The organism is Lysinibacillus fusiformis, assembly GCF_002845985.1.
Classification (GTDB): domain Bacteria; phylum Bacillota; class Bacilli; order Bacillales_A; family Planococcaceae; genus Lysinibacillus; species Lysinibacillus fusiformis_D.
The window spans coordinates 171,468-229,138 of sequence record NZ_PDFK01000003.1 but is presented as its reverse complement, the minus strand read 5'-3'; the positions used below and the strand labels follow the sequence as shown (position 1 = coordinate 229,138).

Sequence of the window (57,671 nt, the reverse complement as noted above, 5' to 3'; positions counted from 1 at the left end):
CCGCTCATCAAATTGCCTTAAATTTCACCTCCCTGCTCTATATGGTGCCGCTTAGTATTTCCATGGGCGTTACCATATTAGTAGGCTTTGAAATTGGTGCTGGTCGCATGCAGGATGCTCGTATTTATAGTTATCTATGTGTCGGCACAGCCATTTTATTTAGTTTTATTTCTGCTTGTATCTTATTTATTTTACGTGAGCCTGTAGCTCATATGTATTCAACAGATCCTATAGTACTTGAGTATGCTGTACAATTTTTAGTTTATGCAGCCATTTTTCAGCTCTCGGATGCGATTCAAGCACCCGTACAAGGGGCATTACGTGGCTATAAGGATGTTATGATCACATTTATGATGGCAATTATCTCGTATTGGATCATTGGCTTGCCCGTGGGCTATATCCTTGCTACGCATACTGATTTTGGTCCATTTGGATATTGGATTGGACTTGTTGCTGGTTTAACAATGGGCGCAATCACCCTGCTTATCCGTCTGCTAATTGTTCAAAAAAGAGTTACCGTCTAACGACAAAAAATCGCTTTTCTCCCTCTTGAGAAAGGCGATTTTTTAGCGTAATACACCTGTACGAATGATTTTCACTTGAACAGACGGCACGAGCTGTAAGGATGTATATTCCGCATGCCAGTCGTCCTTAAACATCTTCGGGTGATAGGCACGAATATAGCGACCAATTCCTAATGTATCAGACTTTTGATTTTGAAGTATACGTAAGACCTCCTCAAACTCCGCCTGCAAATGCTTTTGAATCAATTGTTGAACATCCTTAAAAATGGTTTCTTTATACAAATGATCTTGGGCGAATTCTTCAATTCCGACCTCGAGTTGGTAATCCATCGTTATTCGCCTCAGTTCCTCATCCACTATCCATTTACGCTTCACATGGATAACATCTGCCGTAATCGGCATTTCTTTCCCGTCATGCTTCCACATATAACTCATACGTGCTTGCTTATTAGTTTGATTCATTAAAATGAGCATGATGAGGGATTGTTTTGGCGTTAATACTGTGCCCGTAAAGGTTTGACCTGAAAATAAAGCTAAACCAGCCGCAACAACGTGCTTTTTATCCTCACCTAGCCGAATATACGGTAGCGTGATATCGATTGTTTGTTCAAATAACATCGAGCCAATCGTTTGTAAATCTAATTTCGGAAAAAAGGTATTTTCCTCTGTACTTTCGATAAAGCGTTCATAATAAACGCCTGCGCTTCCAGCTAAATCCTTCGTTAAGTCGACGTATGGTTTGACATCCCCTTCTGTTATCGCCACTTTGATGGATATCGGATTTTGAGGATCGCGAAAATAAATATCCAAGATATCATAAATGGGCTCTCTCACTGTTTGATCCGCTATTAGGAGCGTTGATAGCTCCGATAGATCAAGCGTTTGCTCGACTTTCAAATTGGCGTTATTGCGTACATCTTTCGGTGAAATCCCTTCCGCTTCAATCACTTCATTTTGCTGTGCTGTTGTATTCGGATAAGCATAATAGCCTTTGTACTCCCCAACATAGCCTTCCACACCAACGAGTGTTACGACAGACGCATTTTTATAAAGACGTTCATCCCAACATCCCGCTAAAAGCACTATAGATAAGATGATTATACTCCCTTTACGATACACGTTTTCCCCTCCATTTATTCCAACAGATAATGATGAGCGGTAGTAGAAAAGTAAAAAAGAATAATACATAGTGCAAAGAATTTTTAATAAACTCAATGCGCTGAAATTGCATCATAAAGAGCGGTAGTATTGCCAGTAAAAGATGGTAGATAATAATACTCCATTTCGGATGCTTCCTTTTTTTTGAAAGATACAGCACTCGAAAGGACAGACCAAAAATCATGACCGTGACAATAGACCATGATAGCCAAATATAGACGAAGAAAATATCAAGTCGTTTAACAAATGTCACTTCCTGTGATTTTAAAATATACATAATCGGCTCTGGGATCAACTTGATTTCATCTAAGGCAAAGAACATTTGCGTAAAAAGCACGGAAATCAAATAAAATACAAAAATGACCAGTTGGTAGATGAATAAAGGCCGCCCTTTCACCTGTGTATCTTGTTTTAGAAATGGTCGATAAAGAAGGTACATTTCAATGCCAAAAAAAGCATAGGTACTATGAATCAAGCCCCCCATGATTTGTCTCATATGATTCCATTCAATAGGAAATAGATTACTCCATGTTAAATCGGGAATCGCCAGCATTAAAAAAAGCACAAAAAGGAAAATGATTGGTATGAGCATGACACCGATGTTAATGACCGTTTCTGGTCTTACTAGGTTGGCATACAAGGATAGTGCGACAATCAGTACAACAACGAGCCATTCAGGGGTTTGTGGTAATACCCATGTGGCCAAAACATATCCCATATAGGCAATCAGTACAGCCGCTAATAAAATCCAATAAAGCTGATAGACCCAGCAAAAAAATCGATTTAAATAAAAGTAGGCATAATAGCGTTCAAACAGGAGCAACAGACCATAATGAATGACACTTGCTAAAATAAAAACGAGCCAAGCATTATGTTGACTGTAAATGATTAAAGGGGTTTGGAAGGCAATATAGACGACACCTGTTTGAATAATAAATAGTACTAAAAAAAATTGAGCCTTAGATAGCGAAAACTTCATGGCGTATCCTCATTTTTTAGCTGTTCATCCTCTGGTGGGTCAAAGGAAGTAACTTGCACAGTCGGTTTAATGAATGGCCAGCGTAAAAAAATTTTATACACCGCTTTTGGCTGAAAAGGTACGATGGGTGAAAAATACGGCTGTTTAATAGAAGTTAAACTGATTAGATGAATGAGTAAAATAACAACCCCTATGACAATCCCTAAAAACCCAAACAATGAGGCTAGGACCATAAACTGAAAGCGTAACATACGTATGGTACTATTCAATTCAACGGATGGAACGACATAGCTTGAAATAGCCGTTAAGGCAACGACAATGACCATTAAATTAGACACTAACCCTGCATTAACGATGGCATCTCCTATTACTAGCCCCCCAACGATTCCAATTGTTTGCCCTACAGATTGCGGCAAACGTATACTCGATTCTCGAATGAGCTCCATAATAATTTCAAGAATGAGCGCTTCGATTAGTGGTCGATAAGGGATTTCATTCACATCGTTTTTCACTTGATTACTTAGTTCTAGTGGCAGTACCTCAAAATGAAAGCTAACTACTGCAATATAAAAAGCTGGTAAAAAAACCGCGGTTATAAACGACAGTAAGCGGACGATTTTATAAAAGGAGCCAACAACAACCCGACCATTATAATCATCGGGTGTTTGATAGAAAGAGAAAAAGGTCACGGGACCAATTAAAGCAGATGGTGAAATATTTGTCATGACCACGACCTTGCCCTCCACTAAATTGGCTACTACACGATCTGGATGCTCTGTATTTAACAATTGTGGAAAGGGCGATAACACCGAATCCTCTAACGCATCGCTTAATTGACCAATACTATAAAAATAGTCGATCTGAATCGCTGCAATCCGCTTTTCAACCTCCTGTAAGGTCTCAGGCTGTATGACCCCATCCATATACAGATAATAGGCCTTTGTTTTCGTTTGATGGCCAATCGAAAAAGATTTTACGACAAGTGCGGGATTATTCACTCGCTTTCGTATCAAAGCTAAATTGGTGTCTGCACGCTCAATCAAGCCCTCATGCGAGCCTCGAAGAATATGTTCGTTGATCGGCTCTTCGAGATTTCGACGCACCTCATTTATGATGCTAAGTGTCAGCATCTCTCCCCTTTCAGGCAATATCACGATCGTTTCCCCTTGACAGACTCTTTCAATCGCTTGGGGTAAGGAAAAATCTTGCAATGTCGTAATTAACGTTTCACTCCAAAAAGGTTTATCTGTATCTAAACGGGCATAAATGGTATCCAGTACTTTTTGTACTTCCTTCGCATCAACTAGAGAAGCGTAAAAGCATAAAATAGCCGTATCCCCTTCATGCCAATCTACTTGTCTGACTGTCAAATCCGAGGAATGGTAGAATGCTTTTTGTAGGCTTTTCATCATATACTCCACTTTATCCATAAAACGCCCCCCTCTATTGGAGAGTATAAACATTTTTCTCCATTTTCAAACGCTTGCATAGGGGGATTCATAGCCATAAAAAAGATGCCCGTTAAAACAGAGGGGCATCTTTAAATGGATTATTTTTTAAAATAAGCTTCAATATCTTCATAGATAAAGGGCGTCCCCTCTATTTTTTCATGCTGATTATGCAAAGCTGTCATACGATTGATGATAGGCGCTAATTTCCCCTCATTTTCCTGCGTTAGATTGAAGGCTACTCCGTATGAATAAATTTGATACTTTTCCTCTAATGTCCATCTAAATGTACCTTCTATAGTAAATGACTGGTTCATCAACACAAAGTTAAATTGAAACTTCATCGTTTGATTGATTGGTAGCTTCAGTGTAGAGCGAATCTTCATTCCCCCTAAGCTAATATTTTCAATGACGATTGGCGTATGACCGATAGCAAGCTTTTGCTGGTTCATTTCGATAATAGTCATAGAGCCCTTCACATAGGCTGGGAAATGAAAGCGAAAATACTTGCGACGCTCCACAGCTGGCTTGTGATGGACAATTGCTTTCGGCGGTTCCAAGAAGCCTTTAGCTAGCATTTTTTCAAAAGCCTTCGCAGGAACTGCTTTTGAATAGATGCTTCCTTGTAGATAATGACATTCATGCTGCTTTAAAAAAATATATTGATCATAGCTTTCGACCCCTTTTGCCACTACTTGAATACCTAGCATTTTTGCTAAATAGATCGTTGTTGAGATAAGCCCATTTTCAATAGGATGATCATGGCGAATTTGCCGAATAAACGCCTCATAGATATGAAGCGTTGTTGGCTGAAACGTGCGCAATGATTCTAACGATGAATAGCCTGTTCCAAAATCACCAATAGCAATTTTGACACCAAGTTCTTGCAATTCCTTTAATACCGTCATAACACTTGCGCTATTTTTTAAAATGGTCCTTTCTGTAATTTCTAATTGTAAATAGTGAGCAGGGATTTCATTGAGCTGCAATTGCTCCTGAAGAAATGGGACAAAGCCCCTTTTCATCAAACGAATAGGTGAAATTTTGATGTTAATCGTACGCAGTACATGCCCATCTTGCTTCCATTTCCGCAAGAAAGCACATGCTTTTTTAATGACCCAATCTGTAATAATATGGATCATATGATTTTCTTCCGCTAAAGGGATAAATTCACCAGGTGACACAAGCCCCCATTCTTTATGATGCCAACGAATTAACGCCTCTGCTCCATAAATATTGCCTTTTTGTGGCTCTACCAATGGCTGAAAATATAGCTCAAATTCTTCATTTAACATCGCTTGACGCATATCACGATCTAGCACATATTGCTTATAGGAAGTAATATCTTCTGTAAAGGCATAAATATGAAAACGATTGCGCCCTTGTTGCTTCGCATAGCACAAAGCAGAGTAAGCATTTTCTAATAAGATATTTCTCTTTCTACCTTCCTCAGGATAAAAAACAATGCCAATGCTAGCAGAGAGATGCAATTGATAGTCTTTAATCGTCAGAGCGGTATCAAAGATTTTCAGTAAACGATTAGCCAATGCGTAAATATGCTGTTTACTCACATATTTTTTCATTACCAAAATAAAATGCTGATGGTCTAGGCGTGCCAAGTAACTAGTATCATCGAGAAGCTTGGCAAAATGCTGGGTCACCACTCGAAGAAGCTCATCACCGATTTGTGAACCTAATGCATTATTTAGCACATGAAAACGATTAATGGAAATATAGAGAAGGGCAAATGGCTCGCCTGCCGAACAGAGCGTGTCCACTTTATCATGCAAGCTCAATTGATTTGGTAAGCCTGTCAATTCATCATAGTACACTAAATAATTGAGCTTCTTTTCTCGTTCAACCTCCTTTGTAATATCCGTTACTAAGCCAAAAATTTGATTTACTTCTCCCTTCTCATCGAGTCTCGGTACAATTTGCTCAAGCAACCATTTTGTTTGGTTTTCACCTGTAAAAATACGATAAATCACTTGGTAGCTCTTGCCGATAGCAAGATAATCGGTGTACGCTAGTACCTCCTCGCGATGTGCAGGGTGAATCATGTTAATCCATACTTCGGCGTCTTCGTAAAGCTTCGCTAGTGGAATGCCTAAAATTCCCTCTAGCCCTTTTGAGGCAAAAAGCATTGTTCCCCGAATGGAATCTCGCATCCAAATCCCCGCATCTAAATGATTAAAAATATAATGATAGTTGGCGAGTGTATCATTTAATGCCTGCTCAAGCAGTTTAAAAGCTGTCTGATCCTTTACAACCCCAACCATCTTAAAGGGCTTATTATCCTTCCAAGTTACTTCTGCCGCTGCTTGTACATAACGCAAATCATGAGTTTCACCATGATATATTCGAAATTCACTATTCAAGTTGATGCCTTTTCGGGCATTGTTAAATGCATCGTAGGTCTTTTCATGGTCATCTGGATGGATGAATTGGAAAGCTCGATCAATACCGTCGTTTTCTGAACGGCTAAAGCCAAAAATTTGATAAAAATTATCGGAGCAATACAGCTTGTCATGCTGAATAAAGTATTCCCAGCTCCCTACTGCGGCAATATGCTGAGCATAATTTAAATGCTTTTCATGAAGCAATAATTGATGCTTCATCGCAGAATAGGTAGACATATCTTCAATAATTAAATAAAGCCCCTCTGCCTGATCCTCACCATTTTTAATCGGTATAAATGTTAGTACAAGGCTTAGCTGTTGACCTTGATGCTGTAGCCTTTCTATATCAATTTTGACCGATTTCCCCCGCAATGTTTGGTTGAATGCTCTTTTTAGCCGCTTATAATCAGGGACCGTCAAAATTCGCTTAAAATCCTCTGCATGGCTTGGTCGATAGTGTAATAGTTGATAGAGTGCCTCTTGATTTACATAAATAATTTCTCCATCCGCTGCAAAGACAATCATCATATCAGGGTGATACTTCGCAAAGGACATGGCATATGAGAATAAACGATGATCTTGAACTGTAGCCAGCGCTATTGCCTGTGTACTTTCTTCTCTTGCAAAAAATTGCTTTAATAAATTCGGCTTTTTCATCAACCTCACCCTTCCCTACTTTTTACCTACTACTAATTTAGTAATTCCCCAAAAACATAGTTTAAAAACTATCATTTTGATGGTTAGACGATAAAATTTAAAAGTTGGACGATAAAGGTTGATGTATGAGTGATGAAGCCTGTGATTTGCTCAATAATTAAACAGTCCATTAGCATTTAACTTTTGCAAATAAAAAAAGATACCCGATAAGCCATTAGAGACTTATCAGGTATCTTTTGTGTAAGCAGTGATTATTTTTGAATAAATTGTTGTGTCCAGTAGTTACCTGATTTCACGTAACCTACACCGATGTGCGTAAATTTACCATTTAAAATGTTCGCACGGTGACCTGGTGAGTCCATCCACGCTTGTACTACTTCTTGTGGTGAACGTTGACCTTGAGCAATGTTTTCTCCAGCACCTTTATAAGTGATGCCTAAAGCTTTCATACGATCAAATGGTGAACCGAATGTTGGACTTGTATGTGAGAAATACTTGTTTGTTTGCATATCTTGTGATTTTTCACGAGCTGCAGCCATTAATTTCGCATCTGTTTGAAGTGGTGATAAACCAGCTTTTGTACGCTCAGCGTTTGTTAATTTTACTACTTCCTGTTCAAATGCGTTCACATCTGAAGTTGTTGTTGATGGTGTTGAAGTAGCTGGTGGTGTTGCTGGTTTTTCGTTTTGTGATGATTGATTATTATTTGGCGTTGGTTGTGTATTATTATTTGTTGTTGGCACCTCTTTAGATGGTGTAGATGCCTGTGGTAATTTGATATTCCACTTATGATTGTTTGACCATTTATAATAATAAACTTTACAGTTCGTTGATTGCTGTACAGAATCCCCTTCTGTTGTATTAGCAGCAGCTGAAGCTATTTGAATTGGAGCTGCTAAAAGAATTGTTGCACAAATTGCAGTGAGTGTTTTTTTCATGTTTGCAATTCCTCCTTCTCTGCAACTAATCGTAAAGGATGATTTTCATAAAAATCTTACCAACATTTGCTAACGTCTCCAACGAAGAAAGAAATGCGCGAAAAATCGCGTTTTTTTTGCACTATTTTTTACTAGTTTTCGCCAATCTATGAAATACTTACGTTTGAAAGAGGGTTGACACCCCTCTTAAACTCGTTACTATTTTCGAAAATACGCATCTAAAATGAATAAAAAATGATGGTTTTATGCACTAGATTCTCAGCCTATTTTCTTACCTTCAATTATGGAATAGACCTAGAGATAGCTAGTGTCGCGTGTTTATTGCTATTCAATATTACAGTTATGTTACAAAGGCATTACAATTCATTTACATAAAAATAAAATAACCTGCGTAAAGCTACATATGACGTACATATGCAACATTTCGTAGATTATCAAATTTATTCATTGTCCCCCAATGATAGGTAAAGAACTGACATTTTCTCCAATAATGACAAGTTTTGCTGGCATTTTGATATACTCAGGGAGCCATTGGACCATTCCATAAGCATATTGAAACAGCATCGGATTTTTAATGCCCTCAATCGGCACATAGCCCTTCATACGATAAATCGTTTCTGGTAATGTACGAATCCAATCTTCAAATTGCTCCTGTGTAAATTCGCTATCTGTGAATTCCACTAAGCGTGAGCCAAGCTGCATGGAGGCTATTGGCGCTTTGACAATGTCAGCTTTATCAACCTGTGCCGTTGCCTTTAAGCCTTCAAGTAAGTGAAGTGGGACTCGCCCATTCGTTGTTTGCAAAATAAAGGCATGTGGATTTAAGCCTTGGAGTTCGTAGACCACTTGTCCTTGCTCTGCCTCTGTTAATAAATCTGTTTTATTTGCTAATAATAAGTGCGCATGTCGAATTTGCTCCATAAATAAAGAGCGTACTTGCGGTGTTAACGTATCACGGTGCAGCCAGAGCTTGGAATCAGCCACTGTGATAATGCCTTTGACATTTAACTGATCTGCAAAAAGTGGTGAATACACAGCATCTAATGCTTCCACAGGATGAGCAGCTCCCGTTGTTTCAATAATTAATACATCAAAATCACTATCTAATAGAAGAGATTGAATTTGTGCCTCCGTTTTTTCAGCACCTGAACAGCAAATACAGCCCTCTAGCATCTCCTTGAGCGGGATATCTTTCTCCACTGCCTGTGAATCAAATGGCAGCTTTCCTAGCTCATTCATAATAACTGCAGGCTTTAGATTCTTTTCTTTTAATTGGCGAATGACATCCGTAAGCATGGATGTTTTGCCACTCCCTAAAAAGCCACTAAATAGGTATACATCTTTCATCATTTTTCCTCCTATAAAAAAAGCTGTCGCAAATGCCGTGAAAGACGACCGTTGCGACAGCTACATTGTTAGTTTGTTGTGTCCTCTGTTTTTTCGGCTGTTCCTGAAAGAAGCTCTTTCGCTTTTAATAACTGAGGATCATCGGCTTTCATTTTTGCACGTAAAGCATCCATTAACGCATACGTTGTATTGCCTGTTAAAATACCTGTTTCTTCAAGGTTATTCGCTGCTTGTAGTTTTTCTACAGCACGTGCAGTATTGTCATCGAAAATACCATCTATTTCACCAGGCTCATACCCTAGCACTTGAAGCATCTCCTCCGCTGCTTTTACAGAGTCCGACTGTAAGCCTGTCTTCATTTCTAAAGAGGCATTCAAGTAAGGTAAAGTAGCATACGATGGATAACCAACTTTGACATCAGGTTCAATGCCTTTTTCGTTAATCCAGTTCCCATTCGGTGTTAACCATTTACCTGTTGTAAATTTCAGATTAGAGCCGTCTTTTAATGGTGTTACATTTTGGACAGTCCCTTTACCGAAGGATGTTTCACCTACAACTTTGGCACCTACAGATTCTTTTAATGCACCTGCTAAAATCTCAGAGGCAGAGGCACTACCACTATCGACAAGTACTGTAATTGGTAGGTTATATTTTTTACCTGCAATGGCATTAGTAATCTGAGGCTCTGCATCTTTTTCTTGTACCTGAACAATCGCTTTTCCTTCTGGTACAAAGAAATTAGAAATATCGACAGCAGCCGTTAAATAGCCACCAGGATTTTGACGTAAATCTAAAACAATGCCTTTCATTCCTTTGCCTTCATACTCAGCAAGGATTTTTTCAAGCTCTTTCGTTGTTTGTTCACTAAATGATGTAATTTGAATATGGGCAATATTGCCATCGAGCATTTCCCCATAAACTGTTTCTACTGGGATTTCATCACGAACAATGGTCATGTGAATAGCCTCTGTGTTTTCGCCGCGTTTCACCGTTAATTTCACTGGTGTTCCTTTCTCACCGCGAATTAAAGCAACCGCTTCTGTTGCACTCAAGCCTTGAATGCTTTTCCCATCAACCGTTAAGATGATATCTTTTGGTAATAAGCCTGCCTTTTCTGCAGGAGAATTTTTGATAGGTGACACAACTGTAATATAACCATTACGCTCTTGGATTTCCGCTCCAATTCCTTGGAAGCTAGAAGATAAACCAGAATTAAATTGATCTGCTTCTTCCTTTACCATGAAGTCAGAATAAGGATCGCCTAATGCATCGAACATACCATTAATAGCACCATCGACTACTTTTTCATCATCAATATCTTGGTAATAGTTATTTTTCAGTAAATCAAATGCTTCATATAATTTTGTAAATTCCTCACGTTCAGTCGGAACTTTCACTTCTACTACTTTCTTATCACCAAACGTTAACGCAAAAATCGTTAACCCTGCCGTAATAAGGATTGTAAAGAACATTAGCATGATAAATTTAAACGGTTTCAGTTGTATAAATTGTCCTGCCGGCTTTACTTCTGCTGGAGTCGGCTCCTGCTGCTGTTCTGTACTTTCATTTTTCTGTTCATCCATCTTGATTGTCACCACTCTCATATACACTAACTTGTTGTCACACTACTACCATCTTAACAGGTTATCCAGAAGACGAAAAGAAAAAGACTGCCAAAACTTCATGACAAACCTTAACCTATCATGCTTCATCCTATCTAGCATCCTAGCACCTATTTACTCATCATACTGTTAAGTTTAGGTATATAATGGTACTGCCTTTTAATTTTACTCATTTCCTAGTTGCAGTCAACCAAAAACTCAAAGAATCATAGAAATGCTATAAGAATATAACGTACAAGTGACGAAAAAAGTTGCAGCTCCTTAGCAACTATTCATTCTTTTTCACCTTTTTTATAGACCATATGAACAGTTAATCGACGGAAGGAAAGCAGTATCTCTTGAAGCTCAATCAACTTAGGCTACAATCCTAACTTTCGTGCAGCCATTTGAATGTTTCCGTCGCAACGTCTACATAGGAAGATTGAAAGTTTGCTAATCGCTCCTGCCCATTCCCTCTAGCAACGCACTATCCATTTCAACAAGCTCTACATTTGCCCATGCTATTTTCCCCCAATAATTTTGCTGAGCTAACATTACCATTTTAGCGAATCATTCAAATGCCTCGTGAATCGCCTTTTCCATTGTTGTCGCATATGATGCAAGTAATGACAATTGTAAGGAGGCAGGAAAATGGGAAGAAATAATAAACAGAACCAGAACAATGATTCAATGGATATTTATATTGCAAAGTTAGCCTATATCGGCACAGCCATTTCAACTTTAGGGGATGGCATTCAGACCATCGCAGCTGGTCTAGCCCTAGAGGCACTACAAAATGCGAAGAACGATTCTTCTCCAACAAATAATGGTGATCAAACAGCCAAAGTCGATAACATGCAGAAACAAATCGATTATTTAATTGCTGAACTAAAGCAAATCAAAAAAATGTTAAAATAACCTTTACATAAAGAGTAGTGTGGAAGCCAAATACCTACCACACTACTGTTTTTTTATCTTCTGATGAGTCCTTTGTAGTTCCATCAATTCAGAAACCGTCACAAACTGGTAGCCCTGCTTTTCAAGCTCTGGCAATATTTGCTCCAATGCTTTGACGGTTTGGGCTCGGTTTCCGCCACCATCATGAAACAGCACGATATTGCCAGCCTTTACGCCTTTTAAAACCGTATTAACGATGCGATTGACCCCAGGATTCTTCCAATCGAGCGTATCCAAATGCCAAGACCACATCACGACTTTATAGCCTTTTTTGGCAATCGCCTCTATCATGGCATCGGTATATTGCCCTTCAACGGGGCGAAATAAGGTTGGCTGATAGCCCGTAATTCCTGCAATTACCTCATCTGTTTGTTGAATTTCCTTCATTAAATTAGGTACATTTGTTTTTAAAGGGTGTGTAAAGGTATGATTGGCCAATTCATGCCCTTCTTCATACATTCTTGCTATCAATTCAGGATTTTTTTCTGCATTTTGACCAACAATAAAAAAAGTAGCTTTCGCATTGTATTTCTCTAATACATCAAGAACATCCGCTGTATAGGTACGATGTGGACCATCATCAAACGTTAAGGCAATGATTTTTTCCTCTGTTTGGATTTCCCAAAGAATTTGTCCTGCTTCTTCATAATACTTTCTCTCTTTATTTTCAGAAGAACTTACTTTGACATAAAAAAACGACACCGTGATCAAACAAAGTGGTAGTAAAAACAGTAAAAATTTTTTCACATTTTCACGTCCCCAAATAATTTTCGTACTTTATTATTTGTGGATTTCATAAAAAAATGCTTATGTTTAGCTTTATTTCATTAAAATTTATCATGACGTATGTTTTCCAGGCTCCTATAATTTTTTTGTTGAAGCTTGTCCACAACATTCAATCACACCATGGTGTATTTGTCGCAGACGCTTCACTTTTGCCGATCGTTACATCCTGTGACATGCTTTCACCATTATTACCACGTGGCGCTCACCCGCCAAAAAGTATTCATTGCCCCTATAGAGAAGGGAGTCTTCAGTTGAATCATGAGGATAAGATGGGTATGTAGTACGTCATCAAGCAAAGTCAAGACAAAAACACTATGCATGAAACTATCATTTATAAAAGGACCTCCTTTTACTGGCCAAAAGCAAAAACAAGGTTTGTTTCACAAACGATTTCTCCATTCACTGTGGCAACCCCACTTCCTTTACCGACTGTCCCTTTCACACGGTTGATTACTACCTCAAGCCGTAGCTGATCACCAGGCTTTACTTGTTTTTTAAAGCGACAATGATCAATGCCCGCAAGCAAGCCTAACCGCCCCTCATTCCCTGCCTTTGTCAGCATAATGACTGCACTGACTTGCGCTAACGCTTCCACAATGAGCACACCTGGCATGACAGGATAATGTGGAAAATGTCCCTGAAAGAACTCCTCATGGATTGTCACATTTTTCAATCCGACTGCACGCTTTCCCTCCTCTAATTCCAAAATACGATCTACTAAAAGAAACGGATAGCGATGTGGTAATATTTCTTGCAATTGTTGACTTGTTAACATATTGATTCCTCCACAGCATTTTTATAACCTTATTCTAACACTAAATATTAGTACTTAGTAATAAAAATGAAGTTAGTCAAAAAATGACTGTCCGACAATGACAAATAGAAAAATGGCCGTACCAAAAGAAAGAATACTAATGGTAGATCGTTTGGCTCTTTGCCACGCTCTCATACCAATGAGTAAAAATGTACAACCTAATAACATGAAAGTAACTGGTAAGAACGAAAAATCTTTTGTAATAAGACCACACATACTCGTCACCACAATTGGGATAAATATGAATAGTTGTAGACAATAGGACCATTTCATGCCGATCATCTCCTCGCTAAATTGTTTTCTGAATTTTTTTTCATTCCTTTTTCAATATTTCTTTATCGACAGCCCTATAGTCGCTGGAATATAATATTCCATGCATTCACCTTAGATTGATTAGTTTATTAGAATAGGAAGGTTTCGCATGTTATCTTTTATCGCAATAGTACTTTTATTATTTTTAATCCCAGGTCCTGCTGTTATTATCACGATTACACAAACATTAAAAAGTGGCAAAAAGAATGGTATTTATACCGCTTTAGGCATCGGTCTTGGAGATTTAGTTCATACGTTAGCGGCTGTTTTAGGTCTTTCTGCTATTTTGATGAAATCAGCCACAGCCTTTGAGGTAGTGAAATATATTGGGGTGGCCTACCTTGTTTATTTAGGTATTCAGATGCTCCTCACAAAACCAAAAAAAATTGAACAACCAACTGTGGAACAAAGCCCTGCTAGTACATCATTCCGCCAAGGCTTTTTGGCAGAAATTTTAAATCCGAAGACAGCTTTATTTTTCCTTGCTTTCTTACCACAATTTGTACAGCACAACGAGCAATCTGTCACAAGCCAATTGCTAACACTAGGCATCACCTTTGTTGTGATGAGTGCTTTGTATACAATACTACTAGCAATTATTACAAGCTTCATTGGTGAAAAAATCTTTACGAAAACAAGTGGTAGCTCACGTTGGCTTGAAAAAACTGTTGGCTTTGTCTATATCGGTCTCGGTGTCCGTTTAGCACTACAGACACAAAGTAGATAATCTGGAGAGGAACACAAAAGAGTGTTCTTCTTTTTTTTTGCAGGAAAATGGAGAATTTTAGCCAATACATACTAAAAAGGAGGGGTGAACTTGAATGAACGTCAAGAAAATTTATTTCAGCAGTTAGCACATTACCGTAGCGAGTTACTCCATTTGCTAGAGCATGTGTCAGAAGAAAAGGCAAATATCATTCCAGCTGGTTTTCATAATAATATTCGCTGGAATATGGGCCATCTTTATCTCGATCAATATTTATGGCTAGAGGCGTTAACAAAAGAAAAGGATACAGCATTAGTAGCTCTCATGAAATGGTTTAGCTTTGGTACGTCGCCTAAGCATTTTGACGAAAAAACGCCCACATTCGAGGAGTTAAAAAAGTGCTTGGCTCAGCAGCCTTCACAGATAAAGGAACGATACGGTCATCGATTGGCTGAGGAATTCCCACCTATCGACACGGGTATGCAGACCATTGAACAAGTACTCCTACGTACCATCTTTCATGAAGGTATGCATTTACAAGCAATTGTCACCATTCATCGATGCCTAAACGAAGTAACAGACCGAGTTTAATACAGGGTCTGTTGCTTATTTGTTTATTGATAATTTTCGAGATACTTTCCTTTTTCAAAAATTTCTTTCGGACTTAAGGCAGTCCACTCCTCTATCGATACATTGGGATGCAAATCGAGATAAGATTTAACCATTTTATAGCCTTCGCTGTAGCCATAACTAAAGGGAAGACCATTTCCACCTCTAATTATTTCTAGGGCACGAATCAAGTTATGCTTTTCCAAATCCGCTGCAACATCAGACCAATAAACTTTGTTGTAATCCAAATCTATTCGCGTAAAATTTAAATCAGGATAAACTAATTTTTCAAACATCACTGCCCTTCCTTCAAATATGAGATGATCTAGCACTGTCCCTTCACTACGCGGGCGTTTTTCAGTTGCAACACTATGATGATATTCATGGGCAATTACAGCCCTAATAAATTCATTTGTATAATATTTATTATAGAGGGCTGTTATTTTACCTGCACCAATCGTTACCATATTCGCGTTTACATCTGTGGCTGGAAAAACACATACCGTCGTTTCATTTTTAGTGGGAAGGAGTTCAGAAGATTTGAACAGACCTTCCTTAATACTCTTTTCTGTTGCTTCCCTATCAATTTTTTCGCTTAATAATTGATTTTCTTTCAATTGTTTGGTCGTGCTATTCAACACCGTCTCAGCCATGTTTATATATTCACCATTCTCAAAACATGCACTATAAACGGGATCAATGACCTCTTCTCGATAGATGTCCAATGGTGAACGATCTGGATTACCTTCTACCTTTTCCGTATAGTTTTGAAAAAGCTCAAAAGCATGAACTATTTTAAATGGTTGCTTCGTTTCTGGATGTTCGAATGAAACCGTGATACTTTCAATATCTGGTTTTTTATGGGAAGGTTTTTCTATTTGTGCACAGGCACTAAACACGAAGCATAGCATCATTAATACGACAAAACTCTTTACATAATGCATCTTTTTCATCCGTCCTTTTCATCAATAAATAATTTACCCATGCTAACATTCATGAACAATATGCCTTGACGCTCGACGGTTTGTCTTTGAATGATTTGGTATCCTTTTCGTTCAAAGAAGGGTCTCGCTGTAAGACTAGCATCTGTGTAGATATGGGTAAGACCAAGCTTTTTTGCGTCCGCTTCTAGTAAATCTACTAAGGCTGCTGCAATCCCCTGTCTTTGAAAATCCTTATGGACATAAAATATGTACAGTTTCGTAAAATAATTGCAGAATTTCTTCTAAATCATCGTCATGATAGTTTGTAAAATCAAGCATCTATCCCACCTCTTTTCTCGCAATCTATTATACCAATTATATGATATTTATGTAAAATTATAGAAAGCTCATAGATCAAAGTAATCTATAAGCTTCTCTTCGTTTTACTGTTTCGGTGTATTGGCTGTCAGTGGATTCGCATTGGCAACTAGTTGTACAGGCGTCGTCGTTTGTTGAAAGCTATCCTTCTGTCCTTGATTTGATTTCCCATAGCCTTTCATGGCAGCAAACAGTGCTGCACCAACAATACCCCAGGTCAATAATTTCATTTAAAAACCTCCCTTCACCGTTAGTATTCGAGAACAATTACGGAATATAGCTGTAAAAAATTAGCGACCAATAGCCAATAACTATGGTAAAATATTGAAGATGCTAAAAACTCGAATATAGGAGGTTGACTACCATGAAAAAAGTCTTCACTGGACTATTGTTAACATCTATGTTTTTTGTGGCTTTTCCGGCTGATGCTGCCACTACACAAATTAAAATAGATGACGTAATAGTAAAATCTGATACAGCACCCGAGCAAAGAAGCAATCGAATCATGGTGCCATTGCGTGTGATCAGTGAAAATCTAGGTGCGCAAGTGCATTGGAAGGATTCACAAATTACCCTTGCCATGAATAAAACATTGATTGTATTAAATCTCAACAACAAGACTGTCATGAAAAATGACAAAACAGAGCAATTGGATGTACAGCCATACATGAAAAATAATCGTACCTATGTACCGATTCGCTTTATTGCGGAAACATTTGGCAGTCAGGTCCAATACAATCAAGGTACAGTCAGTATCACTTCTGAACCACTACTACTTGACAATAAAAAAATAAAAGCCCTCCGCTATGAATATCAAATGACAATGGGTGGTGTTATTCAAGACATTAAAGGCAATGCTTATCATAAAGCGCTTTATCAAGTTTTCCAGCAAAAAGGAAACAAAGTAGAGGCACCTAAAGAATATTCATGGCAAATTAATTTAGACATACCTGGTTCCTATTCTAAACGTGGGCAATATCGTTTTATGAGCGATGATACGAACACAGTCAAACAATTTGATATTTATTCATTAAATACTGCATTCCCTGATGAACTATTACAAGGTCATCCCCATCATCTACTGCATGATGTGTTTGAAGATAGCTGGTATATTTTCACAGATCAAGCAGTTCAATCTATAAAACAGCTTATAAACAATGCTGCCACTAATGGCTTTAGTACCATTATTAGTAATACAGTAGCATAATTTTTTGTAAGCGATGTTCAACATATTCTGCATGAAAATGGACAAAATATTCATATCAACATCGAATATATGGAGGTTTGCCTCATGCAGAAGCTACTGTTATTAAGTTGCGTGCTATTTTCCCTCTTAGCTGCCTGTTCTGCGGAAGAAGCTCCGCCTAGCGAAGAAGCGGAAGCTAAAGAACAAACCGTCAATGCGCAGCCACAAGAAAACCTGAATACTTTGGGATATGACCAACTCCCAGCAAAGGATGAATAACGAGAAAAGTAGAGAGCATCCAAACACGCTTCTATAAAATTCTATCGTTGTCTAACCTGAAAAAGTATGCCACAAGTATCGTAGAAAACCTTTAATAGGTCATCCTGAAAACTAAAAAAACAGCAAGTTTGAGCCTAAAACTCACACTTGCTGTTTTCTTCTATAGGTAACACAGTAGAATATTTAATTTCCCTCAAGGATAAGTTCGTTTGAATTCTAGAAACCCCTAGCTTATTTAATTTGCGGATGAATTGATCTAATTCTTTGCGATCTCGAATGACAACCTTTAACAAATAATCATATGCACCTGTTAAACAATGACATTCCATGATTTCGGTCATCGTTTTTAAGCTGTCCTCCAATTCCTCGATTTCCTTCGCTTGGTGAATATTAGTGCTCATAAAGACATAGCACAGTAAATCAAATCCTAGCTTTTCTTGATTTAAAATAGCCACTTGCTGATCGATATATCCTTCTGTTTCAAGGCGTTTGACCCTTGTATGAGTTGCTGGCGGAGACAAGTTTACTCGTCTAGCCAATTCTGCATTACTGAGTTGCACCTCTCTCTGCAAAATCGCTAAAATTTGAAGATCCACACTGTCTAATGCTTTATTTTTAATCTCCTCCATTGTTATCTCTCCTTTTGATTGTTATTCGGCAAGTACATATTAGACTCTATTTCAGAATATTCTTCTGAAATTTATTAAATTTATTTTAATTATTTCAAATTAGTACAATTATACAAAATATTATACAGACAAAATCTCAATAATGCTATGATTCTTAATATACATAAAATCATAGGAGGGTTACATACCTTGGTCAAATTTTATATGGGCTTAATGCTCGTCACAAGCTTACTTTGGGGAGGCAATTTTGTTGTGGCCAAGACGCTTGTGGCACATGCCTCTCCGATGACTTTAACGATGGCAAGATGGTTCATTGCGGTGATTGTCCTTATACCATTAGTCTGGTGGAAAGAAAAGAAGCTAGTCCCTGCAAAAGCAGCTCTTGTGCCGTTATTGTTCATGGGTATTACAGGTGTCGCCTTGTTTAATATTTTTCAATTTTTAGCGTTGGAGCGAACAACATCCACGAATGCAGGGCTTATTTCAACGATGAATACGATGTCCATAGCCCTTTTTTCATTTGCTTTTCTCAAAGAAAAAATAAATGGCTTGCAGCTTTTGGCTATGACTCTTTCTTTCATGGGGGTGGTTCTCGTCCTTTCGAAAGGAGATTTGCAGCAGTTACTGGATTTTCAATTGAATACAGGGGATTTATGGATGGTAGCTGCGGTTTGTGTCTGGGGACTTTACTCGGTTTGTAGTAAGTGGGCTATGAAAACAACCTCTCCATTAATGGCTACATTGTATGCGGGAGTGTTTGGTATTCTTACTCTTGTCCCGTTCACCAGTACGGAATTCACCTTCTCTAATATCAATCCGTCTTTCATCCTTTCTCTTCTGTATACAGGGATTATCTCTACTGTCGTTTGTATGGTCTTTTGGAATATAGGCGTACAGCAATTAGGAGCCACAACCTCTGGCATTTTCCTAAACTTCAATCCAATTTTCACTGCCCTGCTCGCGTTCTTCTTTATCGGTGAAAAGCTGAGTTGGCTTCAAGGCATTGGAGGACTGATCGTTATTATAGGCTGTTATTTATTTACGCACTTTAAAACCAAAATGCCACAGAATCAAGTTTGTCATTAACATAAGATGCCTTCCCCCTCTCAGTATTCGCTGTGGGAGAAGGCATCTAATTGATTAGTTGTTTTCTTTGGTAATACAACAAATGAAACAGCAGTTCCTTCATGCAGCTTGCTTGTTATGTGTAAGCCTTGACCGTAATGCTGTTGCAGACGTCTATGGGTATTCGATAAGCCAATACTTCTGGATGGACGTTTGTTCGGCTGTAGTAGCTTCGCCAATTGCTCTTCGTCCATACCAACGCCATCATCTGAGACACTAATTTCGATATGAGTACCACAATTAATGATACGAATGTGAACGGTTCCCCCTTCAACACGCTTTAAAATACCATGCTTTAATGCATTTTCAACTAGCGGTTGAATGGTTAGCGATGGAATCCATACATTCGTCGCTGTATCTAAGTCCCATACGACGCGAATACGTTCACCAAAACGTTCCTGCTGAATATAGAGGTAGGCTTGAATTAACCGAAGTTCATTTTCTAATGGAACAAGCGCTTCTACGTTTTGAAAATTATAGGATTCTCTTAAAAAATCACTTAATGCCTCTACTAATTTAGCTGTCCGCTCACTGTCCAATTCACTTAACGTTAAGATAGCATTTAATGTATTAAAGAGAAAATGGGGCTCGATTTGTGCCTGAAGCCACGCTGCCTCCATACGATGTCGTTCTTGAATAGATCGCTTCACCTTTGTTAATGCCTCAACGCGAGATCGAAGCTCTAAGGCATCAACAGGCTTGACGACATAATCATTGGCCCCCGCTGAAAAGCCATTTTCAATATCATGTGGCTGACTACGTGCAGTTAGTAATAGTACGGGTAAATCCGTCATGAAGAATTGCTTACGGATGATTCGTACTAATTCATAGCCATTCATTTTCGGCATCATTACGTCTGAAATCACTAAATCCCATTCCTGGGACCGTATATATTCAAGTGCCTGCAAACCACTTGTCACCGTGACGACATCATACTGCTCATTCGCCAAGAGGGTTGCCACCACTCTTAAATTGATGGGCTCATCATCCACTACTAAAATTCGTGGTTGATTCCACGCATCTCCTACATCGTTCATTCCATCTTGCTGTACCTCAGGGCTTTCCTGTTTTTGATGAGCCTGCTGTGCAAGCGTTACCTTTTGAGCTTCCGCTTCGTCAGATAGTGGTAATGTGAAGGTAAAGGTGGTGCCTTGTCCCACCACTGATTGTACGTCCAATGTTCCCCTTTGTAGTTCAACCAGTCGCTTACAAATACTAAGCCCTAGCCCAAATCCGCCCTCTACTATCGTCTTACTGACAGTACCTTGCTCATATGGCTCAAATAATCGCTGCATGGTTTCCTCATCTATGCCAATGCCCGTATCTGCCACCACAATCTTCGCCATGCTAGCCTCGGTATAGCCCGAAATCGTAATAGTACCTTCATTAGTAAATTTCATGGCATTATGTACCAAATTAAAAATAATTTGGATTACCCGATTTTCATCTGCCAGTACTTTTTGAAAGTCTGCTGGAATTTGCTGAACAAACTGAACCGGCTTTCCTTCAATCATAAAACGTAGCATATCGAAGACGCCAGCCACGATGGTATGAATGGAAACCGGGGTCAGATGCAATTTTTGTGTATTATCCTTTAGGCTCATCACATCAAGTAAATCGTTCAATAAATGCGACATTCGTTGCCCAACAGACAGCACCGTTTCTAAATCATGGACGCTTTTATGACTAAGTGCATGGGACTCACGCTCTAAAACAGCCTTGGACATATTGATAATACTATGAAGCGGATTGCGTAATTCATGGGAGGTGCTTGCCAGAAATTCATCCTTTAGTTTATCTGTCTCTTGCAATTTTTGGGCAAGGTCTTTTGTATCCGCATGCACTTTTGCGTAATCTTTAAACCACAATGTCGCTAAACAAGCAATGGTCATTATCAAATCAAAGGGATATGAAATCACCTTGATTCCTGAAATCAGTAGCAAAATATCCCAAAGAATACTATTGATAAATGCAAGGATTGCTAAAAGTAGAAAAACATGCTGACGGATATCTTTGAGCGCCTTTCCTAGCATCATCATCATGGTGATCACAATGGGAACGCCTAAAATGACAATATAAACACTTTGTATCGACACTACATATCGTGTTGGTAGTACAATAGCCAACACAGCTGCACAGGCACATACAAGGGCAAATCCCTGCTGATAACGGTGAAAATGGCGCGGTAGCCATGGATCGATACATTGTAGCAGGGAATAGCCAATGCCAATCATCGAAAGGTGAACCAATATAAACCCCCAATCATAATTGATTGGAAACCAAAATGAGAGAAGCTTATCGTCACTCCCTAATAGATAATAAAACATGATACTGACGGTTAAGAGTGAAAAGAACAGTAAAGGTCTTTCCTTATTTCCAACTAAATATAGGATGATCGAGTAAAGGGCATGTAAAAGTAAAACGACTGCCACTAATAGCTGCATGGTAATAGACAATTGTGTTTCGCGATAGATAACATCTTCATATCCAAATTTTATAGACCGCACAATTCCCCCATTACGAGGATCTTGAAAGTTAGCCACTTGCACAACAATGTCGATTTCACTTTGGCCCTTTGTGTCAAAAGAAGCTGTAAATGGAACATTTTTGGCCATCGTTTGCGCTCGATTCTCACCTAGCTCACCAGCCTTCGCAACTAAACGATCATTTACATATATTTCTGCTGCACTACGAATGCTAGGCACCCTTATGCTAAATGTTTTTGTTTCTTCTGGATTAACCTGTATTTTCAAATGATAGGAGCCATAGCCATATGGCGTCAGCTTACCTTCTTGAAAAATTTGATCCCAACCATCTGGAACCTGTATGTACGTGGGGGGGAAAGGTGGTTGATTACTATCCATCAACCAGTGAGAGGAATAAAATGTCCATTCACCATCCAGTGTCAAAGCATTCTGTTGAAAATCAAAATCCCGTACATCGATTTGCCCTTTTTCTGCGTAGGGTTGGTCTGGCTGAGTAAATAAATGCAACCACAATATGCGTGTGCTCGTTAACAAAATAAAAAATAAGAGAATAATGATCGCTATTTTTTTCTTTTTCATAAGTGAATCTCGTCAAAGGGCAACATAGTATTTCTCCTTTGCGAACGCCACCTCCTAGGTCTTGATCGAGTAATGATCTTACAACCTTCCAATTCTACCAAGCACATCTCTACAAATTCTGAACAAATTCTTAATATAGTCCTAATCGAACAACGGGCTCTGATTTGGTTGAACCATTTCGCCAAAACATTTCATATACTTCCACAACCCTTCCTATCCAATGCCTGTAAGTAAAGTCGGGTTTTTAGAACTTTTTGCCATAAAAAAAGCAGCTACTCCGATAAGGAATAGCCGACTTTTTATTTGAAGCTTTAAAGGTATAAGAGCAGTTAAATCAAACCTACACAAGATATTACATGCTTTGAGGTGGAATGATGCCTGTTACAAGTAAAATAAAGAACACCAAACCAATGAGGAAAAATATGAACGAGGCTTTAAACATGGACCAAGTTTTACCTAGAATCGTTCTCGCTCATGAATGATTCCTGTTTGTGCACTGACCTGAGATGCATAAAGCCTAGACATGGCTCCACCACTGCTGGAAAAATAGAATGTGCCTAACGTAAAGGCAACACCAGTGAAAAACATCACTTCTATAAATCGAACAGAGAACATTGTGGCAATCCAATAGGTTAACGCTATCTCCACAATCCAGGCAATAACCATCATAATAAAGTGTTTCCAACGCATTTTTAAGAGCTCCCTTCCTTGTTCTTTTACTAGTTTTACGCATGTCTATTGGGAAAAGCTTCATTTTTCTAAATATATTGTCAATAAGAGATTAAGAAATCCCTTTTTTAAGAACATAAACTATAAAACGGTGTTATTTCCAGCACACAAAAAGACCAGAAACTCTCGAAAAACAGAGTCCTGGTCTTTTTGTGAAAAGTGAAACTTACTAGTTTGCTTTAGTTTTTGTATTCTACTATTACAGTAGTCGTGTCAGCTTTGCAAAGGTTACAGGTTTTTGAAGGAATTTTGAAAAAAATTAACCCTTCACGTTTATCATACTTCTGTTATTCTTTGAACCGTTTAAAGTTAAACTCCTTCAAAAATACGATACCGCAAAAAACAAGCAAAGTAGCAATAATCGTTTTCTTGTATAGAGAAGCAACATCCCTACATAAAGTACGAATTTGCTAGCTTAACGCTTCTTGCGTAAACTCGTGAACAATAGATAAATAACGATGAACAGGGCGAGGATTCCTAATGCTTTATAAAGATATAAGGCAATGTTTGCTTTACGTTGATACGTATATTCTCCATCATTCACCGCTTTAAGGTATGCTCCTTTGTCAACTTGTACCGCGATGGCGACCTTTGTATCGGTTCCCTTTATCGCAAAGTACTTGGTTCCTTTTGGATATGCATTTGAAAAATTGCCTCCATGTTGCTCCATATCTGAATACTTCGTTACCTTCCCTATTTCATTCTCAACTGCATGCACTTTCTCCTCCGTTACCTCATATATATAACCATCCCAAACTACGAAAGGATAGACCCAAGTTGTTGCGACAGTGTTCACAGGTATTATTACGAGACATACTATACAAAACAAAAACTTCCGCAGATAGCCCTTCATCACATCACCCTTTCCATCATCTTACATATTAGACTTAGCCTAGCAGAAAAAGTTACACTGCTATTTCGATTGACTTCTGTTTAGGTGAATGCTAAATTTACTAAAGCAGTAATTTACTAAATTACTAAATTCAAATAACAAGGAGTGCTTAACAATGAAAATTCCAACACATTTAAAACATAAACCTGTAATCGTTGCTGAAAACTATGCCAATATCGATGGGCGTACAGCTTATCAAACTGATACACAAGGACTTTCACTTGGGTTGGCACAATGGAATGATCGAGGAAAGGTTGATATTTCTGCGAAGGTTTGGCGACATACAGGTGGCAAATGGTCACGTCAGTCGGAAGAACTACCCCTCCATCGTGTGCTTGACCTCGCTATTCTAGTATGTGAGACACAACTTTATTTTAAGGATGCATACCGCTACGAGCACTTATATGATGAAGCAAACCCTGTTATTAATCGAGTAGGCTTACAGGGTGATGCTATGACTGTAGAAGTATGCACAGAAAATGAACAAATTAAAGAGGATATTCAGCTTTTTCAGCAAGCATTAAATAATGATGGTGAGCTAATCGGTGAACGCCTTCGCTCACTATCACGAATCTTAAAAGAAATGGGTTATTAAAACTCAAGAGGATTTTAACGATGAATGAACAAATGTTACAGGATGATAAAAAACTACGAAAGGCCTTTTTTAATTTCTTAATCCCGGTGATGCTAGCGAATGTACTGCAATCTGTTGGCCAAGTATTTGCGATGTTTATCGTCGGGCGCAATTTAGGTGTCGATGCACTCGCTGCCATTTCCGCATTTTTCCCGTTTTTCTTCTTTTTAATGGCCTTCGCGATTGGCATAGGTTCGGGAAGCTCTATTTTAGTTGGGCAAACGTTTGGGGCTGGTCATCATGAAAAGATGAAAGAGGTAGTTGGGGTAACCCTTGCCTTTACTACGATTTTATCGATTATCGTGGCGCTCTTTGGCGGCTTTTTCATTGAATGGATTTTACGCTTTATGCAAACACCAGCAAATATTTTAGACATGAGTATTAGCTATGCACAAATTTTATTTTTCACATTACCCATTATGTTTTGGTATTTAGTGTATACAACCTTTATGCGCGGCGTCGGTGATTCGAAAACACCCTTTCTCTTTTTAGTAATTAGTGTGGTGTTAAATATTGCCTTCCTCCCACCGCTGGTATTCGGCTGGTTCGGATTACCCGCGTTTGGTTTAAATGGTGCTGCCTATGCTTCTGTGTTATCAAACTTAGTGACCATGATTTTATTATTAGCTTATTTGCATAAAACAAAGCATTTACTACGTTTTGATAAATCCATCTTACAGCATTTTAAATTAAAGAAAGATATTTTAACATCATTATTAAAACTAGCGATTCCATCAAGTATTAGTATGGTTGCCATCTCAGTTGCAGAAATTGCCGTTATTGGTTTTGTCAATGCCTATGGATCTGATGCCACTGCTGCTTATGGCGTTGTCAATCAGGTAGCTAGCTATGCACAAGTGCCTGCGATGAGTATTGCTATTGCTACATCCGTTTTCGTAGCACAGGCTTTAGGAGCGAATTCTACAGAAATGATAAAAAAAATTCGTCAAATGGGTGTGCGTATTAACTATCTTTTAGGTGGCGCAATCATTCTCATCATGTATCTATTTGCAGAGCCAATTTTGGCTTTCTTTATCGATTCACATGATACTGTGCTCATTGCCAAAAATTATTTATATATCGCCTTTTGGAGCTATTTAATATTTGGACATACGCAAACTGTTTCCGCTACGATGCGTGCCACTGGTGTCGTACTATGGCCGACCATCTTCTTAGTCATAACGATTTGGGTCGTGCAAGTGCCATTAGCGTACTTCTTGTCCCACCATACGTCACTCGCATTAAACGGTGTTTGGTTAGCCTATCCAATTACCTTCTGCGTCCATTTCATTATGCAATATACCTACTTCAAGCTAGGCTGGCAAAAGCGAACATTAAAAGCGATGCTTAGCGAATAAATGACACGGGACATGCAAAAAATGCATGTCCTTTTTGTATCTAACAAAATAACCAGGCACTCAGAAATTGAGCCCTGGTCATTTTGTGAAAAGTGAATGTTACTATTTTGCTTTAGTTTTTTGTATTCTACTAATAGAGTAGTCGTATAGCATTGCGAAAAGTTACAACCAATTTAAAATTTTTTTAGTTCTTTCCTGCAAATAGTGCAAACCATCGTCAGTTGATAAAAATTGACAAACATCAAAAAGGCGTTGGTATTTATAAATAGGATGCAAATAACAATCCTTTTGTAAACTTTCATTCATCTCTCTTATCTAAGCGGCTTTTAAATGCTTAATCTTCCATTCAACACGAGAACGGCTGAACCCGCTATCGCTACTGTTTCGCGTTGGGGTGTTACGTATAAAATACCGCCCCGTTTGGAAAGTTGCTTGCTTACTAGCTGGTTTTTCAATAGTTTTTCACACCAGTATGGCCCAAGTGCGCCATGACTAGACCCATTAACATGATCTTCGTCAATTCCTTGTGCTGGAGAAAAAAAGCGGGATACTATATCAATGCCCTCTTCCCTCGACTTACTGGTCACACATATCCCCCTAACAGGAAATTGTTCCATCGCAGAAAAATCTGGCTCGAAATGTGCAATAAGGTCTTCATTGCTTAGTTCCACGATATAATCCAATTCGGTACTCCCTACATAGATCGGTTTACTTCCTAACCAGTCTTCCAATGCTAGAGGACACACTATTTCATCAATTGGATACGTTTTGATGGCAATTTCCACTCGCTCCTGTTGCCATCTTGCCTGCAAAGGGCCATTTGTTGATTGAAATGTGATGGTCTGATGCTTAGGCACGATCCCCTGCTGCCAAAGCAAAAAAGCACTAGCAAGGGTGCCATGACCACAAATCGGGATTTCTGTCTCTGGGGTAAACCATCTTATCGAAAAATCAAGCTGTTTGTTTTCAATAAAGACCGTTGTCGGGACAGGTACCTCCTGTGCAATTTTTTGCATCGTCTCTTCAGAAACATCTGCATCTACAAGACATATTGCTGCTGGATTCCCTTTATATAGCTCTGTTGTAAAGGTATTTATTATAGAATAGGAAATAATCGTCATCTTATTCACCTCTTCTCTCATCATAACGCAAACAAGCAAGTGCTGAATATACACACTCAAACAAATAATCATTTTATAAAATAACCACCTTTTGTCTAAGCTAACATTATAAAATACAATGGTAGAGCTTTTGAGTGGAGAAACGATGAAACCATATTTCAAAATTTTAATGATTATTGGATTGACGACCTTACTCGCTGGATGCTGGGATATTACTGAACCACAGAGAATGTACTATATTAATGCAGTAGGTGTAGACTATGAAAACGATGAATATGTTGTCTATTTACAGGTGATTAATTTTGCCGATGTTGCGAAATCGATTCAGCCCAGTGCAGATGTGGCTCCTGCGGAGGTGGGTCGTGCCACTGGCAAAACAGTAGAAGAAGCGATTTACAAATTGTATCGCTCCTCCGATCAGGAAATATTTTGGGGTCATATGAGGTTTCTTCTCTTTTCAGAGCGGGCCATGGAAAATGAACATTTTATTCCAGTCATTGATACATTGATACGTTTTCGCGATACAAGGTACCAGATTTGGGTGTACTGTACAAAAAATCCGGTAGATGAAGTGCTGCTTGTCACACCCATCCTAAGAAATTCTTTGTCCTCATCAAAATTAAGTAACCCGATTAACCCAACTGAACAAGAAACCTTTGTTGAACCCAAAAATATAAGAGATATCGTCATTGGTTTAAATGAACCAAGCCATGAAGTGACCATCCCATATGTGTCCATTAAAGAAGATTGGCAAACAGATGAGGATCGAACAGAAGAAACTTATTTTTCAGGGGTTGGTGTCCTATCAAAAGATGGCTTTAAAGGATTTTTGCAAGACAATGCAGCAAGAGGCAATCAATGGATGCATAACTATACAAATCGCGGTGAGATTACCTTCCAATTAAAAACAAATGGTCAGGAAGAATTAACCGTGAGTATTGAAAAAATTCATGTCGATGTGAAACCACATGTCAAAAAGGAAGATGTTTCATTTGAAGTCGAATTAAAAATCAATGCGACCATTAATGGCTTTAAAGGAAAAACAACGGAAAAAGAGCTGGAAAAACATATAATCACACAGGTGAAAAAGGAAATCCATGAAACCTTCAATGAAGGCTTAAAATTAGATGTTGATATCTATCGATTATCAGAGTCTCTTTATCGGGACAACGTCAAAGCATGGAAAAGGTTAGAAAAGGATGGAAAAATTCCATTAACAGAGGATTCTATCAGTAAAATTCATGTGGAAGTAGCTAAAATCAATCCAGGTCGCAAAACATTCACAGAAACTATAAAAAAAGACCGGAAGCCCTAACTTTGAACAGCTCCCCGTCAAGTAGACAGTAGAAATAATAAAAAATGTATTAAGCGGCTTGAGTCCTGAATTCTAACGGACTCAAGCCGTTTAATCGTTTCTGATAACGATAGTAATTATAAAAATGAATATAATCATCAATCGCTAGTTTTAACTCTTCATATGAATCGTACTTATGTAAATAATACTTCTCACACTTCAATGTGCCCCAAAATGATTCAATTGGTCCGTTATCAATACATCGACCAACACGGGACATACTTCGCGTCATATTAGCTTTTTCTACAATCCGCTTATATTCCTTCGATGTATATTGAAAACCCCGATCGCTATGTATCAATGGTTGCTCGTCTGGTTGTAATGATTCAACTGCTGATTTTATAGTTTTGAAAACGAGGGAATTATTATTCGAATGACCCAATACATAACTCACAATCGAACCATCATATAAATCGATAATTGCACTTAAATAAGCTTTTTTTCCATTTCCACACTTAAACTCTGTGACATCTGTACACCATTTTTCATTTGGCTTTTCCGATGTAAATGCTCGGTTTAATACGTTCTCCGCCACATGATGTGCTGGGGATTTACGATAGGGCTTGCGCTTTCTACGAATAACAGACTTCAATCCACTAATCTGCATTAAACGATAAATACGCTTTTCGTTAACCATCGCCTGATTATTTTCTTTTCGCTGACGATTGATTGCCAACGTTGTACGACGATAGCCGTAAATGCCATTAACTTGTTGGTAAAGGAGATGAATGTCCTTTAAAATTGCTTCATTTTCAACTTCTCTGTTAGAAGGCTTGCGACTTAGCCACTTATAGTAAGCTGCACGCGAAACATCAGCTATTTCACATAGTAAAAGAATCGAAAGTTCTTCCTCTTGATGTAATTCTTGAATCGCTAAATAGCGTTGCTGTAGACGTATTTGGCTTAACGACGCCTCCTTTCGATTTCCTCTAACTTTTTTAAAAATAAATTTTCTGCACGTAAACGTTCATTTTCACGTTCAATACGTTGAATCTCTAATTTCAATTTCTCCTCAACGGTTAATTCGACTTCATCTTTTGTGCGACCGCGACGATCACGTAATCCCTCTTCACCGTTCGTTTCAAATTTCTTCGTCCATTGATATACCTGTTGATACGAAACACCATAGGTATGCGCTGCCAACTGATAATTTTTCTGGTGTTTCAAACAGTACTCGACAATCTCAATACGTTCTTCAAAAGTTGTCTTTCTTCCTTCTGTCATAGCTTGACTCATTCCTTTACCTGAATCTTTTATTTCACTATGGCTAGTATACTTTTTTACCCAGCTTTTTAAAACGGAGGTACTGCTAATCTCGTATTTCGCCAACACCTCCATCTGTGAATAATTTCGTTGAATGTAGTCCTCCACAGCCGCTAATTTTAACTCTTTTGAATAAAATTTCCATGAAGTAGCTTCGTGTAATCCATCACGTCCACTTGTCTCATATTTCATTTTCCAGCTATATAAAGTTTGATGATTTAATGAATACCTTTCACACAATTCATTGATAGAATAGTTACCTTCTTCAAACAATTGAAGGATATGTAGTTTTAACTCGAGTGGATGTTTGCTTCGCCCCATAAAAAATACTCCCCTTAGATAAACAAATTTTATTTTTTAATCTGTCTACCTAATAGGGAGCATATCACTTAGGGAATCTGGTCTTAAAAAATTTTTTATTTTATGAGTGAATACATATATGTATCATGTGGCATATTGTTTTGATGCATATATTTTTTTAATAATCCTTCTTGTTCGAAACCTATTTTTTGCAATAGTAGCTGAGAAGCTTCATTTTCTGTAAAAACAATAGCACCAATACGTACTAAATCCATCTCTTCAAAACCATAGGAAATGGCTCTTTTCACAGCTTCCTGAGCATAGCCCTTTCCCCAATAGTCAGGAAATAGTGCGTAGCTGATTTCTGCTCTTCGATGCTCCATTGACCACTCTTGAAAGCCAAGTGTACCAATAATGCCTTCTTGTTCTTTTAATGCAATACCCCATTTAATACCACGTTTTTCGGTAAAATTGTTTGCAAAATTTTTAATGATTTGTTGCACTTGTACTAAGCTCGTTAAGGGTTGTTGCCCATAATGGCGCAAAACTTCAGGATTCGAAAAGCAATCAAGAAGAGCTTGTGCATCAGGACTCCCTAATTCTCTTAATACTAATCGTTCAGTTTGTAATATAGGAAACATAGCATACCTCTTTAATCATGGATTTGTTAAACAAATTTTTTTCGACGAACTATTTCAATCTCTATTTCCATTTGATGACACTTAAAAGGACAAAGCTAATTATCATGTTCTTTTGCTTGCCTATTCCTACAAGCTCTCCTCATCTTCTTTTGCATAAAATCTTACTTCATGTCCACAATAAGTTCTAAATCAGTCTACTTGAGGTGAGAGATATGGAGCATTTTCCGCTAATACATACAAATTTTTGGGATGCTGTCATTGCAGTCCCTGTCGTGATGATTGTTACGCAACTAATTAAAAAATTGGGGCATATCAAACCTTTTTGGGTTCCGACCATTGCATTAATCGTCGGCTTATTCATTTCCATTTTCATCAGCCATCGTCATAACCTTCTTGCTGGGCTTTTTATGGGCTGGTTTTATGGCTACGCAGCCATTGGTAGTTACGCTTCATTGAAAACATCTTATATTACCTATAAACAAAAGAAAATCAAAAAACAGAAACATAGCACTCCATAAGAATGTAACGATTGCAGGAATAGAGACAAAATAATATACTAATATTAACAAATTTGGGGCTACTTATTAAAGTAGCTCTTTTTAATCAGTTTGCACAATAATCCTTTGATTTTTAATAAGGATAAGAAAGGTTGTTCAGCTATGGAAATGTTTTTTTTCTTTAGTAATTTTTATTTAATGCCCCTCTACGCTTTTTTGTTTAGCTATTACCTTATTAAGCTACTCAAAAAATTCAGTAAGGGACAATACACGACAACGACTGAATCGAGGATTGTCATAATAACCTTTATATTAATTGTTTGGAGTATTAGTTATACACTCGCAAGCAGTCAATAGCTTCATAGGTAATGAGAAGAAAAAGCACTTACACACAAGGGCAATATTCGACCAATGGCTATTAAACATTAGAGCCTATGTGTAAATTTGTTTCCACATAGGCTCTATTTATTTTATAAGGTTTGAGCTGATAATAATGCTGCTTCTATGCCCTTCATGATGTTCATAGCTCCACTCGATTTATTTGAACAGACAACTACTTTGGTTGAGCAGTCAGGATAATAAGCTGAATGGAAGCACACACCTGGATCGTATCCCATCACATGATATTTTAAAATAGATTGTTCACTGTTTTTCTTAATCCATACACCATACCCGTAACTATCACTTTCATTCATCTCAACATGAGGCGTTAGCAGTTGTTTTGTGACAGCTTCACTTAAAAGGTCAAAGTTCATCAGCGCATGCCACAGCTTTGACATATCCTTCGCCGTTACAAATGCTCCTCCATCCGAACCTCCTTTTACAGGTAAGGAGTAGATATTTGTTTTCCATGTACCATTCGGGTTATCTATGTATCCTATTGCAGTATTAGATGGTAGAGAATCTAATGAGAAATAGCCCGATTCCTTCATATTCGCTGGCTCAAATACATTTTTTTGAATGTAGTCAGAAAAGTTCATACCAGAAATATGCTCAACAACTAAGCCTAATAAAATATACCCGGCATTGTTGTAATGAAATCTCTCCCCTACTCTATATTTCATCGGCCGATCCTGAAATAAAGGTAAGAAATCACACAATGTTCGAAGTTGATACATTGGATTTTCAACCCATAATTCTTCAAAATTCTCCATTTCTTCCTCATCAAAATAATCTGCAATTCCTGAGGTATGCGTTAGCAGATGTTCAATAGTAATCTGCTCATCCAAATGCTTAAAATGATGGTTTAAACAGTCACTTACTTTACTGTCCAAAGAAAGCCTTCCTTTTTCGATAAGCTGACAAATAGCAATTGCAGTAAAAAGTTTACAGCCAGATGCAATACCAAAACGCGTTTTTGTGTTATTTTCGATTTGCTCCGAGCGATTTGCATAGCCAAAGCTTTGATTGACTAAGGCAGCCTTCTCTTGATTTTCTACTAGAATTGTTCCTGAAAAATCAAGATTCTGTTGTATGTCCACTATAATATTTTGTAATTTTGTATGCATAGTCATTCCCCTTATTTCTCCAAAGTAACTAAATAATAACTTCTCTTACTAAAACAATACTCTACTACTGTTACCTTGTCGAGAATATTCGCATAATTATGAGGAGAAGGATGTGCATACTGAGGAATGGCTAAAGAGTCAATTGCTGGTATCCTATCTTTACAAGCACAGAAATGATTACTAGTGATTATTGAATTCACTATGCTTTACATTCTCTTTAATCTATTGCAAATCAAGTCGTCTTTGTTACATGTCGATTGTCTATAAAGACATGAAGCTTGCGCTGAATATACCATTCCATCACGAATAAATTTGGCACCCAACATAACCACGCGATGACGGCATAACTATACTGGAAATTTTCAAAGCCAAATAATACAGTAAATAAGGGGAGGTAGATTCGCAATGTCACTGCCGCAAAGGTTAAAGCATAATTTCTTAGCATCCATTTTTGATGTCCTTGGATGTTTCTTTTTTTAATGTTAGCTAGTGCTTGAAACATTGTGATGAGCCAGCCTATAGATAATAAAGCGAAGCCTAGCTGTGCTACCCATCCCCCAGTTGCGTGAAATGCTAAATAAAGTCCTACCACACCACCGAACAAAATACTAACCATGTAGATGCTACCTAATCGTTTATGACGTTTCATATTTTTCTCTCTTAAGGTGGAGGACAATGTAAAAGGGCCGATTACGAGGGCTAATACACCAAAAATGATATGAATGTAAAGCATACTATACCAAAAGGAATTCAATGTAGCGCTAAGCATGAGCTTTAATTGAACAAACCCAGCCTGTTGTGCATGGAATACGATATATTGAACGACCGAATAGCCCGCTATCATTATCGCCAAGCCACTTACAATGAACCACCATTTTTTTCTCATACTACAGCTCCTTTCTTTTGAAACCTAATATTGCAATTGACTACGCTCTGACATAAAAATAGCCGTTACAGACTATTAGTAGTGCAGTTGTAAAGGCAGGCAAAACGCTCCACACCTGGGTATTTTTCACCTAAGCTTGTAATGTGAAACCCAATATTTTTATAAAAATGGACTGCTTCTTCGTCCGTTTCTGCATAAATCGTAGAAAATGAATAGTGTTCTTTCAAATATCGAATCATCTCACGTCCAATCCCTTTTCCACGATTCGTTGGTGATACAGCAAGATGTTTAATTTCACAGTGATTTCCATCCCTCTTTGCGATTCCGATACACCCCACCATTTCTTGCTCGATGCTATAGCCATATAACACTCTTTCTGGACTTTCCATATATAATTGGTACTCTCTAGCTACTTTCTTGTCTGAAGTGGCATAGGATAATAGTACTTTCACTTCGGGTTGGATATTGCTTGATTGAATTTGTTTCATAAAACGCAACCTCTCTATTTCTATCAGTAGTCATTGAATAATGTGTCAATTACTATCATGTTCTACCATTTTAATAGTCATCTATTTTATCTATACGAAACCGTTGTTTATCTAATGAATTCAGCTCCTGACCAACCGTCTCTCTTCATTAAAAGCACCTCCATCTAACTACTAAATTCCTGTTACAATGATCGTAAAAATAGAAAGAAGGTGTATGATGGACCTATTGTTTGTCATTCTTATTTTTGCTGGGATGTACCAAGTTATTAGTAAGCCTCTTTTCATTGTACCGTAAAGCTTCATTTTTTTTTACAAATAAATGTATATTTATTTTTTATCTAACAACAATAAAGACCACTCATTACGAGCGGCCTTTAATGATTTATGTCATTCTCATTGTTTATTAGTCAACATTTTTACTACTTCTTTGATTTGCAGCTCTAATGATATTGGATCATTGCCCCAGAATAAATCTGGGTCCAGCTTGAACACTCGGTCATTTTTCACGGCGTCTAGTGACTTCCAAAGTCCCTCACTCTCACCCCATACTTCTGAGATTAAATCTCCCTGATCGATGAAAATATAATCACCAGCATATTCAGGAATGACTTCGTACGAAACTTGTCGATAGGACTCTTTCCCAATCATTTCCTTCTGTTGTTTCGCTGGTGGCTTTAATTGAAGATGTTTGTAGATGGCTTCACCACCCCTATAGCCTCCGTCACCATAAATATAAAATCCTTTATCTACTACAAAAACGCCCATAAGTGCAAAAGTATCGTCGGGTTTAATAATATTCGCAAGCTGTGCTCGTGCTTCCTCTGCGGTCTTATCTAAATGCTTAATCCATTGCTCGGCTTCATCTTTTTTGTCCAAAGCATCGCCCAAAAGACGCATTATTTCATAAATATCACCTGAAGAGCTATAAGGGAGCGCAAGCGTAGGTGCGATTTTCTCATACTGCTGAAGAATCTTTTCATCACCCACCCAAGTGATGATTAAATCCGGTTTCAGCTGAACGATTGTCTCCAATGATCTTTCCCCAGTGGTTTCAATGCCATCAATCTGATCTTGAATTACTTTGTTCTCCAAATCCCATTGGGTAGAGCCGATTGGCTTGATACCTAACACAAGTAATTCTGGTAAATAGCCGTCTGTTATAATCCGCTTTGCTTGACGTGGTATTTCAATATCACCACGTTGTGTTTTGATTATTTTTGTAGCTGATTCTGTTGTTTCAGCTGTTTTGGAAGTGTCCTTATTAGTATTGGAATCGGCGCTGTCATTGGCATTGCCACAAGCCGTCAGTATAGCGAGTAAAGCAAGAAATACTATTGATTTTAACACCTTATGTAAGTACAAGATTGTACCTCCTTGTTTGATAATGATTATCATTCGCGATGATATATTCATTATAGAGGCAGTCTTGTACAAGGACAACGCCTATAAATTGGATGTTGCATAGGGAAAATTGTTGGATTTAACTTTGATTAGTGAACAATTTTACCATTACATCAAGTTGAATCTCCAAAGACAGACCATCATCAAACCAAAATTCATTAAGCTTAAGTAAGTGTAATTGGCAGCCTTGTTCATACACTAACTGTTGCCACACGGAACGCTGCATCAGTTTGGTGCGGAAAGATTCTGTATCATCAGTTGGTACAATCAAAAACATATGATTGGCCGCATACAGGGGCAAATCCTGCTCTTTAACTTTCAGATGTTTACCAGGTTGAAGTACCTCCTGTTGAATGGCCTGAGGAGCTCGTAGTCCTAATAGCTGGTATAAAGTGTAGGCGGAGCGCACCGATAGATAAGGGATCAGCCATAAGTTATCGTGACTTAATTCAAAGATACCTGCTGTTGAGCCTGACTGAAGAAATGGTGTGATGACTTTTCTTGCCTCTATAGCGGACTGCTGTAGCTGCGCAATCCAATCTTCAGCCTCTTGTGTTCGCCCAAGGAGTGTCCCAAGCAGTCGCACCTCTTCAAGCTTGTCTAACTGTCCCCATGGAATCGTCAGAACAGGAGCAATTTGTTCGAGTGCTTTCATTACTTCAGGGTAGTTATAAAAATAAGTTGGTGCCACGATTAACTCCGGGGCTAGTTGATGTATCACTTCTATTTGGTCAAAAGATTCTATCTCTACTATGTTCGGCAATCGTCTGTGCAATAGCTGGGATGATTGAAGCAGCTCTCGTGTTGTAGCGAGGGGCTGAATTCCCAATGCGAGTAATGCCCCAAGAAATTGTATACTAACGATACGGTTGCTCTGCTTCCTCTTGCGAAAGCTACTAGGTGAAAGATGAACATACTTGGTGAACGTTTTTCCCAAATACGAGCCGTCTGCAAATCCTGTTTTCAACGCAATATCCTGCAATTTGTCATTTGTTCCAAGTAGCATAAGCTTCGCTTGGTCAATCCGAATTTGATTCACATACTCAGCAAAGCTCCACCCTGTTTCCTTCTTAAACAGCGAGGAGAAATAGCTTTCGTTAAAGCCTGTCATGTTAGCCATAAAAGAACGTGTTAGCGGTGCTTCAAAATGTTGTTTGATATATGTAACAGCCTGCTGAATAGCTTGATCGTTCGTCACAAAACTGTTATCAATACTCTTTCTTTCAAAAATCGTATCGAGGAACTCGTGCAGAAGCAAATGGAGCTTAGGGGCAGCATTTAGTTTCTGCGTTTGAGAAAACTGCCCTATCAAATTTTTCAGCAGCCCTTCCGCATATCGAGGAAATTCCATGACCTGCCCATGCGCAGGCAAATGGGCTGTATCAATCACATATAATAACGCTTCTTTCTCACGTTTAGCCAATCGATAACTATTAAATGAGATGCTGTAAACTGGCGCAAATCCTTCGCTAGTGCTCGGGACGATATGGCTGTCCTTCTCTGGGTACAAAAGCAAGACGAATTGCCCTTTTCCTATACGACAAGTACGTTGCTCTGCTCGAATGACTATCGGTTGTGTAGGAATGATAATCATTGGAAATAACCCTGTCAGCGTAACGGAACTCAGTGTTCCCTCGTCCGCTAGAAGTCTTAAATCCAGAAGCTCATATGTTAGCATTTTCCTAGACCCTCCCCTGTCATATATAGTGTTGAATATTATTTTAAAACAACTAAACTATAATCTACCATAAAAAATCCAAAAGGCTTTTAAAATCAATCAGCTTTGCTTAAATATAGGCTCTGTCCAATATTCAGAAAAGTAATTTAACAAAACCAGTTAATAAGGTGAAACTATTGATGGGCATACTTCTAGAAGGAAATACAAGACCATTACACTGAAAGGAATCCCTTCACCTAATAGGCAAAATACTGATTTTGGAAGTTTATCTTTATCACTTTCATCAAACCATCCTAAACAACCATCACATTTTTCAGAAGTATTTGGATTAGGTAAACGTACAGTAAGCCCAATTCTGTACGTATATAGTATCACTATATGTTAGGAAGGGTGTTCGTGTGGAGAAAAAACATCAATCTTTAAAAAAATTCAAGCTAAAATCAAATCCAAATTGTCATTGTCGTTGTTGCTGTCCTTGTTGTCGTTGTAAATGTAAACCACCATTTTTACCGATACCACCAAGTTGTAACTATCTCGTATATGTGACAGACGCTGGTCAGCTAGTATCGCCTGATAATAAAGTATCTGTAATTGATACAGCGACAAATACGATAGTCGCAAACATACCCGTAGGATCTGCTCCTCTCGAAGTAGCGATTACACCAAACGGAGCATTTGGTTATGTTCCAGCGCTCTTCTCGGATAATGTTACGGTCTTTAGTACTGCCACAAACACACCAATCGCTGGTAGGCGTTAATCCTTTGGGTGTCACCATTTCACCGAATGGAACACTTGCTTATGTATCCAATCATGGATCTAACACGGTATCTGTCATCAATACAGCCACTAATACTGTAACCGCAACTATCCCAGTAGGGCTCCAGCCTCAGGGCATTGCTTTTACTCCAAATGGCGCGTTTGCTTATATTGCAAACGAAAATTCAAATGCAGTATCTGTTATCCAATACAGCTACGAATACGGTGGTCGCTACAATCCCTGTCGGCATTCGCCCAAGATCCATTGTTTTCACATTGAGTGGACAATTTGCTTACGTGACAAATGAAAATAGCAACACTGTATCCGTCATTAATGCTGTAACCAATACAGTAGTTGCTACAATCCCTGGATTTAACGGTCCTACTGGTATAAAAACGGGAAACATCTGCAACTAGCTTTTGACACCCTTGACGAACAATAAGTAGCAAGTCATATTAAAGAAAAAGCAACCAACTCTAGACGACCATTTGATTAAGATGGTCGTCTAGAATTGGTTGCCTATATCATGATGTAATGAGCGAATGCTAAAACGTTGAATGCTCATCTAGTTTTGGAATAGTAGTAAGTCTCATTCGTTTTTACCATTTATATACTATTTTACGTTCCTCTATGTTACCATCTATAATAGACAAAATGTTTATTTAGCAAATAAGCAGAATGACTAAAATCATTTATCAATAAAATTAGAGGGTGTGCAATTAATGGGGTTCTTTGATAGGTTTTTTTAAAAAATAGAGGCTGTTAATAAAGAAGAAGTTGCTGTTGCTGAACTTGAATCCGAGTTTTATTTAGAGTCTGCACTGGATGAAGCCAATCAATTTTGGGTGGAAATAGCACAAAATCTTATCGTGAACGCAGTTAAGGCAACTGTGAAGGGAATGTCTCTCGAGGAAGTAGAATCCATTTTAGGTATAGGTGAATTTGGAGGAGATATGACTACACCCAATGCTACAACAGAGACCTATTGGTATGAAGGAGTTAGTGGCGGTTCTGCTCAATTAATTTTTTATAACGGTACATTAGGCATGAAAGAAGAATTTGGTCTACAATAATGAGTTTTCTATTATTTAAACAGGACTTGCTAATGGCAAGTCCTTCAGACTGTAGACAAACTCGATGAATTTTGAGTTTGCCTACAGTCTTTTTTCTTTTACAATGAAATAAAGTAAAGCCGTTGATTTCCACTACGGGCGGACGCTTTCCGCGGGCGGGGTCGAGCTGCTTCCCTCGCTTCGCTCAGTCCAGGATCTCGACTTTCCCGCTTTTCCCGCAGGAGTCGCCGCCCTTCGTTCCAATCAACTTCTACATAAAGAATTCCTTATTCATCTATTGATAAAAAGTAAACTTTTGAGGTGATCAACCATGATGACGAAGAATCAAACCAATGAACGTGAACAATTAGAAATGTTAACGATTGATCAATTAGTTCCCAACGATCATTTAGTGCGAAAACTAGAGGCTGCTATTGATTTTTCATTTATCTATCCTTTAGTAGAAAATCTTTATTCACCTAATGGGCGTCCAAGTATTGATCCTGTCGTTCTCTTCAAAATGACGTTTATTCAATATGTTTTTGGCATTCGCTCCATGCGTCAAACGATCAAAGAAATTGAAACGAATATGGCGTATCGTTGGTTTTTAGGATTTGGCTTCCATACAGAAGTCCCGCATTTCTCTACCTTCGGTAAAAATTATGTCCGTCGCTTTCAAGACACCGATATATTTGAACAGATATTCTATCGTATATTAAAAGAAATTATGCATCAGGGACTCCTCCATGCAGACCATCTATTTATCGATTCCACGCATGTGAAAGCGAGTGCGAATAAACGGAAGTATGATAAAAAGGTCGTGCGAAAAGAAACACGGGCTTATGAAGAGAAGCTTCAATTAGAGTTAAATATGGATCGTGAAGAACACGGAAAAAAGCCCTTTCCCCCGGAGAAGTTTGAAAAGGAAGAATGGAAAGAAATAAAGGAAAGCACGACAGATCCTGAAAGTGGCTATTACGTGAAGGATGAACGTACGAAACAGTTTGCATATTCCTTTCATGCAGCCACAGATGAAAAGGGCTTTGTCTTAGGTGCCATTGTGACTCCGGGAAATGTGCACGATAGCCATGTATTACAGCCACTTGTGGAAAGGGTCATTCAAAATGTTCAAAAACCATTAGCTGTTGCGGCAGATGCAGCCTATAAAACACCAGCGATTACGAACTTTTTGTTAGAGAATCAAATGTTGCCTGTTCTTCCGTATACACGTCCTAAAACGAAAGATGGATTCTTCCGAAAGCACGAGTATATATATGACGAGCACTATAATTGTTATCTTTGCCCACAAGGGCAGATATTGAAGTATGCGACAACGACGAAGGAAGGATATCGCCAATATAAATCGAATCCTTTGATTTGTTCGAAGTGTCCAAGCCTTTCCCGATGTACAGAAAGTAAGCATCATCAAAAACTCATTCAACGCCATATTTGGGAGTCATATGTGGAGGAAGCTGAACATTTACGCCATTCCTATGACATCAAACAAATTTATGCAAAGCGTAAAGAAACGATTGAGCGTGTCTTTGCCGATGCAAAAGAAAAGCATGGTATGCGATGGACAACCTTAAGAGGTCTAAAAAAATTGTCCATGCAGGCGATGCTTACTTTTGCTGCCATGAATTTGAAGAAACTGGCTACTTGGACGTGGCAAGTAGCTTAAGAGAGCAACTAAGCTCGAAGAGTATGTTGAATTTGGTAGTATATTACCAAATGTTAAAAATAAAATAGGAAGAAAAATGACAAAAACCATCGAGAGTGAACTTCTCGATGGGCTTTTGTCTACAGTCTGCAGGACTTGCTAATGGCAAGTCCTTTTGTTATGCTCGCACAGGCTCTCTCACATATCAGTCCATAAACCGCTTGCTGTGTCAATCCAATAAAGCCATTAATGCAAGGTTTTAATGTAACAGCAGAGAGCAAATTACGTAACTAATTATCCATCTTAATGTATCTCGATTCGCTCAATGCTGTTCTGTGGCACTTGAAAAAGAAGAAGCACACCAGCTTATTGATACAACGGTTATTTATGGTAAAATTAGGTGGTATTTAGTTAATAATTTTATTCAAAAGGGGATTTAAAATGAAGAAACCGATTTTATCAATCGCTGTATTTTTACTAAGTTTTTTCTCATTACTTATTTCGCTTAAATTATTTTGGAATTTAGGTATTTATGTTGATGAGTATGGTACAAGTCCTTCTGTTGTTAGTGGTGGAGAATTTTGGCATTCCATGGATTGGTTAAGATTATTTTTACTGTTCCTGCTGTGCGTAGTATCGTTTATCAGTATTTTTAGTACGAATCAAAATAAGAGTAATTAAAGTAATAGCCATTATTAAAAATTAAAGAAGGATGAAGGAATTATATGAAATTGTTTAGAGGAATTTGGGGTATATTATTATGCTTATATGGTGTAGCTTTATCTATCAAATATTTCCAGAATGTCAGTGAAGGATGGAATATAATCCTTCATGCTTTATCTGGGAGTTTATGTATTTTAGGAATTTTACTAATTAGTAAAGCGATAAAAATGAAAGTGTAATCAGAAGTGACTTTCAACCTATCCAAAAATTAAAATAGCAGTCGTTACAGACAAGTCCTTATGTAATGCTTCCTCAAATCACTTCGATTTAAAAAGCCCATTAGGCTCTGATTTACTCAGTCACCTAATAGGCCATTCATATAAATCTTTAAAGGTTAATCCTTTGAAATTTAGTCCAATTCAATAAACCGTTGGTAAGCTTAGTCTTGAATCGCTGCGTCTAACGCAACCACGATCATGTCATTGAACGTTGTTTGACGTTCTTCAGAAGTTGTTACTTCGCCGGTGATAATATGATCACTTACTGTTAGAACAGCAAGTGCTTTACGGCCGAATTTGGCAGCTAATGTGTAAAGGGCTGCTGATTCCATTTCTACAGCTAGCACACCATATTGTGCTAGTTTTTCGTTTTGGTGCTCGTCTGAGTAGAATAAATCTGCTGTGAAGATATTCCCTACTTGTAAGTTAAGACCAGCCTCTTTACCTGCGTTGTAAGCTTTTAATAATAAGTCAAAGTCAGCGATTGGTGCGAAGTCAATAGCACCACCCCAAATGATTTGGTTCATACGTGTGTCTGATGTTGCGCCTTGCGCTAAAATGACGTCACGCACTTTAACATCCTTTTGAATTGCACCACAAGTACCTACACGAATTAATTTTTGCACATCATATTCTTGCATTAATTCTGTTGCATAGATAGAAATAGATGGCACACCCATACCTGTTCCTTGTACAGAAATACGTTTACCTTTATACGTACCTGTATAACCAAACATATTACGTACTTCATTGTAGCAAATTACATCTTCTAAAAATGTTTCTGCAATGTATTTTGCACGTAATGGATCTCCTGGAAGTAAAATTGTGTCAGCGATTTCACCTTTTTTTGCATTAATATGAATACTCATACTACAATCCCTCTTTTCTGTCAGTTATCACTATAAATAATACTGTGTTTCTGTCATTTACGCAATGCTAGACGTCTAGCAACTAAAAATATTTATCTTGATTCAGCGACGCAGTTCAGAACATGAAGCGCTTAGGTTAACTTCTACTCTTTTGCCCGAAAAATCTGGACGCCAATTCGCCGAAGCATCATCGATCTTTTCATACAAGCAAGCTTATTCCTCATAAAGCGCCCATAAAGTATCGAATGTTTCGATTGTTAAGTTTTCCGTAGCGTAGGATTCAATATAGTCGGACAGCTCATGAAAGTCTGTGCTCTGTTTTGGAAAATTATGCTCCTGAAACATTTCCTCTGCAAAGCGGACTTTAGGGTCTGACCAATCACCTCCTCGGAATGTTAATACATACAAATAAAAACTTTTTTTCATGAAACAATTTCCCCTTTTTAAAACATTGGCTTTTCGCTAGTGTATCAAAAAAAATAGCTTTCGTCATAATTCCCACCACTAAGATATTTTACCTATTCATGCTTTTAGAACTATTTTCTCGGACAATACTGACTTTAGTCACGGTGTATTTTATCTGAAAAATTTAAATTTTTAGAAATAATAATAGAAATATCTAGTAAAATAAGATAAAATTGAAATCGATTATTGAAAAAAATAGGAAGGTGATGGCGATGAAAAAAACTCAAAAAACTCGTAATACAGCGAAAAAACGCCCGTCTCTCTTTATGCTTAGCTTTTTGAGGAAAAGGCAAGCTGCTACAAAAGAGGAACCCGGGAACAATCCCCCTCCTATTAAAGTAAAACGACAACGTTTTTACCATTTAATTCGGGGCAAAGTGCTTATTATGTTTGCGCTGCTTATTGTGATTAACGGTATAATGGGTATATTGTCTTATGTCAATATACAAAATTTGCAGCAGCAAATGGAAGACTTTACGAAGAAAAACGTCCAAGAGCAGTTAACTGTCAATCAGCTTGCGTATGAAATTGCTCGACTAACAAATTTAGAACAATCCTATTTAATTACAGGTAATGGTATTTATTCTACTTCTTATCATATGAAAATTGATACTATTAACAAAAAGCTGTCTGCCTTAAAAGAACAATTTCAAGAACGACAAGTAGAGCTAAGTCATATGCAGGCCATTGAGCAATATTATAAAAATTACCTAGATTATTCAGACAAAGTCATGACGATGCGCGACGAACTCGGACTTGAACAAGCCCGTAAGCTCATGATGGGTGCCACCGGGGAAACGATGAAAACGCATATCGATAACAATATTGAATCTATTAATGTGGTCATGGACGAGTCGAATAAAACCAAATTAGACAAGCTTAATCAACAGGTCAATCTTTCCATTACTACGTTCTTTATCGTGTCAATTGTTGGCTTTTTAGCAATCATCATTTTTGGTTATATGCTCTTTAAATCACTTAAACGAAATACACAGGCTATTAATGACTCCATCCTTGATATTGCACAGGCAGGAGGCGATTTGACAAGACGTGTAAAAGTACGTAATCGTGATGAATTTTCAATCATTGCGGCCTCGACGAATACATTAATCGAGTCAATTTCTAATTTAATTCGCCGTGTCAGTGAATTAGCGGATCATGTATCAAGCAGTAGCCAGGAGCTGATGTCGTTAGCTGATGAAAATGCACGAACGATTCAGGATATTGCTGATGCCACAGCTGATATTGCCAGTGATAGTGACAATACGATTTCAAGTATGAATAGTGCCCAGCAAAAGATGAGCGACTTAGAGCATGCCGTGCATCAATTAAATGAACAAGCAAGTGCCGTCCATCGTGCCTCTGTCGCTATGCAGCAAGCAGCCGATGAAGGCAGCCGCTCTGTGGAACAATCCTCGCTTGTTATGCAATCCATTGAAGAAACGATGGCTTCCACAACGTCCACGGTCGAAGCATTAGGTCGTAAATCTGCCGACATCACATCGATTATCGGCACCATCACAGCCATTTCTGAGCAAACAAATCTTCTCGCATTAAACGCGGCCATTGAAGCGGCACGCGCTGGCGAACATGGACGAGGCTTCGCAGTTGTAGCAGATGAAGTTCGCAAGCTTGCAGAGCAATCACAAAGCGCAGCGAAAGAAGTAACAACGATTGTGACGTCCATCCAGCAGGAAGTTACGTCAATCATTGCCCAAAATCATGAAGGAGTGACAACTGTTATCCGAGGCGTGGAAGTAACAAATGAAACGAACCAATCCTTAGCCAATATTTTAACGCATACAGAGGAAACAACGACGATTATCGCAGCTATGGTAGATAAAATTGCGACTACACTTGACTCTAGCAATGCAGTAGCAAGTGACTTCGTGCATGTCAATGCCTATGCCGAGCAATCAGCAGCCAACACGGTAACCTCAGCGGCAGCCGCAACACAGGGCTCCGCATCCATGCAGGAAATCAACGCAGCAGCCACCGAGCTCGCCCAACAAGCAGATAGCTTACGTAACCTAGTGAGCGAATTTAAAGTATAAGTCACTCGAAGGAGGATCCAGCATTTTGCTGGTTCCTCCTGCATTTTGAGGGGCTGTCCTTTCAATTTGAAGATTCGATCATTCAAATAAAGGATTCTCTGTTGAAATGGTGGGCTATCCTTCGTTTTGCTTCTATCCATCGATCTATGAGTTTTATCCTCTACTTTGCTGGTTCTATCCATCAATCTGAGCGTTTTATCCTTCAATCTACTGAGTCTCTCTTCATTTTGCTGGGCTATCCTTCACTTTATTGGTTCTATCCATCGATTTGAGAGTTCTATCCTCTACTTTGCTGGTTCTATCCACCGATCTGAGCGTTTTATCCTTCAATCTGCTGAGTCTCCTCTCATTTTGCTGAGCTATCCACCACTTTATTGCTTCTATCCATCGATCTATGAGTTCTATCCTCTACTTTGCTGGTTCTATCCACCGATCTGAGCGTTTTATCCTTCAATCTACTGAGTCTCTCTTCATTTTGCTGGGCTATCCTTCACTTTATTGGTTCTATCCATCGATTTGAGAGTTCTATCCTCTACTTTGCTGGTTCTATCCACCGATCTGAGCGTTTTATCCTTCAATCTGCTGAGTCTCCTCTCATTTTGCTGAGCTATCCTCCACTTTATTGCTTCTATCCATCGATCTATGAGTTCTATCCTCTACTTTGCTGGTTCTATCCACCCATCTGAGCGTTTTCTCCTTCACTCTGCTGACTCTCCTCTCATTTTGCTGAGCTATCCTCCACTTTATTGCTTCTATCCATCGATCTATGAGTTCTATCCTTCAATCTGCAAAGTCTATCCTTCCACTTTGCAAGTTCCTCCTCATCAGTAAATTCATCACCTTAAGGTTACAAAACAAAAAAATCCTAGCAAGAGCTACCTTGCTAGGATTGGATTATTTAAATAACGATTGATACTCGCCATAGCCTTCTTTTTCTAAATCTTCTTTGGGGATGAATCGGAGCGCTGCTGAGTTAATGCAGTAGCGCAAGCCTCCTTGCTCACTTGGACCGTCTGGGAAGACATGTCCTAGATGGGAATCCGCTTCTTTACTGCGCACCTCCACACGACGCATGCCGTGGGATGTATCGAAAAACTCGGTTACTTGCTCTTTTTCAATCGGCTTGGTGAAAGCTGGCCACCCACAGCCTGAGTTATATTTATCGAGTGAGCTGAATAATGGTTTCCCAGAAACAATATCTACATAGATGCCTTCTGCAAAATGATCATCGTATTCATTGCGGAATGGGGGCTCAGTGCCATTTTCCTGTGTGACGTAATATTGCATATCTGTTAATTCTTTTAAACGTTGTTCTTTACTCATGTTTATTCCCCCAGTGATGCTCCTGGAACGCTCTGCGACCGGATCCAATCGAATAGCGCTCATAGTGCATTGGATTTTTCTTATAATAATGCTGGTGATAATCCTCAGCCGGATAAAAGGTGCTGGCTGGCAGGATTTTTACCATGATTGGTTTATCAAATTTCCCAGACGCTGCTAAATCTGCCTTCGAGCGTTCTGCTAACTCACGTTGTTCCTCATCATGATAGAAAATGGCCGTTGTGTAAGACTCTCCACGGTCAAAAAATTGACCCCCTGCATCAGTTGGATCAATCAATGTCCAAAAAATCGCTAGTAATTGCTCGTAGCTATATAATTCATCATCAAAAACGATTTGTACAGCTTCTACATGACCTGTTGTTTCAGAGCATACCTGTTCATAGGTAGGATTGACAACATGTCCACCTGTATAGCCTGATAGCACTGAGACAATGCCAGGTGTTTCGTCAAAGGGCTTGACCATGCACCAAAAACAGCCCCCTGCAAAGGTTGCGTATTGCTTTGCCATTGTTTTCACTCCTTATTCACCAGGAACAATAATTTCCAATAGAATTTTATCATTTGGTAAGTCTAATTCTTTGGCACGGACACGTGATCCTGAAGCGATGTTGATGCGGGATAAATCGATATAGATTTCCGCTTCATTCGGATGCACCGTAATCCATGAAGGAAATTCCACCGAATCGCGCATAATTTTCATAGTCGTTTCTGGTGGAATTTTCAGTAGTCCAACATTCATTCTCGTCTGCTTTAAAATAATATTGCCTTTGTCATCTACAATCGGTTCAAAATTCATGGAAATCGGAACTTCCGTATAAAATGCCGTTAGGGTGCTTCGTAATTGAATATCATTACCAATTGTAAAATCAAGCGGTAAAGGTGAGCCCTTCGCTGCATCCTTTAAATACTTTTTCGATATCGATTCTAATTCCTTTGTTGTTGTTTGCACAACGAGTACATTCCCTTTGCTTTCACTTTCACCTGCTGAACTCTTCGCAACGTTGACGCCATCCACTGGTCTAGTTGCTAAAAAAACGACGAGGAGGATTGCAAAAAGCACTGTGCCTGCTAAGGCGAAAAACGCGACTTTCCATTTATTCATTTTGTCACTCCTCGAAGCCTATTGCCTTGTTAATCTTTTTTTCCATACCACACTGCTCCATTGCTGCTAATATACGCTCTGTCATTTTTTCATATCCCTTTGCGTTCGGGTGGAAAAAATCTGTATGATAGACGAGCTCTTCATTTGAATCAAATAAATCTTCTACTGATACATAGCAAGCATTGGAATCCTTGCTTGCTACTTCTTCAATCACATTATTCCATTCTGTGATAATTGTATCAAATTCATTCGCCTCATTGGTTACAATTGAAAATGGATTATAAAAACCAATGAGTAGTATGGGCACTGTCGGATTTTTTGCACGAATGCCTTCTACGATTTTGCTGTAACGTTCTTTATATGCTCGCAGCTCCTTATCAAAAGCGTCCCGCTTCAAGTTAAATAAATCCTGCTTGACGACCTTCATGACATCATTGCCACCCATTGTTAAGGAAATAAGCTGTGCTTCTTGCAACTCTTCATCATAATGCCCTTTTTTCACTAATTTTAGTAGTTGATCACTGCGTCTACCTCGTTTGCCTCGATTATCTACATCTACATCTGAAATCGAGGGCCATGCGAGCAATGAATCTGCTAATCTTCCAACATAACCGTCTTGACTATACTCATCACCGACACCATCTGTTAACGAATCTCCAAGTGCCAAGTAATGTAGTTGCTTTGCTTGTTCTTCATCAATTTGCGATAAATCCTCTGCTGATGGCTCAAAAAAATGTTCAAATATTTGTGTCAACATATTCTTAGAGGGTTTTTCCTCATCCTCTGTTTGTTGCTCATCCTGCGTCATATCTTGCTCCGTCCCTGCTTGCTCACCGTCAGGTTCTGCTTGCGGATTCGGTTCATCGATTGATATTGCACAACCACTTAGTACTAAGACGGTCAAACACGACAACATAAATCGCCAAATGTCCATTTGACCACCTTCCATCCCTTTCTATTACTTCTATTATAGAATAGTTCATGCCGCAATGAAAAGTGACTAACCCTTAGTTCTCCATAATTTTGTGCTCCTGCCAAGTTTCTTCACTGGGTAATGTGGCTTTATAATAGGAATAGCTAGTGTTTGTTCATGATTGGTGGTGAAGTGTTTTATTTCGAGTAAAGTCGCTCACCTTTGATGGCAGTACCCTCATCTGATTCCAAGACGTTCAGCTTTGAGGCAAATGCGCCCATGCCTCATTCGAAGCCGCTCAGCCTTGAGGCAAATGCGAAGCTACTCTTCTTTAGCGGTAAAGCGCTCTTATTTAGAGTGCAGTCGTACAAAACGCTCATCTCTCGAATGTGTCCAATATGATCTAAGCATGAAAAAAAGCCACTACAATTACTTATGTAGTAGCTCCTCACTATTATTCTGCAAAATAAATAAAACCGATGGCTCCTGGGCCTGTGTGTGTCGAGATGATTGGGGATGTGAATGCAATTTCTACATCGTTAAAACCCGTCTCTTCGATTAAGGCTTTTAATGGATTGCCCATCGTTAATAGGCCATCTGCATGGGAAATGCCCACTGCCTTGACTGTTTTTCCAGCTGTGTCTTCTTGAAATTGTTTAAATAAGTAATTGACTACCTGCTTATGGCTACGTACTTTTGATACAGGGTTGTAAACGCCGCCTTCAAGGTTGGCAATGACTTTGATGTTTAGAAGTGAACCGATAAAGCCCTTTCCTTTACCAATTCGACCACCTTTAATTAGGTTTTCAAGCGTATCTACAATAACATATAGGTAGGTATTGTCACGTACTTTGTCCAGACGTGCCACAATTTCCTCTACGGTTGCGCCCTCATCACGCATGCGGATGGCTTCACGTAGTTGAATAGCGAGACCAATCGCTATAAAGCGTGAGTCGATGACTGTTACATCAGCGTCTGTCATTTGTGCCGCTTGGCGTGCCGATTCCACTGTTCCGCTCATACCACCTGTCATATGGATGGAGATAATTCGATCCCCATCTTTTCCAAGCTCATCATATAATTCTTTAAATTTCCCTGGAGCTGGCTGTGAACTTTTCGGTAAATTTTTCGCATTTTTCATTAAGCCTAAAAAAGACTGCGGCTCTAAATCCACACCATCTGTATATGTTTGACCATCAATTTGAATCGTTAAAGGCACGATATGTATGCCATGTTGTGCTACTTCTTCTTTTGTTAAATCACAAGTTGAGTCCGTTATTATATGAATTCGTCCCACTTCGACACATCCTTTTACTTCATTAAAATTTATTATATAGACTAATGAATCATTATGTAAACATGACATTTGTCATTAGGTAATGCCCTGTCCTAACTTGCATGTAAACGCTACCTTGGATACTATAGCGTTTTCGCCCACCTCTTGTCTATCAATGCCCCTCAAAGAATATGACAGCCTTATGACATTTTTGATATGAAATATATGACAAATGTAAATGTTCAAGAATAAATTATTGGGGTATAGTAAATACATGAACGAAAGGAGTGTTTCAAATGGTGGATTCATTTGACTATAAATCATGGAAAGAAGAGCTATGGAATGCCATTACACACGGTATTGGTTTCGTTGTTAGTATTCCGGCACTGGTTGTCTTATTGTTAGCAGCCGTCCAAACAGGAAATGCACTACATATTACAACCTTTAGCATTTTTGGTGCGTCTGTCATCATTTTGTTTTTAATGTCTACATTGCTACACAGTATGCCAGGAAAATATAAACACTTTTTTGCTATTTTGGACCACTCGTCCATTTATATTTTAATTGCCGGCACCTATACGCCGTTTTTATTAATTGCTGTTGGTGGCACACTAGGCTTGACATTATTATGTATTATTTGGTCACTCGCTGTACTCGGTGTACTGTTTAAATGTTTCTTTATTAATCGTTTCGAAGTACTTTCCTTGATTTTTTATATTGGTATGGGCTGGTTAATTATTTTCGCCATTAAGCCCGTTTATCTCTACTTAGGTTTTTATGGCTTTGCTTTGCTGCTAGCAGGTGGGCTATTCTATACCATTGGAGCAATGTTTTATGCATGGCGCTCCCTACCCTACAACCATGCGATTTGGCACCTTTTTGTACTGGCGGGCTGTGCTTCTATGTATGCTTGTGTCTATTTCTATTTATAAAAAAAGGCTCCCTTCATAAGGAGCGTTTTTTTATGGATTCTCGTAAAAGCGCAATGGCTTCCTTTACCTCTTTGTCATTCTCTTCATCATTCAATTTATGCCTAGCATGCAGTAAAATTGGTCTTAGGGATTCAACAGAACGCCCAAATCCATTCATCCACTCATAGCGAGGCACCATCCAAGTATGAAAGTGGTGTGTCGTATCTTCATTGTAAAAGTAATAAACATATTCTATACCTAATACTTCCCTTTGAGCCTTTCTAATTGTTGTTAAGAGGTTAATATAGTCCATTTTTTCATGTTCTTCTAATTCATCGAAGCCATGAATATGACGTTTTGAAGCTAAAATGACTAATCCCTTTATGGGGTACGCTACATCCTGGTGAGCGTGAAAATAATCCGTTTCAACGACAACACCTCCATTGGGTTCAATTTGTCCACTTGTGATTGCACAGCTCAAACAATCAACATGAGCCATTTCTCCACTCAATAATGTTATTTTTCCCATCGAATCTCCCCTAAACGCAGAATAAGCACGGTCTACTAAAACCGCGCTTGTCTCACCACTATTTACGTTCAAAAATTTGATATTGGAATGTATAGCCTTCTGGTGCTGTTTCAGGCTTTTCTGATGATATTTCAATAAAATCCTGCTCATAGCTTGGGAAATAGGTATCTCCTTGGAAGGCATGATTAATTTTTGTAATATATAAACGATCTGCCTTCTCCATCACTAAACGGAAAATTTGCTCACCACCAATAATCATGATTTCAGGTACATCTCCAGCTTGTGCTAATGCTTCCTCTAAGCTTGTCACGATTTCAATACCATCCGCTTGGTAGTTCTCTTCGCGCGTAATGACAATGTTGCGACGCCCTGGAAGTGGACGACCAATGGATTCGAATGTTTTACGTCCCATTATCATCGGCTTACCCATTGTTTTCTCTTTAAAATACTGCAAATCTCCTGGTAAATGCCAAGGCATCCCGTTGTTATAACCAATGACATGGTTGTCATCATGTGCCACAATTAAAGAAATCATACTGTCCCTCCAAATACTTTCATCTTTTTTATTATAAACATAATGAGCGTATTTCACCTCATTTATGAATGAATTTTCTTTTTATAAAATTAAATCCTAGTAAAATTATATGAATAGTTTATAATAGAGATATCCAACGTCACGATAAAGGAATGATGAAGATGACTACTTTAAGAAAAGAAGCTGTTCATTATATTGAAGCCCAGCATACGGGCACACCTTATTACCAAGTTACCCCACAGGAAGCAAGAGCAATGCGCACAGCTACGCTTTGGCAATCACCACACAGACCAAAGCTAGCATCCATCAAGGATTACAATATTACGGTGCGAGATGGAGCTGCCATTACACTTCGTCTCTATACGCCTGTCCTTGACAAAACATTACCTGTCATTGTTTATTACCATGGTGGTGGCTGGGTTTACGGCAATTTAGAGTCTGTCGATGCAGGCTGTCAGCTATTAGCAGACCAAGCACAGGCGATTGTCGTATCAGTAGACTATCGTTTAGCACCAGAATACCCCTTCCCAACTCCCTTATATGATGCCTACGATAGCTTAGTATGGGTGTCTGAGCATATCAAAGCCTTTGGTGGAGATGTCAATCGCTTAACTGTTGCTGGGGACAGTGCAGGTGGAAATTTAGCTACCGTTGTTGCTTACTTAACTACTACATTGGGTGGTCCAGCGTTACAAGCTCAAGCACTAATCTATCCCGTGACAAATGTCGACTTTACAACGGAATCCTATCAGCTTTTTGGTGAAAACTACGGCTTAGATGCACAGGGCATGCAGTGGTTCTCTCAGCATTATACAGATGAAGCAAACTTTACAAACCCGCTCGTGTCCCCTCTTCAGCTAGAGAATGTTCGTAACATGCCTAAAACAATCATCATAGCTGCTGAGGCTGATGTTCTCTATGATGAAGGACTAAGCTATGCAGAAAAACTAAAAGCTGGTGGCGTTGCAGTAGAACATGTCACAATGCCAGGTCTAATTCATAGTTATTTCAGTAAAATGAATTATTTTGAAGATGCCACAAACGAAACGGTGGCAAAAATTGTGGAATTCTTGAAATAAGTTTGGCTATCCAGCTCAAACAGTGCGATAATAGAGCAAAACGTTTTTTAAAGGATGACATGATGACACAAACAATGACATTACAAATACAACTGCCCTATTCTGAGCAATTAAAAAAAGGCTATCCACTTATTTCAAAGGATGCGGTCGATGCAAGACGCCTACCTTCTGAGCAAGGTACGCTTCTCAAGCTCATGGATCACCATAATCGTTTTATTGGTACAGGATACTACGGTATTCAAAATAAAGGGATTGGCTGGGTGCTAACAACTGATGTGAACGAAACCATCGATAAGACTTTTTTCATGAAAAAATTCAAAAAAGCCATCGACAATCGTGCAGCATTTTTCAACAATGAAAACACAACAGCCTTTCGTGTATTTAATGGTGAAGGAGATGGCATCGGCGGTCTCACGATTGACTTTTTTAATGGCTACTACATGGTGAGCTGGTATAGTGAGGGCATTTACTCCTTGAAAGATGTCGTATATGAGGCGCTTGCTGAGACGGTGAACTACCAAGCTATTTATGAGAAAAAACGCTTTGATAGCAAAGGGCAGTATATTGAACAGGATGATTTTGTGACGGGCACGCCTGGTGAATTTCCAATCATGGTGAAGGAAAATGGTATGACATACGCAGTTCATTTAAACGACGGAGCGATGACGGGGATTTTCCTAGATCAACGCGAGGTACGTTTGGCTATTCGTGAGCGTTATGCAAACCATACAAACATGCTTAATACATTCTCCTATACAGGAGCATTTTCAGTGGCAGCTGCTCTAGGAGGCGCCATGAAAACAACAAGTGTGGATGTAGCTAAACGCAGTCTTGCCAAAACCATTGAGCAATTCAGTGTGAATCAAATTGATTATGAAGCACAGGATATTAAAGTAATGGACGTTTTCCATTATTTTAAATATGCGCAGCGTCACGCCTTACAATTTGATCTTGTTGTATTAGACCCACCTAGCTTTGCCCGTACGAGGCAAATGACATTTTCAACAGCAAAGGACTACCCTAAATTACTGAAGGATGCCATTGCTATTACCGCTAAAAATGGCATCATTGTCGCTTCCACAAATAATGCTAGCTTTGGGATGAAAAAGTTCAAAGGCTTTATTGACCAAGCATTTAAAGAAACCCGTACACGCTATAAAATTGTAGAGGAATACGGTTTACCAAAGGATTTCCGTGTTTCACGTGAATACCCTGAATTTAATTATTTGAAGGTCGTCTTTATTCAAAAAATGGACTAACAGGAATTCAAGACAGAATCATTTCTTTATGATTCTGTCTTTTTATATAAAAAAGTGACCTAAGAAATTCATTTCTTAAGTCACCTCTGAATACTACTTATAGATAGTTCACAAACCAATCGCGAATATATTCAAGTCGATTGATTCTTAAAGTTGGTTTTCCGCTCCTTGACAGTTCATGATTGGACTCAGGGAAGCGCACGAATTTTGTTTCTTTTTTACGATGCTTTAAGGCGATAAATAATTGCTCCGCCTGCTCAATTGGACAGCGATAGTCTTTTTCAGCGTGTAAAATGAGCAATGGTGTTTCGATATTATTGACATATTTCAGCGGTGAATGATGCCAAAGCTTTTCGATATCGTCAAGTCCCGCAAGAATTTGCCAATCTGTAAAGTAATACCCAATATCACTGACACCGTAAAAGCTAATCCAGTTCGAAATAGAGCGCTGCGTCACAGCTGCTTTAAAGCGATTCGTCTGGCCAACAATCCAGTTGGTCATAAAGCCGCCATAGCTCCCACCTGTCACTCCAAGACGGTCTGCATCAATAAAATCATAGTGCTCCAGCACATAGTCCACAGCCGCCATTAGATCCTCATAATCATTGCCACCATAATCACCACGCACTGCATCAACAAACGTTTGACCATAGCCATGACTGCCACGTGGGTTCGTATATAGCACCGCAAATCCTTGTGCAGCTAGAATTTGGAACTCATTAAAATAAGTATTGGCATACATCGCATGTGGCCCGCCATGAATTTCAAGCACTAGAGGATATTTTTTCCCTTCCTCATAACCAACTGGCTTCATGATCCAACCATTTACCTTCCAGCCCTCTGCTCCCTCAAATTCAATGGCTTCTGGAACAGCTAATGCTCTCGTCTTTAAAAATTCTTCATTGATGGACGTCAGCTGTTCTTTTTCACCCGTTTTTAGGTTGACGAAAAATAAATCGCCAGGATTCGTCGTTGTACTAATGGCTACGACTGCTTGATCATGTTGTGCATCAAGTGAAAAACCATAGACATATTGATCATCGTGAATAGCTGGATAGATTTCACCATCTATATTTCCGAAATAAATCGCAGCATTACCGTGATCTGTTACTTGGAAGTAGAAGCTATGATTATCATTCAACCATTGAACACGTGGTGACACCACACCTTGAAGAAAATCGCCGATTGCAAAATCCCCAATAGGGGCGTCAAATTCACTTGTTACACATGTCAGCAGATTTTGTTGCAAATCATAGAGCCATAGCTTTGCTTGTGTAGCATTTTCAAATTCTCTTTCACTACCTATGAAAGAGATGAAGCGACTGTTTGGAGACCATGACGTTTGGTAATACATACCTGTTCCCTCTGTTAACGGACGCGCTTGCTTTGTTTCTACATCTAATAAATAGATATCGCTCTTAAATGAAAAATCTGTATCCTCTGCGACATCAGCTAAGTACGTCATATATTGACCATCAGGTGACCATGTACCAAGATGGACATGATTGTTTCCTTTCGTCACTTGCTCTAACTCGCCCGATTCTAAATGGACGATCGCAATTTGACTAAACTGCTCCATATCCAAAAAACCTGCAGCATCCGATTTATGTTTCATCTTGTCTATTTCTAGAGGCTTTAGTTCTTTTTCTTCTTTCTTTTCATCCGTTACCTTATCCAAAATCGTTTCATCTTTACCTAGCTTGATAGAAAAGGCCATTTTCTTGCCGCATGGTGACCACACAGGTGATGTCACACCATTTTTACAATATGTCACCTGCTTTGCCTCTCCGCCTGCTTTTGAAAGAACATAAATTTGCGACTTGCCTGTTCTAGTGGATAAAAACGCAACTTGACTACCATCAGGTGACCATATAGGAGAACTTATTCTATCCTCCCCAAATGTCCATTGCTGTGGTGTTTTGTTCTTCAGGTTTATGTAAAACAAATTCGAGACATAATCTTTTTTCTTCTCATCAATACGTGTCTCAACATAAACTACCTCAGTCCCGTCAGGTGAGAGCTGTGGATCGGCTACTGATTTCAAGTGGTAAAGATCTTCTGGTTGAATCCCTTGTTTCGATGTCATGTTCTTGCTCCTTTGTATTGTCATTTTCTGTACTCTACTACAATACTTCGACACCCTAAGTAATATTCCTGCTAGTTAATTGATTTTTTTACTAATTCCCAATATTCGGTTGATTTTGTTCTGCGATAAAATTTAAAAAAGGGTTCATTCGGACGAGCATGTTCCTTATAAAGGTTCATCATTTGTAGCAAAAAATCTTCAATGTGCTCGACACCTACCTTTTTCGCAAATAACATGCCCGCCTGCGCCTTTGCCCCCATCGGTACAGCGCCTAAATAAACATCAAAGCTCTCCTGCTGATAAACGAGTCCAATATCATCATAGACTGCATTGTAGCAGGCTGACGCACAGCCATTGATGTTAACACGTACTCTTGCAGGTACCTCGATCCCCTCTAAAGCATGATAAAGCTGTTCGGTTATCGGAGCAGCCTCCATCTTTTCACCATCACAAAAATCACAGGCCTTCATCGCGATGATGGGTCCTGATGGTGCAACATAAAGACCCACTTCTCGTAAGGCTTGCATAGCCTCTGTCACGGCACTCGTTGGAATGGACACTAAAATACTATAGGAGGCCGAATACTTAATCGCCCCCTTTTCGCCAGCAACCTCTGCTATTTTTTGAAATTGTGCAGGCGTATAATGCTTATTAATAATACCTGGGCTGACAGCTAAGCGTGTAAATTCGCCATGACGATTAAGTGTTTCAAATGTTTGATCTGGTACGTTTTTCTGAAATGCATTCATTGATATCGCTCCTTATGAAAAAGGAGCTAGCACAATGCTAGCTCGGAATTTTAAAAGTTATCAGGATAGAAGCCCTTCGCTAAAATTTCAATAGCCTCTGCCGCACGAACGCCTTCAGACGCAGCTGACAGTGGCAGGATGACAAAGCGATCATTTTTAACAGCTTCCATCTCCTTTAATGCTGGATCATTTTTTAAGAATTGAATCTTTTGTTCGGCCGTTGTTTCACCATAATCGATCACGACAACTACCTCGGGATTACGGTCTACCGCATCTTCCTTCGACACGGTTGTCCAGCCTGATTCCACATCACCAAAAATATTTTGACCACCAGCGATTGACACTAGTTCATTCATAAAGTTTTGACCAGCTGTAAAGACATCCTTTTCACCGCTATCAAATACGAGAACACGTAATTTCTCACTATCTTTTGGTAATTTAGCTTGAATTGCCTCCACATCTTGCGTCATTTGCTCAATTAAGGCTTCTCCACGATCCTCAATACGGAAAATTTTTGCGATA

Annotated in this window: 55 protein-coding genes and 1 pseudogene (2 of these 56 cut by a window edge); 19 read left to right on the top strand and 37 right to left on the bottom strand. The window is 38.8% G+C overall.

What is annotated here, in order from left to right:
• On the top strand, window positions 1-524 hold the 3' portion of the coding sequence (locus tag CRI88_RS11835) for an MATE family efflux transporter (protein ID WP_058844438.1). 823 nt of this gene lie to the left of the window's left edge; 524 of the gene's 1,347 nt are visible here — the last part of the coding sequence; its start codon lies off the left edge, out of view; it ends in the stop codon at window positions 522-524.
• Window positions 525-566: 42 nt separating this feature from the next.
• On the opposite strand, the gene CRI88_RS11830 is transcribed toward CRI88_RS11835, so the two are convergent.
• The 7 genes from CRI88_RS11830 to CRI88_RS11800 all read right to left on the bottom strand — a co-directional run bounded on the left by CRI88_RS11830 (window position 567) and on the right by CRI88_RS11800 (window position 11,033).
• Window positions 567-1,643 carry a Ger(x)C family spore germination protein gene (locus CRI88_RS11830; RefSeq protein WP_058844439.1) on the bottom strand — a complete coding sequence of 359 codons (1,077 nt, stop codon included), beginning with the start codon at window positions 1,641-1,643 and terminating at the stop codon, window positions 567-569.
• A complete protein-coding gene (locus CRI88_RS11825; RefSeq protein WP_036126056.1) occupies window positions 1,633-2,661 on the bottom strand; it encodes a GerAB/ArcD/ProY family transporter in 1,029 nt (342 codons plus the stop codon). The genes CRI88_RS11830 and CRI88_RS11825 overlap by 11 nt, the downstream gene beginning before the upstream one ends.
• Window positions 2,658-4,091 (bottom strand): spore germination protein, encoded by a 1,434-nt coding sequence (locus tag CRI88_RS11820; RefSeq protein WP_058844440.1) that lies wholly within the window; start codon window positions 4,089-4,091, stop codon window positions 2,658-2,660. Before CRI88_RS11820 ends, CRI88_RS11825 begins: the two co-directional genes overlap by 4 nt.
• Before the next feature lie 119 nt (window positions 4,092-4,210).
• Window positions 4,211-7,165, bottom strand: a complete 2,955-nt coding sequence (locus tag CRI88_RS11815; RefSeq protein ID WP_058844441.1) for an EAL domain-containing protein — start codon at window positions 7,163-7,165, stop codon at window positions 4,211-4,213.
• Between the two features lie 251 nt (window positions 7,166-7,416).
• Window positions 7,417-8,103 carry a CAP domain-containing protein gene (locus CRI88_RS11810; RefSeq protein WP_036126066.1) on the bottom strand — a complete coding sequence of 229 codons (687 nt, stop codon included), beginning with the start codon at window positions 8,101-8,103 and terminating at the stop codon, window positions 7,417-7,419.
• A 444-nt stretch (window positions 8,104-8,547) separates the two neighbouring features.
• Window positions 8,548-9,450 (bottom strand): CobW family GTP-binding protein, encoded by a 903-nt coding sequence (locus tag CRI88_RS11805; protein WP_058844442.1) that lies wholly within the window; start codon window positions 9,448-9,450, stop codon window positions 8,548-8,550.
• Window positions 9,451-9,518: 68 nt separating this feature from the next.
• The gene (locus CRI88_RS11800; RefSeq protein ID WP_036126069.1) at window positions 9,519-11,033 is read right to left on the bottom strand and encodes a lmo1851 family serine protease; all 1,515 of its coding nucleotides are present in this window, start codon (window positions 11,031-11,033) and stop codon (window positions 9,519-9,521) included.
• A 669-nt stretch (window positions 11,034-11,702) separates the two neighbouring features.
• Here CRI88_RS11800 and CRI88_RS11795 point away from each other — a divergent pair.
• Entirely contained in the window at window positions 11,703-11,969 is a 267-nt protein-coding gene (locus tag CRI88_RS11795; protein ID WP_036126072.1) for a hypothetical protein, read from the top strand.
• A gap of 42 nt (window positions 11,970-12,011) precedes the next feature.
• Here the strand turns inward: CRI88_RS11795 and CRI88_RS11790 are convergent, their stop codons facing one another.
• The 3 genes from CRI88_RS11790 to CRI88_RS11780 form a co-directional block, all read right to left on the bottom strand.
• A complete protein-coding gene (locus tag CRI88_RS11790) occupies window positions 12,012-12,755 on the bottom strand; it encodes a polysaccharide deacetylase family protein (RefSeq protein ID WP_058844443.1) in 744 nt (247 codons plus the stop codon).
• Window positions 12,756-13,143: 388 nt separating this feature from the next.
• On the bottom strand, window positions 13,144-13,569 hold the full coding sequence (fabZ, locus tag CRI88_RS11785) for a 3-hydroxyacyl-ACP dehydratase FabZ (RefSeq protein ID WP_058844444.1): 426 nt from the start codon (window positions 13,567-13,569) through the stop codon (window positions 13,144-13,146).
• A 72-nt stretch (window positions 13,570-13,641) separates the two neighbouring features.
• Window positions 13,642-13,881, bottom strand: a complete 240-nt coding sequence (locus CRI88_RS11780; RefSeq protein ID WP_058844445.1) for a DUF3953 domain-containing protein — start codon at window positions 13,879-13,881, stop codon at window positions 13,642-13,644.
• A 148-nt stretch (window positions 13,882-14,029) separates the two neighbouring features.
• On the opposite strand from CRI88_RS11780, the gene CRI88_RS11775 reads away from it, so the two are divergent.
• The gene (locus CRI88_RS11775; protein WP_036126079.1) at window positions 14,030-14,647 is read left to right on the top strand and encodes a LysE family translocator; all 618 of its coding nucleotides are present in this window, start codon (window positions 14,030-14,032) and stop codon (window positions 14,645-14,647) included.
• 90 nt (window positions 14,648-14,737) lie between these two features.
• Entirely contained in the window at window positions 14,738-15,217 is a 480-nt protein-coding gene (locus tag CRI88_RS11770; RefSeq protein WP_058844446.1) for a DinB family protein, read from the top strand.
• Window positions 15,218-15,240: 23 nt separating this feature from the next.
• On the opposite strand, the gene CRI88_RS11765 is transcribed toward CRI88_RS11770, so the two are convergent.
• The 3 genes from CRI88_RS11765 to CRI88_RS22500 form a co-directional block, all read right to left on the bottom strand.
• Window positions 15,241-16,179 carry a DUF2268 domain-containing putative Zn-dependent protease gene (locus tag CRI88_RS11765; protein ID WP_082673742.1) on the bottom strand — a complete coding sequence of 313 codons (939 nt, stop codon included), beginning with the start codon at window positions 16,177-16,179 and terminating at the stop codon, window positions 15,241-15,243.
• A gap of 5 nt (window positions 16,180-16,184) precedes the next feature.
• On the bottom strand, window positions 16,185-16,391 hold the full coding sequence (locus tag CRI88_RS11760; RefSeq protein ID WP_374110929.1) for a GNAT family N-acetyltransferase: 207 nt from the start codon (window positions 16,389-16,391) through the stop codon (window positions 16,185-16,187).
• A gap of 210 nt (window positions 16,392-16,601) precedes the next feature.
• Window positions 16,602-16,766, bottom strand: coding sequence for a hypothetical protein (locus CRI88_RS22500; protein ID WP_180957800.1), 165 nt, complete (start codon window positions 16,764-16,766; stop codon window positions 16,602-16,604).
• Window positions 16,767-16,900: 134 nt separating this feature from the next.
• Between CRI88_RS22500 and CRI88_RS11755 the strand changes: the two genes are divergently transcribed.
• On the top strand, window positions 16,901-17,743 hold the full coding sequence (locus CRI88_RS11755) for a copper amine oxidase N-terminal domain-containing protein (protein WP_058844448.1): 843 nt from the start codon (window positions 16,901-16,903) through the stop codon (window positions 17,741-17,743).
• An 84-nt stretch (window positions 17,744-17,827) separates the two neighbouring features.
• Window positions 17,828-18,001, top strand: a complete 174-nt coding sequence (locus CRI88_RS22495) for a hypothetical protein (protein ID WP_170829867.1) — start codon at window positions 17,828-17,830, stop codon at window positions 17,999-18,001.
• Between the two features lie 134 nt (window positions 18,002-18,135).
• On the opposite strand, the gene CRI88_RS11750 is transcribed toward CRI88_RS22495, so the two are convergent.
• Window positions 18,136-18,630: an Lrp/AsnC family transcriptional regulator gene (locus CRI88_RS11750; RefSeq protein ID WP_036126093.1), complete on the bottom strand. Its 495-nt coding sequence runs from the start codon at window positions 18,628-18,630 to the stop codon at window positions 18,136-18,138.
• 204 nt (window positions 18,631-18,834) lie between these two features.
• On the opposite strand from CRI88_RS11750, the gene CRI88_RS11745 reads away from it, so the two are divergent.
• The gene (locus tag CRI88_RS11745) at window positions 18,835-19,716 is read left to right on the top strand and encodes a DMT family transporter (protein WP_374703120.1); all 882 of its coding nucleotides are present in this window, start codon (window positions 18,835-18,837) and stop codon (window positions 19,714-19,716) included.
• 20 nt (window positions 19,717-19,736) lie between these two features.
• Here the strand turns inward: CRI88_RS11745 and CRI88_RS11740 are convergent, their stop codons facing one another.
• The 3 genes from CRI88_RS11740 to CRI88_RS11730 form a co-directional block, all read right to left on the bottom strand.
• The gene (locus CRI88_RS11740; RefSeq protein ID WP_101966642.1) at window positions 19,737-22,820 is read right to left on the bottom strand and encodes a hybrid sensor histidine kinase/response regulator; all 3,084 of its coding nucleotides are present in this window, start codon (window positions 22,818-22,820) and stop codon (window positions 19,737-19,739) included.
• Between the two features lie 456 nt (window positions 22,821-23,276).
• Window positions 23,277-23,510 carry a hypothetical protein gene (locus CRI88_RS11735; RefSeq protein ID WP_231745071.1) on the bottom strand — a complete coding sequence of 78 codons (234 nt, stop codon included), beginning with the start codon at window positions 23,508-23,510 and terminating at the stop codon, window positions 23,277-23,279.
• A 454-nt stretch (window positions 23,511-23,964) separates the two neighbouring features.
• Entirely contained in the window at window positions 23,965-24,345 is a 381-nt protein-coding gene (locus CRI88_RS11730; protein WP_139232004.1) for a hypothetical protein, read from the bottom strand.
• A 211-nt stretch (window positions 24,346-24,556) separates the two neighbouring features.
• On the opposite strand from CRI88_RS11730, the gene CRI88_RS11725 reads away from it, so the two are divergent.
• Both CRI88_RS11725 and CRI88_RS11720 read left to right on the top strand, forming a co-directional pair.
• Complete coding sequence (locus CRI88_RS11725) at window positions 24,557-25,036, top strand: DUF6530 family protein (RefSeq protein WP_036126112.1); 480 nt, start codon at window positions 24,557-24,559, stop codon at window positions 25,034-25,036.
• Between the two features lie 20 nt (window positions 25,037-25,056).
• Window positions 25,057-26,433 carry an MATE family efflux transporter gene (locus CRI88_RS11720; protein ID WP_101966641.1) on the top strand — a complete coding sequence of 459 codons (1,377 nt, stop codon included), beginning with the start codon at window positions 25,057-25,059 and terminating at the stop codon, window positions 26,431-26,433.
• Window positions 26,434-26,759: 326 nt separating this feature from the next.
• Here CRI88_RS11720 and CRI88_RS11715 read toward each other — a convergent pair whose 3' ends face one another.
• A complete protein-coding gene (locus CRI88_RS11715; RefSeq protein WP_257982896.1) occupies window positions 26,760-27,578 on the bottom strand; it encodes a PhzF family phenazine biosynthesis protein in 819 nt (272 codons plus the stop codon).
• A 121-nt stretch (window positions 27,579-27,699) separates the two neighbouring features.
• Between CRI88_RS11715 and CRI88_RS11710 the strand changes: the two genes are divergently transcribed.
• Window positions 27,700-28,869, top strand: coding sequence for a Ger(x)C family spore germination protein (locus CRI88_RS11710; RefSeq protein WP_058844456.1), 1,170 nt, complete (start codon window positions 27,700-27,702; stop codon window positions 28,867-28,869).
• Between the two features lie 49 nt (window positions 28,870-28,918).
• On the opposite strand, the gene CRI88_RS11705 is transcribed toward CRI88_RS11710, so the two are convergent.
• Together CRI88_RS11705 and CRI88_RS11700 are read right to left on the bottom strand one after the other, a co-directional pair.
• Window positions 28,919-30,492, bottom strand: a protein-coding gene (locus tag CRI88_RS11705; protein ID WP_089934003.1) for an IS3 family transposase whose coding sequence is annotated in 2 segments (ribosomal slippage) — window positions 28,919-29,850 and window positions 29,850-30,492 — 1,575 coding nt in all. Because the reading frame shifts where the segments join, the coding sequence is not laid out codon by codon here.
• Between the two features lie 95 nt (window positions 30,493-30,587).
• Window positions 30,588-31,112 carry a GNAT family N-acetyltransferase gene (locus CRI88_RS11700; protein WP_036126121.1) on the bottom strand — a complete coding sequence of 175 codons (525 nt, stop codon included), beginning with the start codon at window positions 31,110-31,112 and terminating at the stop codon, window positions 30,588-30,590.
• Window positions 31,113-31,324: 212 nt separating this feature from the next.
• Here CRI88_RS11700 and CRI88_RS11695 point away from each other — a divergent pair, with 212 nt between their 5' ends.
• A complete protein-coding gene (locus CRI88_RS11695) occupies window positions 31,325-31,630 on the top strand; it encodes a hypothetical protein (RefSeq protein WP_036126124.1) in 306 nt (101 codons plus the stop codon).
• A 449-nt stretch (window positions 31,631-32,079) separates the two neighbouring features.
• Here CRI88_RS11695 and CRI88_RS11690 read toward each other — a convergent pair whose 3' ends face one another.
• The 5 genes from CRI88_RS11690 to CRI88_RS11670 form a co-directional block, all read right to left on the bottom strand.
• Window positions 32,080-33,117, bottom strand: coding sequence for a serine hydrolase domain-containing protein (locus tag CRI88_RS11690; RefSeq protein WP_101966639.1), 1,038 nt, complete (start codon window positions 33,115-33,117; stop codon window positions 32,080-32,082).
• Window positions 33,118-33,349: 232 nt separating this feature from the next.
• Complete coding sequence (locus CRI88_RS11685; protein WP_101966638.1) at window positions 33,350-34,003, bottom strand: DUF2306 domain-containing protein; 654 nt, start codon at window positions 34,001-34,003, stop codon at window positions 33,350-33,352.
• 65 nt (window positions 34,004-34,068) lie between these two features.
• Window positions 34,069-34,491 (bottom strand): GNAT family N-acetyltransferase, encoded by a 423-nt coding sequence (locus CRI88_RS11680; RefSeq protein WP_101966637.1) that lies wholly within the window; start codon window positions 34,489-34,491, stop codon window positions 34,069-34,071.
• Between the two features lie 393 nt (window positions 34,492-34,884).
• Window positions 34,885-35,853 carry an ABC transporter substrate-binding protein gene (locus tag CRI88_RS11675; RefSeq protein WP_180957798.1) on the bottom strand — a complete coding sequence of 323 codons (969 nt, stop codon included), beginning with the start codon at window positions 35,851-35,853 and terminating at the stop codon, window positions 34,885-34,887.
• Between the two features lie 118 nt (window positions 35,854-35,971).
• Entirely contained in the window at window positions 35,972-37,570 is a 1,599-nt protein-coding gene (locus tag CRI88_RS11670; protein WP_101966635.1) for an AraC family transcriptional regulator, read from the bottom strand.
• Between the two features lie 473 nt (window positions 37,571-38,043).
• Between CRI88_RS11670 and CRI88_RS11665 the strand changes: the two are divergent.
• The 4 genes and pseudogenes from CRI88_RS11665 to CRI88_RS11650 form a co-directional block, all read left to right on the top strand.
• Window positions 38,044-38,720 (top strand): annotated as a pseudogene (locus CRI88_RS11665) (beta-propeller fold lactonase family protein); the annotation flags it as partial.
• Window positions 38,721-39,173: 453 nt separating this feature from the next.
• A complete protein-coding gene (locus CRI88_RS11660) occupies window positions 39,174-39,401 on the top strand; it encodes a hypothetical protein (RefSeq protein WP_036126135.1) in 228 nt (75 codons plus the stop codon).
• A 310-nt stretch (window positions 39,402-39,711) separates the two neighbouring features.
• A complete protein-coding gene (locus CRI88_RS11655) occupies window positions 39,712-41,061 on the top strand; it encodes an IS1182-like element ISBsp5 family transposase (RefSeq protein ID WP_101966634.1) in 1,350 nt (449 codons plus the stop codon).
• A gap of 420 nt (window positions 41,062-41,481) precedes the next feature.
• Window positions 41,482-41,721: a hypothetical protein gene (locus tag CRI88_RS11650; RefSeq protein ID WP_089935053.1), complete on the top strand. Its 240-nt coding sequence runs from the start codon at window positions 41,482-41,484 to the stop codon at window positions 41,719-41,721.
• A gap of 421 nt (window positions 41,722-42,142) precedes the next feature.
• Here the strand turns inward: CRI88_RS11650 and deoD are convergent, their stop codons facing one another.
• Window positions 42,143-42,850, bottom strand: a complete 708-nt coding sequence (deoD, locus tag CRI88_RS11645) for a purine-nucleoside phosphorylase (protein WP_036126140.1) — start codon at window positions 42,848-42,850, stop codon at window positions 42,143-42,145.
• A gap of 213 nt (window positions 42,851-43,063) precedes the next feature.
• Complete coding sequence (locus tag CRI88_RS11640) at window positions 43,064-43,276, bottom strand: YozE family protein (protein WP_036126142.1); 213 nt, start codon at window positions 43,274-43,276, stop codon at window positions 43,064-43,066.
• Window positions 43,277-43,527: 251 nt separating this feature from the next.
• Here CRI88_RS11640 and CRI88_RS11635 point away from each other — a divergent pair, with 251 nt between their 5' ends.
• Window positions 43,528-45,369: a methyl-accepting chemotaxis protein gene (locus CRI88_RS11635; protein ID WP_036126144.1), complete on the top strand. Its 1,842-nt coding sequence runs from the start codon at window positions 43,528-43,530 to the stop codon at window positions 45,367-45,369.
• Between the two features lie 894 nt (window positions 45,370-46,263).
• Here the strand turns inward: CRI88_RS11635 and msrB are convergent.
• The 5 genes from msrB to CRI88_RS11610 form a co-directional block, all read right to left on the bottom strand.
• Window positions 46,264-46,692, bottom strand: coding sequence for a peptide-methionine (R)-S-oxide reductase MsrB (msrB, locus tag CRI88_RS11630; protein ID WP_089932174.1), 429 nt, complete (start codon window positions 46,690-46,692; stop codon window positions 46,264-46,266).
• A complete protein-coding gene (gene msrA, locus CRI88_RS11625) occupies window positions 46,685-47,218 on the bottom strand; it encodes a peptide-methionine (S)-S-oxide reductase MsrA (RefSeq protein WP_058843200.1) in 534 nt (177 codons plus the stop codon). Before msrA ends, msrB begins: the two co-directional genes overlap by 8 nt.
• 12 nt (window positions 47,219-47,230) lie before the next feature.
• Entirely contained in the window at window positions 47,231-47,812 is a 582-nt protein-coding gene (locus tag CRI88_RS11620) for a YpmS family protein (RefSeq protein WP_036126152.1), read from the bottom strand.
• A 4-nt stretch (window positions 47,813-47,816) separates the two neighbouring features.
• Complete coding sequence (locus CRI88_RS11615; protein WP_230593921.1) at window positions 47,817-48,746, bottom strand: GDSL-type esterase/lipase family protein; 930 nt, start codon at window positions 48,744-48,746, stop codon at window positions 47,817-47,819.
• A 433-nt stretch (window positions 48,747-49,179) separates the two neighbouring features.
• Window positions 49,180-50,022 carry a DegV family protein gene (locus CRI88_RS11610; protein ID WP_036126157.1) on the bottom strand — a complete coding sequence of 281 codons (843 nt, stop codon included), beginning with the start codon at window positions 50,020-50,022 and terminating at the stop codon, window positions 49,180-49,182.
• A gap of 275 nt (window positions 50,023-50,297) precedes the next feature.
• Here CRI88_RS11610 and trhA point away from each other — a divergent pair, with 275 nt between their 5' ends.
• On the top strand, window positions 50,298-50,933 hold the full coding sequence (gene trhA, locus CRI88_RS11605; protein WP_036126159.1) for a PAQR family membrane homeostasis protein TrhA: 636 nt from the start codon (window positions 50,298-50,300) through the stop codon (window positions 50,931-50,933).
• 13 nt (window positions 50,934-50,946) lie between these two features.
• Here the strand turns inward: trhA and CRI88_RS11600 are convergent, their stop codons facing one another.
• Both CRI88_RS11600 and CRI88_RS11595 read right to left on the bottom strand, forming a co-directional pair.
• Window positions 50,947-51,441, bottom strand: coding sequence for an HIT family protein (locus CRI88_RS11600; RefSeq protein ID WP_101966633.1), 495 nt, complete (start codon window positions 51,439-51,441; stop codon window positions 50,947-50,949).
• Between the two features lie 58 nt (window positions 51,442-51,499).
• A complete protein-coding gene (locus CRI88_RS11595) occupies window positions 51,500-51,976 on the bottom strand; it encodes a dihydrofolate reductase (protein WP_101966632.1) in 477 nt (158 codons plus the stop codon).
• Between the two features lie 161 nt (window positions 51,977-52,137).
• Between CRI88_RS11595 and CRI88_RS11590 the strand changes: the two genes are divergently transcribed.
• Together CRI88_RS11590 and CRI88_RS11585 are read left to right on the top strand one after the other, a co-directional pair.
• The gene (locus CRI88_RS11590) at window positions 52,138-53,055 is read left to right on the top strand and encodes an alpha/beta hydrolase (protein WP_101966631.1); all 918 of its coding nucleotides are present in this window, start codon (window positions 52,138-52,140) and stop codon (window positions 53,053-53,055) included.
• Window positions 53,056-53,117: 62 nt separating this feature from the next.
• On the top strand, window positions 53,118-54,314 hold the full coding sequence (locus CRI88_RS11585) for a class I SAM-dependent rRNA methyltransferase (protein ID WP_089932180.1): 1,197 nt from the start codon (window positions 53,118-53,120) through the stop codon (window positions 54,312-54,314).
• Window positions 54,315-54,411: 97 nt separating this feature from the next.
• Here the strand turns inward: CRI88_RS11585 and CRI88_RS11580 are convergent, their stop codons facing one another.
• From CRI88_RS11580 to CRI88_RS11570, 3 genes are all read right to left on the bottom strand, one after another.
• The gene (locus CRI88_RS11580; RefSeq protein WP_089932181.1) at window positions 54,412-56,400 is read right to left on the bottom strand and encodes a S9 family peptidase; all 1,989 of its coding nucleotides are present in this window, start codon (window positions 56,398-56,400) and stop codon (window positions 54,412-54,414) included.
• Between the two features lie 71 nt (window positions 56,401-56,471).
• Window positions 56,472-57,149 (bottom strand): precorrin-3B methylase, encoded by a 678-nt coding sequence (locus tag CRI88_RS11575; RefSeq protein ID WP_089932183.1) that lies wholly within the window; start codon window positions 57,147-57,149, stop codon window positions 56,472-56,474.
• A 50-nt stretch (window positions 57,150-57,199) separates the two neighbouring features.
• Window positions 57,200-57,671, bottom strand: the 3' end of a protein-coding gene (locus CRI88_RS11570; RefSeq protein WP_089932185.1) for an ABC transporter substrate-binding protein. 521 nt of this gene lie beyond the right edge of the window; only the last 472 of its 993 coding nucleotides appear in the window; its start codon lies beyond the right edge, outside the window — the gene reads right to left on this strand; the stop codon is at window positions 57,200-57,202.

Bases quoted from the DNA above. Each gene is read 5' to 3' on its own strand.
- CRI88_RS11825 (WP_036126056.1), bottom strand. From the start codon at position 2,661: ATGAAGTTTTCGCTATCTAAGGCTCAATTTTTTTTAGTACTATTTATT.
- CRI88_RS11820 (WP_058844440.1), bottom strand. From the start codon at position 4,091: ATGGATAAAGTGGAGTATATGATGAAAAGCCTACAAAAAGCATTCTAC.
- CRI88_RS11815 (WP_058844441.1), bottom strand. From the start codon at position 7,165: ATGAAAAAGCCGAATTTATTAAAGCAATTTTTTGCAAGAGAAGAAAGT.
- CRI88_RS11810 (WP_036126066.1), bottom strand. From the start codon at position 8,103: ATGAAAAAAACACTCACTGCAATTTGTGCAACAATTCTTTTAGCAGCT.
- CRI88_RS11805 (WP_058844442.1), bottom strand. From the start codon at position 9,450: ATGAAAGATGTATACCTATTTAGTGGCTTTTTAGGGAGTGGCAAAACA.
- CRI88_RS11800 (WP_036126069.1), bottom strand. From the start codon at position 11,033: ATGGATGAACAGAAAAATGAAAGTACAGAACAGCAGCAGGAGCCGACT.
- CRI88_RS11795 (WP_036126072.1), top strand. From the start codon at position 11,703: ATGGGAAGAAATAATAAACAGAACCAGAACAATGATTCAATGGATATT.
- fabZ (WP_058844444.1), bottom strand. From the start codon at position 13,569: ATGTTAACAAGTCAACAATTGCAAGAAATATTACCACATCGCTATCCG.
- CRI88_RS11780 (WP_058844445.1), bottom strand. From the start codon at position 13,881: ATGAAATGGTCCTATTGTCTACAACTATTCATATTTATCCCAATTGTG.
- CRI88_RS11775 (WP_036126079.1), top strand. From the start codon at position 14,030: ATGTTATCTTTTATCGCAATAGTACTTTTATTATTTTTAATCCCAGGT.
- CRI88_RS11765 (WP_082673742.1), bottom strand. From the start codon at position 16,179: ATGCATTATGTAAAGAGTTTTGTCGTATTAATGATGCTATGCTTCGTG.
- CRI88_RS22500 (WP_180957800.1), bottom strand. From the start codon at position 16,766: ATGAAATTATTGACCTGGGGTATTGTTGGTGCAGCACTGTTTGCTGCC.
- CRI88_RS11755 (WP_058844448.1), top strand. From the start codon at position 16,901: ATGAAAAAAGTCTTCACTGGACTATTGTTAACATCTATGTTTTTTGTG.
- CRI88_RS22495 (WP_170829867.1), top strand. From the start codon at position 17,828: ATGCAGAAGCTACTGTTATTAAGTTGCGTGCTATTTTCCCTCTTAGCT.
- CRI88_RS11750 (WP_036126093.1), bottom strand. From the start codon at position 18,630: ATGGAGGAGATTAAAAATAAAGCATTAGACAGTGTGGATCTTCAAATT.
- CRI88_RS11745 (WP_374703120.1), top strand. From the start codon at position 18,835: ATGGGCTTAATGCTCGTCACAAGCTTACTTTGGGGAGGCAATTTTGTT.
- CRI88_RS11740 (WP_101966642.1), bottom strand. From the start codon at position 22,820: ATGAAAAAGAAAAAAATAGCGATCATTATTCTCTTATTTTTTATTTTG.
- CRI88_RS11735 (WP_231745071.1), bottom strand. From the start codon at position 23,510: ATGCGTTGGAAACACTTTATTATGATGGTTATTGCCTGGATTGTGGAG.
- CRI88_RS11725 (WP_036126112.1), top strand. From the start codon at position 24,557: ATGAAAATTCCAACACATTTAAAACATAAACCTGTAATCGTTGCTGAA.
- CRI88_RS11720 (WP_101966641.1), top strand. From the start codon at position 25,057: ATGAATGAACAAATGTTACAGGATGATAAAAAACTACGAAAGGCCTTT.
- CRI88_RS11715 (WP_257982896.1), bottom strand. From the start codon at position 27,578: ATGATGAGAGAAGAGGTGAATAAGATGACGATTATTTCCTATTCTATA.
- CRI88_RS11710 (WP_058844456.1), top strand. From the start codon at position 27,700: ATGAAACCATATTTCAAAATTTTAATGATTATTGGATTGACGACCTTA.
- CRI88_RS11700 (WP_036126121.1), bottom strand. From the start codon at position 31,112: ATGTTTCCTATATTACAAACTGAACGATTAGTATTAAGAGAATTAGGG.
- CRI88_RS11695 (WP_036126124.1), top strand. From the start codon at position 31,325: ATGGAGCATTTTCCGCTAATACATACAAATTTTTGGGATGCTGTCATT.
- CRI88_RS11690 (WP_101966639.1), bottom strand. From the start codon at position 33,117: ATGCATACAAAATTACAAAATATTATAGTGGACATACAACAGAATCTT.
- CRI88_RS11685 (WP_101966638.1), bottom strand. From the start codon at position 34,003: ATGAGAAAAAAATGGTGGTTCATTGTAAGTGGCTTGGCGATAATGATA.
- CRI88_RS11680 (WP_101966637.1), bottom strand. From the start codon at position 34,491: ATGAAACAAATTCAATCAAGCAATATCCAACCCGAAGTGAAAGTACTA.
- CRI88_RS11670 (WP_101966635.1), bottom strand. From the start codon at position 37,570: ATGCTAACATATGAGCTTCTGGATTTAAGACTTCTAGCGGACGAGGGA.
- CRI88_RS11655 (WP_101966634.1), top strand. From the start codon at position 39,712: ATGATGACGAAGAATCAAACCAATGAACGTGAACAATTAGAAATGTTA.
- CRI88_RS11650 (WP_089935053.1), top strand. From the start codon at position 41,482: ATGAAGAAACCGATTTTATCAATCGCTGTATTTTTACTAAGTTTTTTC.
- deoD (WP_036126140.1), bottom strand. From the start codon at position 42,850: ATGAGTATTCATATTAATGCAAAAAAAGGTGAAATCGCTGACACAATT.
- CRI88_RS11640 (WP_036126142.1), bottom strand. From the start codon at position 43,276: ATGAAAAAAAGTTTTTATTTGTATGTATTAACATTCCGAGGAGGTGAT.
- CRI88_RS11635 (WP_036126144.1), top strand. From the start codon at position 43,528: ATGAAAAAAACTCAAAAAACTCGTAATACAGCGAAAAAACGCCCGTCT.
- msrB (WP_089932174.1), bottom strand. From the start codon at position 46,692: ATGAGTAAAGAACAACGTTTAAAAGAATTAACAGATATGCAATATTAC.
- msrA (WP_058843200.1), bottom strand. From the start codon at position 47,218: ATGGCAAAGCAATACGCAACCTTTGCAGGGGGCTGTTTTTGGTGCATG.
- CRI88_RS11620 (WP_036126152.1), bottom strand. From the start codon at position 47,812: ATGAATAAATGGAAAGTCGCGTTTTTCGCCTTAGCAGGCACAGTGCTT.
- CRI88_RS11615 (WP_230593921.1), bottom strand. From the start codon at position 48,746: ATGGACATTTGGCGATTTATGTTGTCGTGTTTGACCGTCTTAGTACTA.
- trhA (WP_036126159.1), top strand. From the start codon at position 50,298: ATGGTGGATTCATTTGACTATAAATCATGGAAAGAAGAGCTATGGAAT.
- CRI88_RS11600 (WP_101966633.1), bottom strand. From the start codon at position 51,441: ATGGGAAAAATAACATTATTGAGTGGAGAAATGGCTCATGTTGATTGT.
- CRI88_RS11595 (WP_101966632.1), bottom strand. From the start codon at position 51,976: ATGATTTCTTTAATTGTGGCACATGATGACAACCATGTCATTGGTTAT.
- CRI88_RS11590 (WP_101966631.1), top strand. From the start codon at position 52,138: ATGACTACTTTAAGAAAAGAAGCTGTTCATTATATTGAAGCCCAGCAT.
- CRI88_RS11585 (WP_089932180.1), top strand. From the start codon at position 53,118: ATGACACAAACAATGACATTACAAATACAACTGCCCTATTCTGAGCAA.
- CRI88_RS11580 (WP_089932181.1), bottom strand. From the start codon at position 56,400: ATGACATCGAAACAAGGGATTCAACCAGAAGATCTTTACCACTTGAAA.
- CRI88_RS11575 (WP_089932183.1), bottom strand. From the start codon at position 57,149: ATGAATGCATTTCAGAAAAACGTACCAGATCAAACATTTGAAACACTT.